Source organism: Kitasatospora sp. NPDC056181, from assembly GCF_042266225.1.
GTDB lineage: Bacteria > Actinomycetota > Actinomycetes > Streptomycetales > Streptomycetaceae > Kitasatospora.
The window spans coordinates 4329-61999 of record NZ_JBHJUK010000023.1; the positions used below are offsets into that span (position 1 = coordinate 4329).

At 73.5% G+C, this 57671-nt stretch carries 15 protein-coding genes (1 of these 15 only partly in view); all 15 read right to left on the bottom strand.

All coding sequences use genetic code 11. From position 1 onward, the window contains the following. Nucleotides 1–59: 59 nt before the first annotated feature. Nucleotides 60–1391, bottom strand: coding sequence for an acyltransferase family protein (locus ACFC1F_RS12105; protein WP_376157502.1), 1332 nt, complete (start codon nt 1389–1391; stop codon nt 60–62). A gap of 88 nt (nt 1392–1479) precedes the next feature. Next, the gene (locus ACFC1F_RS12110) at nt 1480–2388 is read right to left on the bottom strand and encodes an SDR family NAD(P)-dependent oxidoreductase (protein ID WP_376157504.1); all 909 of its coding nucleotides are present in this window, start codon (nt 2386–2388) and stop codon (nt 1480–1482) included. 49 nt (nt 2389–2437) lie between these two features. Beyond that, entirely contained in the window at nt 2438–3403 is a 966-nt protein-coding gene (locus tag ACFC1F_RS12115) for an acyltransferase domain-containing protein (protein ID WP_376157505.1), read from the bottom strand. 67 nt (nt 3404–3470) lie between these two features. Continuing rightward, entirely contained in the window at nt 3471–4727 is a 1257-nt protein-coding gene (locus ACFC1F_RS12120; RefSeq protein WP_376157507.1) for a beta-ketoacyl synthase N-terminal-like domain-containing protein, read from the bottom strand. Beyond that, complete coding sequence (locus ACFC1F_RS12125; RefSeq protein WP_148641266.1) at nt 4708–4956, bottom strand: acyl carrier protein; 249 nt, start codon at nt 4954–4956, stop codon at nt 4708–4710. The genes ACFC1F_RS12120 and ACFC1F_RS12125 overlap by 20 nt, the downstream gene beginning before the upstream one ends. Before the next feature lie 12 nt (nt 4957–4968). After that, entirely contained in the window at nt 4969–5712 is a 744-nt protein-coding gene (locus ACFC1F_RS12130) for a polyketide synthase (protein ID WP_209416539.1), read from the bottom strand. 3 nt (nt 5713–5715) lie between these two features. Then, a complete protein-coding gene (locus ACFC1F_RS12135; RefSeq protein ID WP_209416540.1) occupies nt 5716–6498 on the bottom strand; it encodes an enoyl-CoA hydratase/isomerase in 783 nt (260 codons plus the stop codon). Next, nucleotides 6486–7745, bottom strand: a complete 1260-nt coding sequence (locus tag ACFC1F_RS12140; protein WP_148641269.1) for a hydroxymethylglutaryl-CoA synthase family protein — start codon at nt 7743–7745, stop codon at nt 6486–6488. The genes ACFC1F_RS12135 and ACFC1F_RS12140 overlap by 13 nt, the downstream gene beginning before the upstream one ends. Before the next feature lie 48 nt (nt 7746–7793). Continuing rightward, nucleotides 7794–8900 carry an ACP S-malonyltransferase gene (fabD, locus tag ACFC1F_RS12145; protein WP_376157510.1) on the bottom strand — a complete coding sequence of 369 codons (1107 nt, stop codon included), beginning with the start codon at nt 8898–8900 and terminating at the stop codon, nt 7794–7796. Nucleotides 8901–9376: 476 nt separating this feature from the next. Continuing rightward, nucleotides 9377–10723, bottom strand: coding sequence for a PfaD family polyunsaturated fatty acid/polyketide biosynthesis protein (locus ACFC1F_RS12150; RefSeq protein ID WP_376157511.1), 1347 nt, complete (start codon nt 10721–10723; stop codon nt 9377–9379). A 107-nt stretch (nt 10724–10830) separates the two neighbouring features. Beyond that, nucleotides 10831–20220 (bottom strand): SDR family NAD(P)-dependent oxidoreductase, encoded by a 9390-nt coding sequence (locus tag ACFC1F_RS12155; RefSeq protein WP_376157513.1) that lies wholly within the window; start codon nt 20218–20220, stop codon nt 10831–10833. 1 nt (nt 20221) lies between these two features. After that, nucleotides 20222–29878, bottom strand: a complete 9657-nt coding sequence (locus ACFC1F_RS12160; protein WP_376157515.1) for an SDR family NAD(P)-dependent oxidoreductase — start codon at nt 29876–29878, stop codon at nt 20222–20224. Then, nucleotides 29871–38669, bottom strand: coding sequence for an SDR family NAD(P)-dependent oxidoreductase (locus tag ACFC1F_RS12165; protein ID WP_376157517.1), 8799 nt, complete (start codon nt 38667–38669; stop codon nt 29871–29873). The genes ACFC1F_RS12160 and ACFC1F_RS12165 overlap by 8 nt, the downstream gene beginning before the upstream one ends. A gap of 11 nt (nt 38670–38680) precedes the next feature. After that, nucleotides 38681–52753: an SDR family NAD(P)-dependent oxidoreductase gene (locus ACFC1F_RS12170; RefSeq protein ID WP_376157519.1), complete on the bottom strand. Its 14073-nt coding sequence runs from the start codon at nt 52751–52753 to the stop codon at nt 38681–38683. 2 nt (nt 52754–52755) lie between these two features. After that, a protein-coding gene (locus ACFC1F_RS12175; RefSeq protein WP_376157521.1) for an SDR family NAD(P)-dependent oxidoreductase crosses the window boundary here: on the bottom strand, nt 52756–57671 show its final stretch. It continues 12844 nt past the right edge of the window; 4916 of the gene's 17760 nt are visible here — the last part of the coding sequence; its start codon lies off the right edge, out of view — the gene reads right to left on this strand; its stop codon occupies nt 52756–52758.

Consider the following 57671-nt stretch of genomic DNA (forward strand, 5'->3'; position numbering starts at 1 on the left):
GCCCGTCGGCAGCGGCCCGGAGGACCGGCCGGGGTGACCGGCCGGAGGGAACGACGGGGTCAGCTCGCGCCGGCCGCCGGCCGCGCCGCCGGGTCGGCGGGCAGGGTCCGCGGGTAGCGGCGCCCGTTGAGCATCTTGCCGATCCAGGTCGAGCGGACCAGGTAGTGGTAGCTCAGGAAGAGGATCGGCAGCGCGATGGCCAGGATGAGCGGGTACTTGAGGGCCCAGTTCAGGGGCCAGTCCCGCATCAGGACCTGGAGGGCCATCACCAGGGGCATGTGGATGATGTAGATCCAGTACGACGCGTCCGCGATGTAGCGCCGGACCGGGCTGAAGCCCGAGAAGAAGTGCAGCGCGGCGCCGACGAGGCCGAGCGTCCAGAGCCAGCCCGCCAGACCGTAGCCCAGCGCGCAGAGCATCTTGGTCGAGCCGGTGAGCGCCTCCAGTTCGACGTGGCCGTCGACGGTGACCACCGAGGACTGCGGGTCGAACCCGCCGAGGGCGGCCGTCGCGGCGGTCACGGCGGCCGCGGCGGCGACGTAGCCGATCCAGCGCGTGCGCCAGCCCTGGAGGATGGCGGGGTTCTTCTGCAGGTACCAGCCGAAGGAGAAGGCGACGGCGTAGCCGACCGCGGTCGGCAGCTGGGGCACCAGGTCCGTGTTGGGGGTGGGGAGGCCCTCCCACAGGTGCCACTGGTCGAAGAAGTACAGGCAGAGCGCGACGGGCAGCGCGAGCACGGCCGGCTCGGCCCCCAGGGCGCAGACCCGGCCGAGGAACCGCTCCAGGACGTTGCCCCCGGACGCGGAGGCCGACGGGGACTCCCCGCCCTTGCGGAACAGGCCGAGCACCTTGTGCCCGACGAGGACCGCCACGTACAGCCAGTACAGCACCCAGAGGAACCAGAGGTGGGCCAGCGGGATGGGCACGATCGCCCGCGTCGGGACCAGGCTGTCCACCGGGCCCTTGATGCCGAGCACCACGGCGACCAGGACCACGTTCGCCGGCAGCACCAGCAGGATGCCGAAGAGCAGCGGCAGCAGGATGCGCTTGCTGCGCTCCTTGAAGAAGCCGCGCGCCTTCAGCCGCCGGTACTGCATGCGGCCGAAGAAGCCCGCCAGCAGGAAGAAGACCGGCATCCGGAACAGGTGGATGACGAAGTAGGCCAGGGCGAGCGGGGAGCTCGGGGAGTTGTCGACGATCGGCCAGCCGGTGTAGTGGAAACCGGGGATGAAGGAGAGCGTCCCGTGCAGCACCACGCCGAGCAGCAGCGCGAACCCGCGGAGCGCGTCCAGGCCGTGGTACCGCTCGGAGGGTGCCTTGGCGGGGGCCGCGGCCTGCGCGGGTATCTTCTGGCCAAGGTCGACTGACGGGCTACCAGTCTTTTGTTTCATGATTTCCTCGCCGGGGGAATCGGTCGCGTCGGAGGATCGGTCGCGTCGGACGGTGGACGGGTGGTGCGTGCCGGGTTCGGTCCCGGGGTCACTTCTCCTGCGCGGCCGCGGCGGCGCTCTCGTTCCGGCGCGGGCTGCCGGAGCCGGCGCTCCGCCCGAGGTCCTGGAAGTTCTTCGTCGCGATGTTCAGGCAGAACGAGGGCGAGATGCGGAAGAGCCACCAGAACAGCTTCCAGAATCCGGGGACGACGATGACGCCCTGGTTCTTGGCGACGGCGTCGAGCGCCTTCTTGGCGAACTCCTCCGGGGAGATCGGCTTCTTCTCCTCCCACATCGCCTTGGTCTGCTCGCCGCTCACGCCCTCGACCTGGCGGCCGTACGCGCCGCCCTCGATGAACGGGGTCCGGATGACGCCCGGGCAGAGCACGCTGACCCGCACGCCCAGCTGCGCGGCCTCGGCCCGCAGGTTGTGCGAGAGGCCGACGACGGCGTGCTTGGTGGTGACGTAGGAGGTGGTACCGGGGCTCGGGACCAGGCCCGCCATGGAGGCGGTGTTCACGATGTGGCCGAAGCCCTGGTCGATCATCACGTTGTAGGCGGCCTGGACGCCGTTGACGGTGCCGCCGAGGTTGACGTCGATGACCCGCCGCCAGTCCTCGATGCGGTAGTGCCGGGCGCCCGCGCCCATGCCGTGGCTGATGCCGGCGTTGTTGAACAGGTAGTCCAGGCGGCCGGTCCGCGCGACCGTGTCCTTGACCAGCTGGGCGAACTCGGCGTGGTCGGTGACGTCCAGCCGCGCGGCGACGGCCTTGCCGCCGGTGGCCCGGATCGCGGCCGCCACCTCCTCGGCCTGCTCCAGCTGGAGGTCGGCGAGGACCACCTCGCAGCCGCGGGACGCGAGGTCCTGCGCCAGTGCGCGGCCGATGCCCGACGCGCCGCCCGTGATGATCGCGGTCGCGTCCTTGTAGATTCTGATTGCGCTGCTCTGCGCTGCCATGACCGGTTTTCCCTCCAGGACTCCGATGGTCGGCCCGGGTCCGAGGCCGTCAGCCTCGTACCGAAGCCGTCTGCTCCTGAAAATCGCTCATCGATTTCAGGTTGTTTCCGAAACGGTTGATGGTGCTGGTCTGCACAGAGCCGCTGCCCGGCGGAAGGAGGTACTTCACGAAGGTCGCGAGCGTGGCGCTGGGCCCGAGGTCGATGAAGGTCGCATCGGTCTCGGCGGTCATCGTCCCGATGGTCCGCGAGAACTCCACCGGGTTCCTCATGGCCGCCCAGATCCCGTCCGCCGTCACGGAGTCGACCGGGCCCGCCGTCGTCGAGGAGACGATCGGGATCTGCGGCGGCGCGAAGCCCAGGCCGCCGAGGAGGCTGCGGACCTCGGGCTCGACGGGGTCGATGAGCTCCGTGTGCACGCCCCAGTTGACGGGCAGTCGCTCGCAGAGGACGCCCTCTCCCCTGAGGGCGGCCTGGAGGTCGTCGATCCGCGCGGCGTGCCCGCTGACGACGAAGTTGCCGTCGAAGTTGCGGCCCGTCACCCAGGTGCCGGCGAACAGGGACGCGTGGGTGTGCAGGAGTTCGGGCGGGCCGACGATCGCCAGCATGCCCGCGCGCGGCGTCCGGTCGGCGAGCAGCCGCGCGAAGTCCACCGCGAAGGAAATGCCGAGCTCCAGCGGGAAGACCTCGGCGACCACGGCCGCGGTGATCTCCCCCAGGCTGTAGCCGAGCAGGAAGTCCGGCCGGTAGCCCAGCTCCTGGACGACGCGGGTCAGGCTGTACTCGACGCAGAGCAGCGCGGCGTTGGAGTCCGCGAGCGAGTCGAAGGGATCGCTCTTCTGCCGGGCGGGGTCGAAGACCGTGTCCAGCAGCGACTTGCCGAGGATGGGCGAGGCGATGTCGTCGCAGTGGTCCAGCCAGAGCCGGTAGCGCGGGTGCTGCTCGTACAGCTCGCGCGTCATGTGGAAGTACTGGGAGCCCTGGCCCGAGTACATGAACACTATGGGTTTGGTCATCGCCGGTGCTTCCCAGGGGTGTCGGTCGTGGGCGGGCCCGCGGCGGCGTTCGGGGACGCCGCGGCGGTCAGCATTTCTGCAGGCAGATCGCCGAGCTGATCCCGCCGAACCCCATGCTGAGGCTGACGGCCGTCTCGAACGACCAGGGTTCCGCCTCCTCGCGCACCCAGGCGAACGACGGGTCCACCGGGTCGGCCAGGTTGCGGGTGGGGTGCAGCTTCTGCTCGCGCATCTGCAGCAGCGTGGCCACGACCTCGACGGCGCCGGCGGCGGTCAGCCCGTGGCCGGTGATCGACTTCGTCGCGTTGATCCGCGCACGGGTGAGGCCGACCTCGCGCAGCGCCCGCAGCTCGGTGTCGTCGCCGGTGGGCGACCCGGTGCCGTGCGGGTTGACGTAGTCGACCGCGGAGGCCGGGATGCCCGCCTCCGCCAGCGCCGCCCGGACGACACCGACCTCGCCGTCGAACGACGGGTTGGGGTTGCGGTTGCCGTCCATCGCGGTCGCGCCGCCGCCGAACCGCGCGTACGGCGCGGGGTGCCGGCGGGCTCCCTCCCGCTCGACCACGACCGCGGCGCAGGCCTCGCCGAAGACGAAGCCGTCCCGCCCCCGGTCGAACGGGCGGCAGGCGGCGGCCGGGTCGTCGGCCCAGCGGGTCGAGCCCATGGCGCCCATCGCCCGGAACGCCAGGCACTCCCAGTACGAGAGGTCCATCAGCGCGCCCATCGCGATGCAGACGTCGACCTGGCCGGACTGCACCGCCCGGACCGCCTGGAGCACGGCGAGCAGGCCGCTGGCCGAGGCGCCGCCGAGCGTCTGGGCGAAGCCCCGGATCGGGAACGCCTCGGTGCAGAACCCGCACAGGTCGGTGTCCATGAAGGCCATGCCGTACGTGGGGCGCAGGAACTCGGGGCGGTCCGCGTGCCGGGCGTGGAGCTGCGTCAGCTCCCGCTGCTGGACGTTGGAGCCGCCGATGACCAGGCCGATGCGGCGCGGGTCGGCGTCGTCCAGCCCGGCCTCGCGCCACGCCTCGTCCAGGGTGGCCAGGGCCGCCCGCGAGGACAGCGAGGCCGTCCGCAGGACCCGCGGCGGGATGGCCGCGGGCATGGTCAGCTCGGCGATCTCGGCGCCCAGGAAGGACGCCTCGGCGCCGTCCGGCGCCCCGGCCGGGGCAGGCGGCACCTGCCGGCCGGGACGCTTCAACGTGCCGAAGGCGTGGCGGCCGCCGAAGAGCGCGGCGGTGAAGTCGCCCTTGCCCTGGCCCACCGCGCTGGTGACGCCGAGGCCCGTGACGACGACGCGGGTGTCAGGAGTTCGACTTGCCATGGATGAGCTCCGCCAGTTCGCCGATGTTCTTCGCGTTCGCCAGCTCGGACAGCGGGATGCTGACCTCCAACGACTCCAGCGTCATCATGAGGATCTCGGCCCGGTCGATGGAGTTGGCGCCGAGCTCCTTCAGCGAGTCGGCGGGGTCGAAGGCGTGCTCCTCCAGCTCCGGGAGCACCTCGCGGGTGTGCTCGACGATGAGCTTGAAGACGTCCTGGTTCGACGGCATGGTGTCGCTCTCCTAGTACTGGGAGGTGATGAGGTCGCGGACCTCGGGCTGGTGGAAGGTCTTGTCGTGCATGGCCACCTCGCGCTCGATGTAGCGCGGGAGCTCCGCGCGCAGCTCGGCCACCAGGTGGTCCTTGAGCGTGATCAGCGAGAGCCGCGGCTTCTCGGCCAGCGTCTCGGCCAACTCGACGGCGTAGGGCAGTACTTCGGCGCGCGGGAGGACGGGGAAGGGGATTCCCCGCTCCTTCAGGTCGCGGCCGTAGTACGTCTTCGCGGAGAGCAGCATCTCCTCGCCGAGGCTGAAGCCGAGCTTCTTCGGCAGGATCAGCGTCGCCCCCATGCCCGGCGTGAAACCGTAGCGCATGAAGTTGGTGGTGTAGATGCTCTCCTGACTGAGGATCACGAAGTCGGAGAAGAGCCCCATCGCGAAGCCGCCGCCGATGCCGTGGCCCTGCATCGCGGAGATGACGGGGACGGGGCAGTCCAGCGCCAGGCCGTAGATGTCGGAGTCGGTGAAGCTGATCTGCCGGTCCTGGATCTGGAGCAGGCTCTCCTTCCGGCCGCCGCTGGCGAAGTAGGTGCCGTAGCCCGTGAGGATGACCGCCTTGCAGCGCTCGTCGGCCTTGACCCTCTCGAAGGCCTCGCTCAGACCGATGATGAGCTGGTCGGAGAAGGTGTTCTTGTGCTCCTTGTCCTGCATGGTGATCTGGACCACGGAGGGTCCCAGCTGGGTGTAGTCGACGGCTGCGCCCGGCATGCCCTACTCCCCTTCCCAGGGAAACTTCCCTGTGTTCACGTAGCGCGCGATCTTCTGCAGGTTCTCCCGGTCGGAGAACACCTCACGGTTGGCCTCGACGGCCTTCTCCCGGGAGGGGATCAGGATGTCGTCGAGGTTGCGCAGGTACTTCTTGTAGCGGGCGACACCGGTCTTGGGCAGGTACCGCAGCCGCAGGATGTGCTTGCGCAGCAGGTTGCCGCTGTTCTCCTCGGCGGCGTCCACCAGCTGCCAGTCCACCGCCTGCCGCGCGGTGAACGGCTGGGTGGTCAGCGTGATGTAGTTGGCCCGGGCCGGGCCGACCTTCCTGATCAGGAAGGGCAGGACGCAGGCCGGCATCAGCCCGAAGAGCAGCTCCGAGAGGCTGAACACCGACCTGTCCTCGCACACGACGATGTCGCAGGCGGCCACGAAGCCCAGGCCGCCGGCGTTGACCTTGCCGCGGACGTGCGCGATGGAGACGAACGGGCCGAGGGCCAGCGAGAGCCAGAGGTCGTACAGGGCCTCGGCGTGCGACTTCTCGTGGCCGCCGCTCTCCTGGGAGCCGAGCTCCCGGAAGTCGGCGCCCCAGCAGAACACCTCGGGCAGGCCTTCCAGGACGAGGACCTTGGCGTGCTCCTCGCAGTGGCGCACCACGGCGGTGCACTCCTCGACCAGCCGGCGGTTGATCGCGTTGTCCGCGTCGGGCCGGTGGAGCTGGAGGAAGCAGATCTCGTCCTGGAACCTGACCTTGACGGTCTCGAACTCCGCGGTGTTCAGGACAGCCACTCGTACTCCCGGTGGAACTCGTTGATCCGCTTGAGGAAGAGGAGTTCCTTGCCGAGCGTCTTGCGCGCCTCGGGCACGATGCCGGTGTCGAGGACGGCGTTGCGGGTCCCGAACTTCACCGCGTGGTTGGTGCGCAGCAGCATGTCGTACTCCGGCATGCTCAGTTCGTAGCGCTTGTCGAGGTGCTTCTCGATCTCGAAGCGGCGCACGTGGTCCTGGCTCTCCTGGCGGACGACGCCGCTGAAGAACTCCGAGCAGCAGCCGGAGCCGTAGGAGAAGACGCCGACGCGCTGCGGGCTGGAGAGGTCCGCGTTGTCGATGGTGCTGGCGAGCGAGAGCATCGTGGTCGCGCCCATGACGTTGCCGACGCGCTGGCAGTACGTCAGGCCCGGGTGCATCCGGCGCTGGAAGTCCTCCTCGATCGCCGCCGGGCGCGCCTTGACGAACTTGCGCATCAGGTTGCGGTGCGCGCCCTTGATCATCCCGCCGAAGGGCGTGTGGAAGGCCAGGTAGCCGAAGCTGTTCACGAAGTCGACGTCGCCGACGCGCCGCTGGTACTCCAGGAAGGCGTTCTCGCAGCAGTCGAGGTAGGAGAGCAGCGACAGCTCCGCGTTGCCGGCCTCGCTGTCGGCCAGCGGGCGGCAGGTGTCCATGACCTCGTGGCCGTAGTAGCCGCTGGCGCCGACGTCGATCTGGAAGACGTTCGGGGTGTCGCTGATGAGCATCGCCACGGCGCCGGCGCCGCCGCTCGGCTCGGCGAAGGACCAGTCCTCGGAGAGCGCGTCGCCGCCCTCCGCCACCATGAACCGCGTGATGTCGGTCGCGATGACCAGGGCCTTCGCGCCCGGGGAGGTCTGCGCGAGGATGAAGTTGGCCGCCATCTGCAGGGCCGCCACGCCGGAGTAGCAGGCGTTCTTGATCTCGAAGAGGCGACAGTTGCGGTTGAGCCCGAGCAGGCTGTGGAAGTACGTGCTCATGGACTTGCCGAAGTCGAACGCCGACTCGGTCGCGGTGATGACGAGCTCGATGCGGTCCCGCTCCTCGGGGGACATCGCATCGATGATGGGCTTGGCCGCGTTGACCCCGAAGGTCACCGGGTCCTCGTACGGCAGCGCGACGGTCTTCTCCTTCATGAGGAGGTTGTCGAACCTCGCGGTGTCGAGCCCGCGGTGGATCGCCAGCTTCTCCACGTTGACCTGGCAGGTGCCGGCGAAGACGTTCATCGCTTCGATTCCGACGGTCGTCATCTTTTCTCTCCCTGGGACTTACTGGTCGGCTCGGGCCGGTTCGCTGCGCTAGTTGATGGGCTCGATCTCGGTCAGGTCGAAGTAGCCCCGGTAGCCGTTCATGTAGACGGCCGGACGGTGACCGAAGAGGACGGTCGCCTCGGTGGCGGTCTGCAGGTTCCCGTAGTCGCCGGTGGTGGACTTGACGAGGGTCCCGACCGGGTACGCGTCGTTCCACCGGCGGACCAGTTCCGCCGCCGACTGGCGGGGCTTCGCGGCGACCGCCGGGCGCGGCCTGGCGGCGGCGGGCGCCGAGTGCCGGACGGGGTTCGGGATCTCGCGGCGGATCTTCTTCACCAGCTTGGTGAGGACGTCGCCGTGGCCGATCTCCTCGAACTCCATTCCCTCGTAGCCGAGGAGGTGTTCCACGGTGTCGGTCCACCGCACCGAGCTGACGATCTGCTTCGCCAGGTTCTCCTTGACGAGGTCGTTCTCGTAGGGCCTTCCGGTGACGTTCGAGACGACCGGAATCCGCAGTTCGGAGAAGGGGATCCCGGCGAGGAAATCCTCGAACTCGGCGCGGGCCGGCTCCATGTAGCGGGAGTGGAAGGCGCCGCTGGTGTTCAGTGCGACGAAGAGGTGGTTGCCCGTCTGGAAGTGCGGCTGCGCGGCCTTGATGTCCTCGACCAGGCCCGAAATCACGATCTGGGACGGCGTGTTGTAGTTCGCCAGGTCGACGGAGGTGAGGCCGTTCTGCTCCAGGACGGTTCTGATCTCCTTCTCCGAGGCGTTCAGCACGGCCGCCATGCCGCCGCCGGAGGCCTGGGCCATCAGCTCGCCGCGCTTCTTCACCAGCCGCAGGCCGGTCTCGAAGTCGAAGCACTCGGCGGCCAGCAGCGCGTTGAACTCGCCGAGGCTGTGGCCGGCGACGAAGTCCGGCACCTGGCCGCTCTCGCGGAGCTTGCGGTAGTAGGACAGGGCGTTGACCACGTACAACGCGGGCTGGGTGTACTCGGTCTGGTTGAGCAGGCCCTGGGGGTCCTCCAGGCAGAGGGTCTTGACCGAGTAGCCCAGGATCGAGTCGGCGGCCCGGGTGAGGTCCTCGAACTCGTCGAAGAGCGAGCCGCCCATTCCCTTCCGCTGCGATCCCTGACCGGGGAAGACGTACGTCCGCATGGAGAACCCTTTCTCGTCTTTCGGTGTGTTGGCGATGGCCGCCCGACCGCCCGGCTGCTCTGCCGCACGGTTGCCCGGCCCCTCGTGCCGCACGACCTCTCGGCTGCTCTGCCGCTCGTGTCGCCCGACCGTTCGCATCTCTCGGCTGCGCGTACTGCCCGTCCGGTGCGCGTACTGCCCGTCCGCGCACGCCACGACGGACCGGATGAGGCCCGGGGGGCGACCGCCCGCCCCCTTACCGGCCCGCCCCGGAAATACCCGCGGCTCTCCGCACTCCTCGCCCGCCGGCACCTCGTCGCGCCCTGCCGGGTCGTGTGGGACCGACCCGCAGTTGACGTGACATCAGCCTTTTGCGCCCCCCCTTGGTTACCGACGGTGACGGTTAATCAGATCATAGTGCCTGGCTGCACTGGGTGACCAGTGTGACAATTCCCATCGACCGTCAGGGCGGCACCGCCGCCCGCACCACGCCGGTTTCAAGCCAGGGCGTGCAGCCGCTCCGTCAGAATCCCGGCGGCCTCCCGCATGAGCCCGGCCGCGATCCGGTCCACGTGCCGGTTGCGCCAGTTCTCCTGCGGGGTCCCCTTCACCCACTGGTTGTACGAGCCGAGCGCCGGACCGGTGTGGACCTGCACGTTCGCCGGATCGCGCTCGGGATCCGTGAACGAGAGCCGGCTGGTGTACCCGTAGTACCAGCGGAAGATCAGCGCCATCCTGCGTTTCGGGCTGCGCTCGGCACGCCCGATCTCGGCCACCCGGCCCGTCCGTTCCAGGTGCTCCCTGGTCTCCCGCCAGACCTCCTCCACGCTCCGCTTGAAGTAGGTCTCCTGGATCTGCCGCCGGGTGCCCTCCGGAATCTCGTCCCAGGAGTCGTAGGACTTGTAGAGCGCGAACAGTTTGTTGGCCCGGGCGGGAAAGAGCACGCCCTTCCGCAACACCTGGACCAGCGCGCCGATCTCGAACATGTCACCGGCCGGGCAGTAGTCGGTGTCCTGGACGTCGATTTCCTGCAACCGGTCCTTCACCGCGTCGGTGATTCCGGCCTCCACCGTGCACTGGTTGACCGAACCCGTCATCACGAAGTCCGCACCCATGGTGAAGGCCGCGGCGACGGCCTGCGGGGTGCCGATCCCGCCCGCCGACCCCAGCCGGATCGCCTCGGTGTACCCGAACTCCCGGGTCAGATCGCGGCGCAGGCCCTGCATCGACGGCAGCAGCACGGTGGGCACGCCGCGGTCGGTGTGACCCCCCGAGTCCGCCTCGATGCAGAGGTCCTGGGCCACCGGGACCCCCCTCGCCAGCTCGGCCTGCTCGGGGGTGACCCGGCCCTGCGCCAACAGCTGCGCGACGAGGGCCTGCGGCGCGGGCCGCATGAACTCCCGCGCCACCTCGGGGCGGGAGACCTTCGCCACGATCCGGTGACCCCGCACGACAGCGCCGTCGGGGCCCCGGCGCAGCCCGCTCAGGTGGAACAGCACCAGGGCCGGCGTGACCTTGACGAAGGCCGAGGCCTCGACGATGCGCACGCCCTCGGCGAGCAGCCGCTCGACGGCGGCCGTCTCGCGTGCCGGGTCCTGGAGGTCGCAGAGCAGGTTCACGCCGAACGGCTGGTGCGGCGCCAGGTTCCGCCGGATGTGGGCGATGTCGCCCCGCACCCGGTCCGGGCTGAGCCCCGCCGCCCCGAGGAAGCCCAGGAAGCCGCCGCGCCCCATGGCGACCACCAGCTCCTTCGAGGCGATGCCCCGGTACATCGACCCCGACAGGTACGCGTAGTCGACGCCGAAGTCCCTGCGGAAGGACTCGCTGCCGAGCCTCCGTGCCACCCTGTCCAATGCAGCCCCCTGCTCGACGGGCCGGGGCCGGCCGCCCCCTTCCGGGAGGCGGCCGCCGGCCCACTGTTCCTGGTGTCCCTACGGGCGCGCCGCCCCGGTCACTTCTTGCTGCGCGGGCTCCGCCGGCGACGGCCCACCCAGGTCTTGGCCGCCGCGATCCGCTTCTCCTCCCGGCTGCCGGAGTAGAACAGCTCGCAGAAGGAGCGGATGGCGGAGAGCGACTTCGGGTCGCTGAGGATCACGAAGTGGTTCGAGGAGTCCACGTCGGTCCGGTGGAAGTTGGGCAGCTGCTGCTGCCACTCCTCCCAGTAGTTCACCTGGTCCAGCGCCGTGCCGTCCTCCTGGGTGGAGAAGACGGGTTCGAGCTCCCCGTAGAAGAGGCCGCTCTTGTTGCGGAAGTAGAAGCAGGTGACGGACTCCGGCCGGGCGAGCGGACGGACGTCGTACTCCAGGACCCCGTAGGCCTCCTGGACCCGGACGTTCTGCTCCACGAGGGCGCGCAGCGCCTCCGCGGAGCCGCCCAGGCCGCGCTGCTGCGCGACGGCGATCAGCCGGTCGAGCAGCTCGTCGTCGCCCTGGCTCCAGTCGACCTCGGCGGCCGCGATGAACGCGTCCGCGAAGTTCTCCGGAGCCGGCCTGACGGCCGCGAACAGCAGGGCGTTGACCTGCTGGAGCACCATGTCCTTACGTGACATGGTCATTTCCTTCACCTTATCACCGTACATCGCGTCGACCATCACGATGGTCTCCACCGTCTCGCCCTGCTCCTGCAGTTGACGGGTCACCTCGTACGCCAGCAGGCCGCCGAGCGAGTAGCCGCCGAGGTCGTACGGGCCCTCGGGCTGGACGGTGCGGATGATGTGCGCGTAGTGCGCGGCCATGGCCGCGATGCCGTTCAGCGGGTCCGCGTCGGACATCCAGCCGCGTGCCTGGATGCCGTGGAAGGGCCGCCCGAAGGCGTCGGCGACCGCGCCGTAGACCTCCAGCCCGCCGAGCCCGCCGTGGAACCAGAAGACCGGCCGGCCCTCGGTGACGGCGTTGAGGCGGATCACCTCGGGGAAGCGCGCCTGGGGCTGCGCGGCCCCGCCGGCCGCGGCGGCGGACGGGACGGCGGAGCCGAAGCGGCGCACCAGGTCCCGGGTCGACCGGCAGTCGGCCAGGGCCTGGAGGTCGGCCGCGGGGTCGACCTCCGTCTGGATGCCCTTCACCAGCTGCATCGCCAGGATCGAGCTGAACCCGAGGTCCTGGAGCGGCGCGTCGAGGTCCAATGCGTCCGTCGGCACGCCCAGCAGGTCGGCGACCAGGACGGTGAGCCGCTCCGCGGCGCCGGTCTGCGCCGGGGCGGCCTGACCGTTCCCGGCCGCGGCCGGAACCACCGGCGCGGGCGCGGGCGCGGGAACGGAAACGGGCGCGGACGGCTCGCCCTGGGGCACCCAGTACCGCTTGCGGTCGAACGGGTAGGTCGGCAGCGTCCGCAGCATCCGCGGCGCCCGGCCCTCGCGCGGGAGGGCCTCCCACGGCACGTTCCCGCCCCGGGCCCAGAACAGGGCCACGTTCTCGGGCCGGTTCTCCGCGAGCAGCTCGCGGACCACCGCGTCCCCGACCCGTCCGCTCAGCAGGGCGCCGAGCTCCGAATCCTCACGCCGCGCGTCGCCCGTGAAGAGCGGCACCGGGGCCTGGCCTGCGGTGCCGGCGAGGTAGTGGCCGAGGCCCGCGACGAGCTCGCGGGTGCTCCCCGCCACCAGCGCCAACCGCGCGTCCATGGCCTCGCGCCCGCTCTGCAGCGTGTGGGCGAGGTCGGCGAGGGAGAGCCCGTCCTGCGCGTTCACGAACTCCAGCAGCCGCTCGGCGACGGCCTTCAGCCGGCCCTCGTTGCGCGCGGAGAGGACGACGACCTGCGGCGCCCCGTCGTCCTCGTGCCCGTGCCCGTCGGCGACGGGCTGCTCGGGGACGTACTCCTCGACGACCAGGTGGGCGTTGGACCCGCCGGCCCCGAAGGCGCTGATGGTCGCGCGCCTCGGGTACTCGCGCTCCTGCCCGTCGACGTCCACCACCGGCCGGTGCCAGGGCTGCGCCTCCCGCGGGAGGTAGAACGCCGTCCCGGCCGGCTGGACGCCGGGGTTGAGCCCGCCCTGCCCGACGAACGGGACGAGCCGGCGGTGCTTGAGCTGGAGGGCGACCTTGCTCAGCTGGGCGATGCCGGAGGCCGCCTCGGCGTTGCCGAAGGTGGACTTGACCGTGCCCAGGGCGCAGAAGCCCTCGTCCTGCGTGTGCCGCCCGAACACCTTGCGCAGCGCCGCGAACTCGATGGCGTCGCCCAGCTGGGAGCCGTTCGCGGACGCCTCCACGTAGCCGACCGTGCGCGGGTGGACGCCGGCCCGCTCCAGGTTCTCCTCGATCAGCTCCGCCTGCCGGTCGGGGCTGGGCACCATCGGACCGTTGGTCCGGCCCTTGTGGTTGGTGGCGCTGGACCTGATGACGGCGAGGATCTCGTCCCCGTCGCCGACGGCCCGTGACAGCGGCTTCAGCAGGACGGCGCCCACGCCCTCGGCGGGCAGGAAGCCGTCGCCGTCCAGGAAGGCCCGGCTGCCGGGATCGCTGCCGGTGAGGCCGGTCAGGCTCAGCCCGAGGAACTTCTTCGGGTGGAGCGTCAGGTTGACGCCGCCCGCGATCATCATGTCGCAGCCGCCGCGGCGGAGTTCCTCGCAGGCCAGGTGGATGGCGACGAGCGAGGAGGAGCACGTCGTGTCGACCGCGAGGCTGGGCCCCTGGAGGTCGAAGAAGTGCGACACCCGGTTGGCGATGGCGCTGTAGGACATCACCGAGGTGATGGACTCGTGGACGATGTCGGACGACAGCAGCTGGTACTGCTGGTACATCGCGCCGACGTAGACCCCGACCCGGCTGCCGTACGCGGTGCGCAGGCGCTCGCGGGTGTAGCCGGTGCCCTCCAGGAGGTTCCAGACGCACTCCAGGAAGAGGCGCGTCTGCGGGTCGGTGATCGCCGCCTCGCGCGGCGAGACGTTGAAGAACAGCGGGTCGAAGTCGGCGACGCCGTCGATGAACCCGCCCCACCTGGTGGGGGTCCGGCCGGGCTTGTTCGGCTCCGGGTCGTAGTAGAGCTCGTGGTCCCAGCGGTCCTCGGGGACCTCGGTGACGAGGTCGCGCCCGGCGACCATGGCCTCCCAGAGCTCGTCGAGGTCGTTCGCCCCGGGGTAGCGGCCGGAGAGGCCGACCACCGCGATGGCGTCCTCCTGCGGCGCGGACCGCCGCTGCGGCGCCTCGCCGGCCGGCTCCCGCCGTACGGGTGCCGCGGTGGCGACCGTGGCGGCGGGGGCGGACGGGACCGTGGCGGCGGAGGCGGGCGGCGCGGCGGGGACGGCGGGCGGCGCGGCGGGCGCGGCCGGCTCCGGCCGCTCGTCGCGGATGCCCAGCACCGACTCCAGCGCGCCCGCGTGGGCGCCGAGGAAGTAGCCGCTCAGGTCGTCGATGGTCTGGTGCTCGAAGAAGAGCGTCTTCGACAGCGAGCCGAAGTCGGCCTCCAGCCGGTTGGTGACGGCGAGCGCCAGCACCGAGTCGATGCCGAACCGCTCGAACGGCGCCCCGGGGTCGATCCGGTGCGCGGGCACCTGGATCACCTCGGCGAGCGTGTTCCTGAGGTACGTGACCAGCTCGGCGCGGACGGCCTTCCGTCCGGCGCCCGCGGAACCCGCGGCGGGCCCGGCCGGCGCGGGCACGGCGGCCGCGGGCCGGGGCTCCGGCTGCGGGGCCCCGTGCAGCACGGTCCGCCGGATCCTCTCCGCGTCCCCGGCGATCACCAGGACCTGGGTCCGCGGCGCGCCGAGCGCGGCGTACAGCGCGGCGAGCCCGGTGGCGGTCGGCATCGGAACCATGCCCAGCCGCTCGCGCATCACCGTCTCGGTGGCGGCGTCGACGCGCATCCCGCCCTCGGCCCAGAGCGGCCAGTCGACGCAGACGGAGGCGCCGGAGCGCAGCCCGCGGGCCACCAGCTCCTGCCGGTGGTGCGTGTAGGCGTCCTGGAAGGCGTTGGCGGCGGCGTAGTCGGCCTGCCCGGTGTTGCCGAACACCCCGGCCGCGCCGGCGCAGACGACCAGGAAGTCCAGCGGGAGGTCCTTGCTGGCCTCGTCCAGGTTGACCAGGCCCGCCACCTTCGGCGCGAGCACCTCCCGGCACTCCTCGGCGGTCTTGCGCCGCAGGAGGCCGTCACGCAGGACGCCGGCGCTGTGGACGATGCCGTGCAGGGCGCCGTGCTCCTGGACGATCCCCTCGACCAGCGCCCGCACCTCGGCCGCCCGGGCGACGTCCACCCGCTCGTAGCGGACGTCCGCCCCCTGCGCGCGCCAGCCGTCCAGGACGGCCTGCTGCGCGGGGCGCAGCGCCGAGCGTCCGGCCAGCACGACGGTGATGCCGTGCACCGTGGCCATGTCCTGGGCGAACAGGGTCGCGACCCCGCCGAGGCCGCCGGTGACGAGGTAGACCCCGCCGGTCCGCCAGGGCACCCGGGTCTCGGGCCGGTTGTCGTCCTCGGCCCAGGTCAGCGCCTCGGTGCGGCCGCCGCGGAAGCGCAGGCAGGCCTCGCCGGGGTGGCGGCGTCCGGCGGCGACCCGGCCGGCGAGCTGCGCGGCGGGCTCGTCCGGGTCGACCAGGACGGCCTGGGCCAGCAGCCGCGGGTCCTCGGCCTGGGCCGACTTCAGGAGGCCGAGCAGGCCCTGAACGGTCGCCGGCTCCTCCCGGTCGGGGACGACGAGCTGCACCAGCAGCCGCTCCTGGGCCGGGTCGTCCAGCAGGCGCCGGACGTGGGCGAGGGTCTGCTCGGTGTACTCGGTGAACCGCTCGGCGATCCCCGCGGCGGCGGAGGTCAGGGGCAGCACCCGCACCGCCGGGTCCTGGCCGGCCAGCGCGTCGGCGAGGGCGGGCAGGTCGGGCAGCAGGACGGCGTGCCGGTGCGGCTCGACCGCCGCGGCGCCCGGTGCGGGCTCCCGCCAGGCGGGGACGAAGGCGACCGACTCCACCCCGGCGGCCCGGGTCACGGGCGTCTCGGCGACGGCGCCGACCTCGCCGTCCAGGACGCGGTAGGACATGCCCCTGATCCGGGCGCGCACCCCGCCCTGCTCGTCGCAGAGGTCGATGTCGAGCTTGAAGACCTTGCCGCCCCGCTCGACGCCCGCGCTGTAGCGGATCCAGGCCCACATCGCCTCGGTGCAGGAGCCGAGGACCTCCAGCTCGTCCAGGGCGAACGGCAGCGAGGGCTTCATGCCGGACACGTCGAGGGTGTCCGCGTCGCCGCCCGCCAGCCCCATGCCGAGCGAGGCCTGGAGCGTGGAGTCGAGGAGGCTGGGGTGCAGGACGTAGTCGTCCCGGGTGGCGCGCACCGAGGCGGGCAGCTTCAGCTGCACCAGGACCTGGTCGCGGCCGATGTGCAGCCGTTCGATGCCGCGGTGCCCGTCCCCGTAGCCGAAGCCGATGGCCTCGTACGCCGGGTAGAGGCGGTCGGCGCCGATCTCGGTGCGGCCGCAGGAGGCCCGCAGGCCGGGCAGGTCGAGCACGGCCGGGGCGAGGTCCTTGAGGACCACCTGCCCCTGGCTGTGCACCACCGCGGCGCCGGGGGTGTCGCCGGCCGTGCCGGCGATCTCGTAGTCGGCCTCGTCGTGGCCCCTGGGCACCAGCGAGGTGGTGAGGGTGACGGGCTCCGCGCCGGCGGTCACCGGGCGCGCCCAGACGACGTTGCGCAGGGCGAGGCCGCGGCCGTCCCGGGCCGGTCCGCCGAGGGTGAGGGCGGCGGCGGCCCGGGCCATCTCCAGGCAGGCGACGCCGGGCAGGACCTTGTGGCCCTTGACCACGTGGTCGCGGAGGAAGAACTCCTCGCCGGTGAACTCGGACCGGTAGCGCCGGGAGCGGAAGTCCGAGACGTCGGTGTGGAGCAGCGGGTGCGCGGCGGCGTGCGGGCCGGCCGCGGCCGGGAGCGCCGCGGTCTGCGGCGGCGCCTGCGGCACCCAGTACCGCTCGCGGGCGAACGGGTAGGTCGGCAGCGGGACGCGGGTGTACTGCCCGTCGGCGAACAGCGCGGCGTAGTCCAGGCCGTAGCCCTGGACGTAGAGGTCCGCGACGGTGGCGAGCAGTTCGGCGAGGGAGTCGGGGTCGGTGCCCGCCGCCGCCTGCCGGATGCACTCGTTGCCGAAGTTGCGCAGCGCGGCGCGCTCCTGGCTCCCCTGCGCGGGCACCTCGCCGGCGCAGACGCGCGGGCTCTGGCCCTTGGCCGTCCACAGCCGCAGGTTCTGGACCAGCTCGGCCTGGTCGCGCACGACCAGGGCCAGCCGGTGCGGCAGGTGCCTGCGGCCGACGAGCAGGGTGAAGCCGATGTCGCCCGGGTCGAGTCCGGGCTGCTGCTCGCAGTGCGCGAGGAGCCGTTCGGCCTGCTCCTCCAGCTGCTCGGCGGTGCCCGCGGACAGGGTGACGAGGTGCGCGGAGGGCCCGCCGGTGCGGTGGGCCCGGTACGGGGCCTCCTCGATCACCAGGTGGGCGTTGGTCCCGCTGACGCCGAAGGAGCTGACGGCGCCGCGGCGGGTGCCGTCTCCCCCGGCCTCCCAGGGGCGGTCCTCGGTGTTCACGTAGAACGGGCTGTCGGTGAAGTCGATGTGCGCGTTGCCCCGCTCGAAGTTGATCGAGGGCGGGATGCGCCGGTGGCGCAGCGAGAGCAGCACCTTGATGACGCCGGCGACGCCGGCGGCGGTGATGGTGTGGCCGAGGTTGGACTTGATCGAGCCCAGCGCGCAGTAGTCCCGCTGCTGGGTGTAGTGGCGGAAGGCCCGCTTGAGCGCCTGGTACTCGATCGGGTCGCCGAGCTTGGTGCCGGTGCCGTGGGCCTCCATCAGCTGGATGTGCTCGGGGTTGATCCCGAACGCGTCGTAGACCGAACGCTCCAGCCGCTCCTGGGACTTGGCGCTCGGTGCGGTGATCCCGTTCGACGCGCCGTCCTGGTTGATGCCGGAGCCGCTGATGACGCCGTGGATGTGGTCCCCGTCGGCGAGCGCGTCGCTGAGCCGCTTGAGGACGACGACGCCCGCGCCCTCGCCGGGGACGAAGCCGTCGGCGCGGTCGTCGAAGGTGTGGCAGCGGCCGCTCGCGGAGAGCATGCCGGCCTGTCCGGCGATCACCCAGAACTTGGGCGTGGTCTGGATGGCGACACCGCCGGCGATGGCCATCTCGGTCTCGCCGCCCCACAGGCCCTGGCAGGCGAGGTGGATGGCCACCAGCGAGCTGGAGCACGCGGTGTCGACGGAGATCGCCGGGCCCTGGAGGTCCAGGTAGTAGGAGATCCGGGCCGGCATCGCCGAGAGCGCGTTGCCCCACATGGACTGCGGCGGCGCCTCGCCGCCGAACAGCTGTGCGTAGCCGCTCTCCTGGCAGCCGACGTAGACGCCGACCTTGCGGCCCTGGGTGCCGGCGCCCGCGTAGCCGGCGTCCTCCAGCGCCTTCCAGGACTCCTCCAGGAACACCCGCTGTTGGGGGTCCATGTAGGTCGCCTCGACGCCGGAGATGTTGAAGAACGTCGGGTCGAAGCGGTCGATGTCGTCGATGAAGCTGCCGTGTTCGCAGCGCGGCGCGCCCTCGGGGCGGTAGCCCGACATGTCCCAGCGCGAGATCTTCTCGATCAGGTCGTGGCCCTGCGCCAGGTGCTCCCAGAGCTGCTCGACGCCGGGCGAGCCGCCGAACCGGCCGCTCATGCCGACGATGGCGATCGGCTCCTTGTGCAGCGTGCCCGCGGGCTCGTGCGGTGCCCGCGCGGGAACCCGGGCCTGCTGGGCCTGCGGCGCGACGGCCGGCTGCGGGGCGGCGGGGTGGGCCGCCGGGAGCGGGGCGGGCTCGGCGGCCGGGGCGCGCAGCGCGGCCGGCAGCGAGGCGGTGGCCTCCGCGCGGTGGGCGCCGGCGATGTAGCGGGCCAGCCGGTTCACCGAGCCGTGGTCGAAGAGGTCGGTGGTGGCCAGGTCGATGCCGATCTTCCGGTTGATCTCCTGGATGAGCTGCACGCCGATGATCGAGTCGATGCCGTAGTCCATGAAGGCGTCGTCCGCGGAGATCTGCGTCCGGTCGACCTTCAGGGAGAGCTTCAGCTGCTCGAAGATGACGTCCTTGACGTGCTGTTCCAGCACCTCGTCCGTGACCGCCGGTGTGCGCGGCCCGGTCCGCGCGGGGCGGTGCGCCGGGGCCACGGGGCGGGCCGGGGCGTCCTGCGCGCCGGCGGCCCGCGCGGGCTCGGCGCCCCCGTCGGCGACGGCGCCCGCGAGCTCCTGGCGGATCAGCCCGTCGCTGTCGGCCGCGATCACCTGGTGGCCCAGGTCGTGCAGCCGCTGCGCGGGGAACGACACCGCGCCGAAGCCCTCCTCGTCGAGCACCTCCTCCCAGGACTCGGGGGTCAGGCCCGGGCAGCCCGGGATGCGCAGCTCGGTGTCCTCGTACAGCCACCAGCCTTCGAGCAGGCCGAAGGTCAGGTGGGTGAAGAGCGAGTGCGAGGAGAGCTCGTTGGCGAGCAGGACGCCGTTCTCCTTCAGCGCGCCCTTGGCGTTGCGCAGCGTCCGGCGGATGTCCTTGGTGGCGTGCAGCACGTTGGTGGCGAGCACGATGTCGTAGGAGCCTGGCTCGACGTCCTGGCCGGCCAGCGGCGCCTCGACGTTGAAGATCCGGTAGTCGAGGTACGGGTACCTGGGCCCGTACTCCTTCTCCGCGTACATCAGGAAGGACTTGGAGAGGTCGGTGTAGCAGTACGTCTCGACGTGGGCGGCGAAGGGTTCGAGCCGCTCGAAGACCTTCACGCTCCCGCCGCCGGTGCCCGCGCCGATCTCCAGCAGGCGGATCCGCGCCGACGGGTCGCAGCGCACGATCTCCCGCACGATGCCGGCCACCGCGTCGGCCATGATGCCGTTGAAGGTGTCGGTGACGGGGTTGTTCTTGTAGATCCCCTCGACCAGCTCCATCGAGGAGTTGGGGAACATGACGTCGGTGGCGAGCACCTCGCCGGTCAGGACCCGCGGCAGGGCGCGCAGCATGGCGTCGAGGAGCACGACCTGCGCGCGCAGGTCGGCGTTGCGCGACCACTGCGCGCTGCGCTCCTCCCACTCCGCCCAGACGTCGCGGCTGCTGACCGCGTGCACCGGGCGGGCCTGCGCGGCGTCGCCGTGCAGGTAGCCGCGGTCGAGGAGCTGGCGGACGGACTCGTCCAGCCAGCGCCGCAGCTCCTCGCCGAGCGGCAGGCGGGGGGCGGCGTCCGAGAACAGGCCCACGCTCTGCAGTTGGCTGAGCAGCAGCCGGCTCAGCAGGTCGTCGTCGACCAGGGTGTCCGCGGTGCCGTCGGCGGCCTCGACGGCCGGGGCCGCCGTGCCGTCCGCGATCTCCCGGCAGAGGCGGGCCAGGGGAACCCGTGTACCGCTGCGGGCGGTGGTGATGGCTTCGCGCCGGATGATGTGCTGCATGTTACGAGTTACCCCCCTGAGCCTTGACCAGGCCGAGCTGGTCGAACGTGCCGGAAAGAAGGACGTCGAGGGCCGCCATGCCGTCGGCGGGCTCGATCGAGGCTGCGCCGGCCCTGCTCATCCGCTCCTGGTACTCCTGCGAGGCGACGATGCCGACGCTGCCCCAGTAACCCCAGTTCATGGTCTTCACGGGGGCGGAGAGAGCGGAGCCGAGCCGGTGGGCGTAGGCGTCCTTGAAGACGGAGCCGGCCACGTAGTTGCACTGCCCGGGTGCCTTGAGGAACGAGTTCATCGAGGAGAAGAACAGGACGAAGTCCAGCGGCTCGGTCCGGAAGACCTGCACCAGCCGCACGCTGACGTCGACCTTGGCGCTGACGGCGGCGCGGAAGCGCCCCTCGTCCATCCGCTCCAGGCTCTGGTCGAGCAGGACGATCGCCGAGTGGATCACGCCGTGGATGACGGGGTGGCTCTGCTTGATGCGCTCGTAGGCGCCCTGCAGTGACTCCCGGTCGGCGGCGTCGGCCTGCACGTAGCGGGGCTCCGGGCCCAGCCGGCCCAGCCGCTCCAGCTTCTCGCGGATCGCCGCGTCCTCGGCCCGGCGGCCGATCCAGACGACCTGCGCGCCGTAGGTGCGGATCATGTGCTCGGTCCACGCCTCGCCGATGCCGCCGGCGCCGCCGATCACCACGTACGTGCCGCCCTGCCGGTACACCGGGTTGCCACCCTGCGCGGCGTCCCCGGCGGTGTCCCTGACGGTCTCCCGGATCGGGAGGAGCGCCTGCTGGTACCAGCGCCTGCGGCGGTACGCCCGGACGCTGCCGCGGTCCTCGCAGGGCAGCGCGAACAGCTCCGCGAGCGGCCAGTCGTACCCCTTGTCGAGGTCGGCCAGGCGCACGTTCCAGCCCGGGTACTCCTTGGCCACCGAGCCGAGCAGGCCGTGCAGGCCGGCGTGGGTCGGGTCGACGGTGTCGCCGCGCCGCACCGGCAGGCTCTGCTCGGTGACGACGGTCAGGTCGAGCGTGCGGCGGCCGTAACCGAGGCTCAGCAGCGCCTTCAGCGTGCGGAAGCAGGCGTACAGCCCGCCCTCCTGTGCCTCGACCAGCGCGTCGTCCGTGACGGCCGCCGGGGTCTGCGGCTGGGGTGCCAGCCAGACCAGGTGGGCGACGGGGTCGCCGGCGGCGTCGAGCCGGGCGGCGATCGTCTCCACGGTGTCCGCGGGTGAGACGGCCAGGCGCTCGGCGCCCGGGTGGACGGTGCGGATCCGCTCCCAGTGCTCCTGCTCGCCGCCGACCACCAGGACGCGGCCGGCCGGGGTGCCGGGGGCCTGCGCGGCGGGGGTCTGCGGGGCGGGCTTCGGGACGACGTCCCAGACCGGCTTCAGCAGGATGTTCGCCGCGGCCGACGGGTCGGCGGCGGGGACGGGTGCGGCCGCGGGCGCCGGGGTGGGCGCGGGTGCGGCGGGTGCGGCCGCGGGCGCGGCGGCAGGAGCCGGGGTGCCCGCGTCGGCGGGAGTCTCGGCGGAAGCGTCGGCGGGAGCCGGGGTGAACCAGTAGCTCTCGCGGGCGAAGGGGTACGTGGGCAGCGGGACCCTGCGGGGCCGCTCGTCCGCGTACAGCTGCGCCCAGTCGACGGCCGTCCCGGTCACCCAGAGCCCGGCCAGCCGCTCGCTCTCCGCCGCGGACGGCGCACCGCCCGGGGCCGGCTGAGGGACGTGCACGGCGCCCCTCCCCCGGCCCTTGGCGGCCTGACCGGTGAGGACACCGTCCGCCCGGCCCTGCGTGGAGTACCGCGTCAGCTTCTCCGCCAGCTCCCCGAGGGTGGCGGCGACCAGCGCCAGCCGCCGCGTCATGGCCTCGCGGCCCACCTGGAGCGAGAACGCGAGGTCCCGCGGCTCCACCGACGGGTGCGCCCGGACGTGGTCGCCGAGTCGTGCGGCGGCGGTCCTGAGCTGCTCCTCGCTCCTCGCCGAGAGGACGAAGACGCGGGGGACCTGCGCCGGCTCCGGCGCGGCGGACCCGGCGCCCTCGTCGTACTCCTCCAGCACGAGGTGGGCGTTGGTGCCGCTGAAGCCGAAGGAGCTCACGGCCGCGCGCCGCGCGGTGCCGGCCTCCGTCTTCCAGGGCGTCAGGGCGGTGTTGACGTAGAACGGCGAGCGCTCGAAGTCGAAGTGCTCGTTGTGGCGCTCGAAGTTGAGCGTCGGCACCAGGTGCTTCTGCTGCATGCAGAGCACGGCCTTCTGGATGGAGGCGATGCCCGCGGCCGCGGAGGCGTGCCCGAGGTTGCTCTTCACCGAGCCGATGGCGCAGTAGCCGACCTTGTCGGTGTGCTCGCGGTAGACCGTGCCCAGCGCCTCCAGCTCGATGGGGTCGCCCAGCTTGGTACCGGTGCCGTGCATCTCGACGTAGCCGATCCCGGCCGGGTCGATGCCGTGGCGCCCGTAGACGTCGCGCTCCAGCTCCATCTGGCTCATCACGCTCGGCGCGGTGATGCCGTTGGTCTTGCCGTCCTGGTTGATGCCCGAGCCGAGGATGACGCCGTGGACGTGGTCCCCGTCGCGCACCGCGTCGTCGAGCCGCTTCAGGACGAGGGCACCCACGCCCTCCCCCGGCACGAAGCCGTCGGCGCCGTTGTCGAAGGTCTTGCAGCGTCCGTCCGGCGAGAGCATCCCGGCGCCGCACATGCTGATGTACGCCTCGGGGCTCAGGTAGAGGGTGACGCCGCCGACCAGGGCCATGTCGATCTCACCGCCCTTGAGCGCCTGGGAGGCCAGGTGGGTCGCGACGAGCGAGGAGGAGCAGGCCGTGTCCAGGGCGATGGCCGGGCCCTTGAGGTTGAGGAAGTAGGCGATCCGGCCGGCCGTGATGGCGTTGCTGTTGCTGGTGGCCGAACTGGCGTCCGCGCCCTGCTTCTGCATGAGCATGCTGTACTCGTTGCTCATGATCCCCAGGTAGACGCCGCACTTCTCACCGCTCAGCGCCCGCGGGTCGTACCCCGCGTCCTCGAAGGCGTGGTACGCCTCCTGGAGGAAGAGGCGCTGCTGCGGGTCCATCGCCTCGGCCTCGGCCGGCGGGATGTTGAAGAACAGCGGGTCGAAGACCTCGATGTCGTCGAGGTCGCCCATCGACCGGCAGTAGACCTTGCCCTTCTGGCTCGGGCGGGGGTCGTAGTACTCGTCGACGTCCCAGCGGGACTTGGGGATCTCCCGGACGCAGTCGCGCCCGTTCGCCAGGTTGTCCCAGTACTCGGCCAGGTTCTCCGAGCGGGGGTAGCGGCCGGCCATGCCGACGATCGCGATCGCGTCACCGCGGCGCGGGCCGGCGGGCGCCGGGGCGGGCGCGGGTGCGGGCGCGGTGACGGGGGCCGGTGCGACGACGGGGGCGGGCTCCGTCTTCGGCTCGGGCTTCGGCTCCGCTTCCGGCTTCGGCTCGGGCTTCGGGGCGACCGGGACGACCGGGGCGGACAGGGCGGCGTCGACGGGCTCCGCGACGGGCGCGGCCTCGGCGGCGGGGGCGTCGGCGGGGGCGGTCAGCCCGCGAAAGGGACGCCCCTGAGGGGCGCCTCCCTTCCCCAGCTCCCGGAGGATGCAGGCCGTCAGCTCCTGGATCGTCGGGTGGTCGTAGAGCCTGGTGGCGGGGAGGTCCAGCCCGTACTGCTTGTTGATCGCCTTGATCCACTCCACGCCGATGATCGAGTCGAGGCCGAAGTCGGTGAAGCTCCGGTCGAGGTCGAGCTCGTCCTCCGACACGTACAGGGCGGCGGCCAGGCTGCTCAGCAGGTCCGCCTGGACCTCGTCCTCCGAGAGCGCCGGCTGCGGCGCCTCGGCCGTCACCGGAGCGGTCACCGGCGCCGGAGCGGCGACCGGCTCGGCCACCGGCGCGACGGCGACCGGAGCGGCGGCCGGAGCCGCGGCCGGGGCGGGTGCCGCGGTGCGCAGCAGGTTGTGCAGGTAGGCCGCCAACTGGCGGACGGTGGGCGTGTCGTAGAGCCTGGTCGCGGCCAGTTCGAGGCCGTACTGCTTGTTGATCGCCTTGATCCACTCGACCCCGACGATGGAGTCCAGCCCGAGGTCGGTGAAGTTGGTGTCGGTGTCGACCTCCTCCTCCGCCATGTACAGGGCCTGGGCGAGGCTCGCCGCCAGCTCGTCGACGAGGGTCTCCTCGTCCGGGCCGGCGTAGGCCGTGACCGCCGCGGCCGGAGCCTGCGGGGCGGGGGCCTGCGGGGCCGGGGCCGCCACCGGGGCGGCGACGGGGGCCGACGGAGCAGGAGTGGACACCGGCGCGAGGGTCACCGCGGCGGCGGGACGACGCACGGGCGCCGGGGCCGCCGGTGCGGCCGGCCCGCCGCCGAGCGGGGCGAGGCCGATGCCGCGCGGCTTCGCGACGGCGCGGGCGCCGCCGGACGGCACGGGCACCGTGGCGGGCCGCACCGGCGGGATCGGCTTCAGCGGGGTGGGCTCGGGCGCGGTCACCACCGCCGCGGGCGCCGGCGCAGCAGCGGCCGGAGCAGCAGTGGCGACGGCGGCAGGCGCTGCGGCGGCCGGCACAGGGGTGGCCGCCGCTGCCGCCTGGCCCGCCGGGGCCCAGAACCGCTTGCGCGCGAACGGGTAGGTCGGCAGCGAGACCCGGGCCGGCTGCGGGGCGGGGTAGAAGCTCCGCCAGTCCAGGCCCAGGCCGCTGACCCAGAGTTCGAGCAGCTTGCCGAACTTGCGCTTGCGCACCCACGCCTCGATGGTGTGCGCCATGTCCTCGTCCTCGGCGAGGAACGACACGGCGTCCTTCGCGCGCTTCACCCGGCCCCGGTGGACCTCGCCGACGGCGTCCTTGCCGTCCAGGTGGTCGCGCAGGCGGGCGAGCAGCTCCTCGGCGGAGCCGGCCAGGAACGCCAGCCGCTCGTCCAGGTGCTCGCGGCCCGTCTGGAGCGTGAAGGCGATCCCGGGCAGGTCGGCGTCGCCGATCCGCTCCTCCTGCGCCCAGTCGAGGAGCCGCTGCGCCTGCTCGCGGACCTGCTCCGTGGTGCGCGCGGAGAGCACGACGACGGTGGCCAGCGGCTGCTGCGCCGGGTCGGTGTCCGCCGGGCGCCCGGCGGGGACGTACTCCTCGACGACGACGTGCGCGTTGGAGCCGCCCGCGCCGAAGGAGGAGATGCCGGCGATCCGCGGGTACTCGCGGGGGCCGTCGGCGGTGTCGATCACCGGCCGGTCCCAGTCCGCCAGCTCCCGCTGCACCCGGAAGGGCGTCTCCTCGAAGTCGATGTGCGGGTTGAGCACCTCGGAGTGGAGCGAGGGCGCCAGCTTGCCGTGCTTGAGCTGGAGCAGCACCTTCGTCAGGGCCGAGATGCCGGCGGCGCTCTCGGCGTGCCCGATGTTGCTCTTCACCGAGCCGATCGCGCAGAACTGCCGGTCGTCCGTGTGCCGGGAGAAGGCCTTGGTGAGGCCGGCGATCTCGATCGGGTCGCCGAGGGACGTACCGGTGCCGTGCGCCTCGATGTAGCTGACCGTGCGCGCGTCGACGCCGGCCTTGTCCAGGGCGTGCGCGATCACGCCGCTCTGGGCGTTCGGGTTCGGCACCGTGTAGCCGTTGGTCCGGCCGCCGTGGTTGACCGCGGTGGCCTTGATGACGCCGTAGATCCGGTCGCCGTCGGCGATCGCCCGGTCCAGCGGCTTCAGCAGCACCGCGCCCACGCCCTCGCCGGGCACGTAGCCGTCGCCGCCCTCCCCGAAGCTCTCGCAGCGGCCCTTACTCGACGCGAAGCCGGTCTGGCCCAGCAGCCGGTACTTGTTCGGGTGGAGCGACAGGTTGACGCCGCCGGCGACGGCGACCTCGCAGTCGCCGAGCTGCAGGCTCTGGCAGGCGAGGTGGAGCGCCGTCAGGGACGAGGAGCACATGGTCTTGAGCGTGATGCTCGGGCCCTGCCAGTTGCAGTAGTACGAGACGCGGTTGGCGATGTTCGCCGCGTTGCCGGGGATCACCCGGCCCTCGGCCTGCGCCTGCTCGGTCGCACCGTACAGCTGGTACTCGTCGTACATCGCGCCGACGAAGACGCCGACGTTGCCCTCGACGCCGTTCGAGCGGTGCCGGTTGAGGTCCTGGCGCGTGTAGCCGGCGTCCTCCAGCGTCTCGTGGACGCACTCCAGGAACAGGCGCTCCTGCGGGTCGGTGAACTCGGCCTCGCGGGGCGACATGTTGAAGAAGAGCGGGTCGAACCGGTCGACGTCGTCCAGGAACCCGCCCCACTTGCCGTGGGCGGTGCCGGGCCTGGACGGGTCCTCGACGGAGTGGGCGCGGTGGTCCCAGCGGTCCGCGGGCACCTCGGTGACGCTGTCCCGGCCCTCGGCCAGGTTGCGCCAGAACTCGCGGAGGTTGCGGGCCTGCGGGTAGCGGCCGCCGAGGCCGATGACGGCTATGTCGGCGCCGCGCGGCGCGACCGCCGCACGCGGCTCCGGCACGACGGCGGGCGCCGGGGCCGGGACCGCCGGGGCGGGCGCCTGAACCACGGGCGCCGGGGCCACGGGGGCCACGGGGACGGGGGCCACGGGGACGGGAGCCGCGGGGGCGGGGACCGCGGGCCGCACGCCCAGCAGCTCCGCCAGCTTCTCCCGGTGCGCCTCGACCAGGTAGCCGGTGAGCTGCCTGATGTCGCGGTACTCGAAGAAGAGCGTCTTCGGCAGCCGGCCGAAGACCGCCTCCAGCTTGGCGGTCAGGTTCATCGCCATCACCGAGTCGATGCCGTAGCGCTCCAGCGGGAGGTCGGCCTCGATGCGGTGCGCGGGCACCTTGAGCGCGCCCGCCAGCAGCGCGGTGACGTAGCCGACGGCCCTGTCCTCCAGGCCGTCGTCCTGCCGCTCCACTGCCGCGCCGGGAATGTCGGTGCTCACTGGTCCTGTGTCCTCACCGGCCTGCTGCATCGTCAGCGCCTGCCTGATTCGGGCCACGTCGCCTGCGGCGACGAGCACTTGGTGGTGGTTCGTCTGGAGGCTGCGGGAGAGCGCCTCGATCCCGGCCGCGCGCTCCAGCAGGGAGATCCCGAAGCGGTCGCGGAGCTCGGCCTCGGTGCCCGCGTCCGGGCGCATGCCGCCGTCCGCCCAGAGCGGCCAGTCGACGGAGAGGGTGCGGCCGCGGCGCAGTCCGGCCGCGACCAGGCCCTGCCGGTACTCGGCGAAGCCGTCCATGAACGCGTTGGCCGCCGCGTAGTCGGCCTGGCCGGCGTTGCCGGTGACGGCGGCGCCCGAGGAGAACGTGACGAAGAAGTCCAGGTCCGCGTCCTTGGTCGCCTCGTCCAGGTGCACCAGGCCGTCGACCTTCGGCGCCAGGACGGCGCGGAACTCGCCGGCCGGCTTCCTCAGGATGAAGTTGTCCTCGATCACGCCGGCGCTGTGGACGACGCCGTGCAGGTGGCCCGCCGTGCGCACGATCCGGTCGACCAGGGCCGCGACGGCGTCCCGGTCGGCGACGTCGAGGCTCGCGTAGGAGACGTCGGCCCCCGACGCCCGCAGCCGCTCCACGGTCCGCCGCGTCGCGGCCGTCTCCGGGGAGCGGCCGGCGAGGACGAGCGTGGCGTCCTTCACCTGGCCGGCGATCTCCTCCGCGAAGACCAGCCCGAGGCCGCCGAGGCCGCCGGTGACCAGGTAGACGCCGCCGGCCCGCCAGGGCGCGCCGGGGCGGTCCGCCGCGGGCTCCTCGGCCCAGGCCGGCACCTCGCGCCGGCCGTTCCGGTACCGGACGGTGCTGTGAGCGGTGCCGGCCTCGTCGGTGCCCGCCGGGTTGCGGCGCTCGGCCGCGAGGAGCGCGCGCAGCGCGTCCGCTCCCGTGGCGGCGTCCACGAGGACGACCTGGCCGGTGATCCGCGGGTTCTCCAGCCGGGCCGTCCGCAGCAGCGCGCCGAGGCCGGAGAGCGCCGGCGACTCGGGCCGGTCCGCCAGCAGGATCTGGACGAACACCTCGGACTGCGTGCCGTCCGTCAGCAGCGCCTTCGTCCGCTCGAACACCTGGAGCGCGTAGTCGCTGTAGCGGCCCGCGAGGTCGGCGGCCTCGGAGCCGAGCACCTCGACCTCGCAGCCGGCGTCCGGCGCGACCGCGACCGCGACCGCGTCCGCGAGGACGCCCGCCTCGGCGAGGACCACGGTGCGCCGCGCGGTGTCGGCCGCCGGTGCGGGCAGCGCGCGCTCGCGCCACTGCGGGAAGGCCAGGACGGTGCCGGCCGCGGGCTCCCGGGGCAGGGCCAGGGCGGTACCGGCCGCGGGCTCCCGGGCCGGTTCCTGGGGCAGCGCCCGGACCGCGAAGCCCGTCAGGCGCACCCGGACCTCCCCCGCGTCGTCGCAGAGGTCCAGGTCGAGGCGGCGGACGGAGCCGTCCTGCGGGCCGGTCCCGCTCGGGCGGATCCAGACCCAGAGGCCGGGCGTCAGCGCGCCGAACACCTCGACCCGGTCGACGGCGAACGGCAGCAGGGTCTGCGGCGCGGCGTCCGGGCCGTCCGCCGGCATCCCCAGGCAGGCCTGGAGCGCCGCGTCGGTGAGGCCCGGGTGCAGACGGGTGGCGTCGAAGCCGGGCTGGGCGGCGGCGGGGAGTACGAGGCGCGCCAGCAGCTGGCCCTCGCCGACGAGCAGGTACTCGATGCCGCGCAGCGACGCGCCGTACTCGATCCCGGCGGCCGCGAACGCCGCGTAGACCTCGTCGGCGTCCAGCCGGCGGGCGGTGCACTCCGCCCGCAGCCGCGGCAGGTCGACCGGTCCGGGTGCGGCGCCGACCGGCACGACCGTGCCGGTGCTGTGCAGAACCTGCGCCGTGCCCGGCCCGTCCGCGTCCTCGTCCGCGGCGAAGACCTCGAACCGGACGCCCTGCGCGCCCTCGGGCCCCTGCGCATCCTCGGGCCGCAGCGCGACGTGGAGGTCGCGCGGGCGGTCGCCCACCCGGAACGGGCGGGCCCAGACCACGTCGGCGAGGGCCGAGCCCGGCCGGGGCGTCCGTCCGCCGGCCGCAGCCGCGAGCGCCATCTCCAGCTGGGCGACGCCGGGCAGGATCCGCTCACCGCGGACCCGGTGGTCACGGAGGAACGCCTCCTCACCGGTGAAGGTCGAGGTGTAGCGCTGCCGCCCGAACTGGGAGGTGTCGCGGTGCACCAGCGGGTGCGGCGCCGCCGCGGCGGACGGGCCGGGACCGGCCTGCGCACCCGGCTGCTCCTCGACCCAGTACCGCTCCTTCGCGAACGGGTAGGTGGGCAGCGGGATCCGGAACGGCCGGGCCGGCGCGTACAGCAGCGGCCAGTCGACGGCGCAGCCGCCGGCCCAGGCCTTCGCGACGGCGGCGTGGTCCCCGGCCGCGATCCAGGAACGGACCAGCGCCTTGCGCTCCTCGTCCTCCTCGTCCCAGGTCAACTGCTCGGGCGCCCGGCCCCGGAAGAGGACGGTCCCGGCGCCCTGCCCCAGGTGGGTCCGCAGGCCGGCCGCGACCGCGGCGGTGGAGTCGGCCACGAAGGCCAGCCGGTGGTCCATCGCCTCCCGGCCGGCCTGGAGCGAGAAGGCCAGGTCGGTCAGGTCGAGCCGCGGCTCGTCCGCCAGGAAGGCGAGCAGGTTCTCGGCCGCGCTGTCCAGCTGCGCCTCGGTCTTGGCCGACAGGGTGACGACGACGGCCGCCGAAGCGGTCCGCACACTGCTGTCACGCATTGCGATACTCCTCCAGCACGACGTGGGCGTTCGTTCCGCTGAATCCGAACGAGCTCACGGCAGCGCGCCTCGGCGCCCGGCCGGCCTGGGGCTCCCAGGGTTCGAGGCGGGTGTTGACACGGAAAGGGGAATGGGCGAAGTCGAAGTGCTCGTTGGGCGTCTCGAAGTTCAGCGACGGCACGAGCAGACCGTGACGCATGCTCAGCAGCGCCTTGTGCACCCCGGCCACCCCGGCGGCCGCCGAGGTGTGCCCGATGTTGCTCTTCACCGAGCCGATCGCGCAGGAGTTGGCCGGCACGCCCCGCTCGCGGTAGACGGTGCCCAGCGCGTCGAGCTCGATCGGGTCGCCGAGCTTGGTTCCGGTGCCGTGCATCTCGACGTAGCCGATGGACGCCGCGTCGATGCCGTGCCGGTCGTAGACCGAACGGACCAGGTCCATCTGGCTGTTGGCGCTGGGAGCGGTGATGCCGTTGGTCTTGCCGTCCTGGTTGGTGCCCGAGGCCGCCACGACGCCGTAGACGTGGTCGTGGTCGGCCTCGGCGTCGCCCAGGCGCTTCAGCACCAGGGCGCCGACGCCCTCGCCCGGCACGAACCCGTCCGCGCCGTTGTCGAAGGACCGGCACTGCCCGTGCGGCGAGAGCATGCCCGCCTCGGACATCCCGACGTAGGTGTCCGGGAGCAGGTAGAGCGAGACGCCGCCGACCAGCGCGATGTCGATCTCGTGGCTCGCCAGCGCCTGCTGGGCAAGGTGCAGCGCCACCAGCGAGGAGGAGCACGCGGTGTCGATCGCGATCGCCGGGCCCTTGAGGTTGAGGAAGTAGGCGATGCGCGAGGCGGCGATGGCGTTGCTGCTGCTGGTCGCCGCGTTGGTCTCCGCGCCGTTGCGGAACACCAGGAAGCTGTACTCGTTGCCGCTGATCCCCAGGAAGACGCCGCACTTCTTGCGGCTCAGGGACTGCGGGTCGTACCCCGCGTCCTCGAACGCCCGGTAGGCCTCCTGGAGGAAGATGCGCTGCTGCGGGTCGAGCCCCTCCGCCTCCAGCGGCGAGATGTTGAAGAACAGCGGGTCGAAGCAGTCCGCGTCCTCCAGGTAGCCCAGCCACTTGCAGTTCGTCTTGCCCTTCTGGCCGGGGCGCGGGTCGTAGTACCGCGCCACGTCCCAGCGGGACGGGGGCACCTCGCGCACGGAGTTGCGGCCGTTGCTGAGGTTGTCCCAGTACTGGCGGAGGTTCTCCGAGCCCGGGTAGCGGCCGGACATGCCGATGACGGCGGCCCGGTCACCGGTCCGGACGGCGGACGGCGCGGCCTCCCGCGCGACGGGGGCCGGGGCGGGCGTCGTGGTGGCGGGCGCCGTCGCGGCGGGCACTGTTGCGGCGGGCGCCGTCGCGGCGGGCACCGGGGCAACCGGGGCCGGGACGACGGGGGCGGGCACCGGGGCCGGCTCGACGGGGGCGGCGGGCGCGGGAACGGGGGCCGGGGCCGGCGTGACCGGGGCCGCGACAGCCGGGGCGACCGGCTGCGCGGCGGCGACCGGCCCGGCCTCGGCCGGCATCTGCGTCTCCAGGTACCCGGCCAGCTCGCGCAGCGTCGCGTAGTCGTACAGCCGCGTCGCCGTCAGCGACGTGCCGTACAGCCGGTTGATCGTCTTCACCCACTCGACGCCGATGATGGAGTCCATGCCCAGCTCCACGAAGTTGCGGCCGGCGTCGACCTCCCCCGGCTCCAGGAACAGGGCCTCGGCCAGGCTGCTCCGCAGTTCGTCGATGAGGACGGACCTCGGTCGGACCGGCCGGGCCGCGACGGGCGCGGGCGCCGGCACGGGCTGGACGGCGGGCGCGGGCTCCGGCGTCGGCACGGACTGGACGGCGGGCTCCGGCGCGGGTACGGCGGCCGGCGCGGGTACGGCGGCCGCCATCTCGCCCTGGAGGAACTCCGCGAACTCCCGCACCGTCGGGTAGTCGTAGAGCCGAGCGGCCGTCAGCGCGGTGCCGTACTTCTTGTTGAGGGTCTTGATCCACTCCACCCCGACGATGGAGTCCAGGCCCAGCTCGATGAAGTTGCGGCCGAGGTCGATGTCGCTCTCCGGCAGGTACAGCGCCTCCGCGAGACCGGCCCGCAGCTCCTGCCGCAGCACGCTCGTGGACCGTACCGGCGCGGCCGGGGCCTGCGGCACGGGCGCCGGGCCGGCGACGACGGCGTCGGGCGCGGCCAGGGGCCGTGCGCCGGGCACCGGGGTCACGACCGGCGCGGGCCGCCCGGACGGAGCGCCCAGCTCGCCCAGCCGGACGTTGCGCGGTTTGCCGGCCGGCGAGGCCGGTGCGGCGGGCGCCGCACCCGGGCTCCGCAGCACGATCTTCGCCCGTCCGGCTGCGGGCCCGCCCGTCGCGGGGGCCGCCACGGCCGACGGAGCAGCGGCAGCCACCGCAGCCGGGGCCGGAGCGAGCGCGGACACCGGGGCAGCCGGGGTCGCCGGGGTCGCCGCGGGCCGCTGCTGCGTGGCCCAGTACCGCTTGCGCGAGAACGGGTAGCCGGGCAGCGCGGTCAGGTGCGGCTGCCCGCCCGCGAAGAGCTTCTGCCAGTCCGGCGTAGCGCCCTGGCAGTAGAGCGCGGCCAGGGCCGAGAGCACGTCCCGGTACTTGGCCGCCGGGATGCCGGGCACCGCCAGCTCGGCGAGCAGCGCCTGCGCCTGGATGTCGAGCAGCGAGCGGTCCTTGCGGTCCCGCGGCACCTCGCCGCGGCGGACCGCCGGCGCCTCCTCGCCGCGCGCCGCGGCGTCCAGTGCGGCGAGGGCGTCGGCGGCGTCGCCGACGACGAGCGCGCAGCGGTGGGCGAAGTGCTGCCTGCCCTCCAGCAGGGTGTACGCGGCGTCACCGAGGCGGGCGGCGTCGAAGTCCCCGGCCCGCAGGGCCTCCCGCAGCTCCCGGACCCGCTCGTCCAGCGCCTCGGGGGTCTTCGCGGAGAGCACCAGCAGCCGCGCCGGTGCCTCGCCGGACGGCGCCGTGCGCTCGGCCGCGCGGTGACTCTCCACGACCATGTGGACGTTGGTCCCGCTCATGCCGAACGAGCTGACCGCGCCGAGGCGCGTGCCCTGCGCACCGGCCGGCCACGCCTTGGCCGCCTTGCTGACGTAGAAGGGGCTGTCCTTCCACGCGATGTAGTCACTGTCCTGCTCGCAGTGGAGGCTGGCGGGGATGACGCCGTGCCGCAGCGACTGGACGAGGGCGATCAGGCTGACCACGCCGGAGGCCGCCAGCGTGTGGCCGACGTTGGTCTTCGTCGAGGTCAGCGCGCAGTGACCGGCCCGGCCGGTGCGCTCCTTGAAGACCTCGTTGAGCGCGTTGACCTCCACGGGGTCGCCGAGCCTGGTGCCGGTGCCGTGGGCGACGATGTGCTCGATGCGCCCGGCGTCGATCCCGAAGCGCCGGTGGACGCTGCGGTAGAGGTTCGCCTGGGCCGCGCCGTTCGGGGCGGTGATGCCGTTGGTCCGGCCGTCGTAGTTCATGCCGCTGCCGCGGATGACGGCGAGGACGGTGTCACCGTCGGCCTCCGCCTGCGACAGGCGCTTCAGAACGACGACCGCGACGGCCTCGCCGAGCACCATGCCGTCCGCGCGCGAGTCGAACGCGTGGCAGACACCGCTCTCGGAGAGCATGCCGGCCTTGCTCGTCTCGGCGAACACCTTGGAGGTGGTCGCCAGGTTGACCCCGGCCACCACCGCGGCGTCGCACTCACCGCTGCGCAGGCTCGCGCACGCCTGGTGGGCCGCGGCCAGCCCGGAGGAGCAGGCGGTGTTGATGGCGAGCACGGGCCCGGAGAAGTCGAGCAGGTAGGCCAGGCGCGAGGCCATGATCGCCTCGTGCTGCGCCGTGATGCTGCCCTCGCCCTGGGTCAGGTGCAGGTAGTCGCCCTGCTCCGCGCCGACGAACATGCCGATCTGCTCGTCCCGGAGCCGGCGCTCGCCGTAGCCGGCGTCCTCCAGCGCGTGCCAGGCCTCCTGGAGCAGCAGCCGCTGGCGCGGGTCCATGCTCTGCGCCTCGCGCGGCGAGATCTCGAAGAAGGCGGGGTCGAACTCGGCGATGCCGGGGACGAATCCGCACCGGGTGCGCTCCGGGTCCTGTGCCTCCGGGTCGCTCCAGTCGGCGCGGCGGTCCTCGGGCACGGGCGAGAGGACGTCCCGGCCCTGCTCCAGGATCTTCCAGAACTCGTCGACCGACCGGGCGGCGGGGAAGCGGCCGCTCATGCCGATGACGGCGATCGCCTCGGGTGCGCCGTCCGCGCTCCTCCCCCGGGCCGACCCGGCGGCCTCGGCGGCCTCGGTGACCGCGACGGGCTCGGAAGCCGCGGTGGCCTCCGGCGCCTCGGCGGCCGGGCGCGCGGCCTGCTTCGTGTAGCGCTCGCGCAGGGCGTCCTGCTGCTCTGCCACCAGGTGCGCCACCAGCCGCTGCGGGGTGGGGTGCGAGAAGAAGACCGAGGGCAGCACCTCGAAGCCGAAGTGCCGGCTCATGGCCCCGGCGAGCTTCGCCAGGTTGACGGAGTCGAATCCGAGGTGTGAGAGGTTCTCGTCGGCGTGGATCTGCTCACGGGGCACCCTGAGCGTCTCACCGATCATCGTTTCCAGTTCCGAAAGAACCAGGGCGTCGAGGTCCACGTGCTCCGTTCCCGGGACGAGCGCGCTGTGCGCAGCGTTGTTGACGGCAGGTGCGGCGGGTGTTTCTGGTACGGCCGGTGTGACCGGTTCGGCAGGTGCGGCGGGTGTATCTGGTACGGCAGTTGCGGTCGGTGCGGGGGTCGTCCGGTCCACGCCGAGCAGGCGCCGGACGCGGTCCGGCTCCCCGGCCAGGACGAGCTGCTGAGTCCGGCCCTGCCCCAGGAGCCGTTCGAAGAGCGCGATGCCCTCCTCCCGGTCGAGCAGCCGCAGCCCGCTGGAGGCGAGGTACAGCTCGGCGCCCTGTGCGTCGTCGAAGCCCATGCCGCCCTCGCGCCACAGGGGCCAGTTGACGGCGACGGTCGCCCCGGAGAGCGAACCCTGCCGCACCCGCTCCTCACGGTGCCGGGCGTAGGCGGTCTGGAAGCGGTTGCCGACGGCGTAGTCGCAGCTGCCGAAGTCCCCGAGGACGGCCGAGGTGGACGAGAAGTAGCAGGCGAAGCCGAGGGGTTCACCGGCGAGGACCTCGTCCAGGACGAGCGTGCCGGCCACCTTGGAGGAGAGCCGGTCCTCGAACGCCGGGGCGTCGGTGGTGAGGACGCTGCCCTGCCCGGCGACGCCGGCGGCGTGGATGACGCCGTCGATCGCCCCGAAGCGCTCGTGCGCCGCGCTCACGACCGCGCGCATGGCCTCCCGGTCCGCGGCGTCGGCCCGCCCGTACAGGACCTCGCCGCCGAGCGCCTCGATCCCGGCGATCAGCCGCTCCCGGCCGGCGTCGAGTGGCGAGCGGCCGGTCAGCACCAGGCGCGCGGAGCGGGTCCGGGCGAGGTGCTCGGCGAAGAGCAGACCCAGACCGCCGAGACCGCCGGTGATCAGGTAGGTGCCGCGCTGCTTGAGCAGGTCCGTCCCGGCGCCGGGCGTGCTCGGCCGGACCCTGCCGACGTGGCGGGTCCCGCCGCGGTACAGCGCGCTCGCCGGCTCGGCGGCGGCCAGCTCGTCGCGGAGACGTGCGAACCAGACCGCGGGAGCCGTCCGGCCCTCGGCGTCCCGGCCCTCGGCGTCCTGGTTCTGGGTGTCCCGGTTCTGGGTGTCCCGGCCCTCTGCGTCACGGGCGTCCTCCAGTACGGCGGTGAACGCCACCCCCGGGAGCACCCGGCCGAGCGAACGCTCGAAGCCGAGCCACGACTCCAGGTACGCCTGCTCCACGCCGTCGCGGAACTCCCCGGCCTGGACGATCCGGCGGACCGTCAGCTTCGCCGCCGCGACCGCCTGGAGGAGGTGGAGGGTGGTGCGGTAGGAGGCCGGGCCGGCGCCGTCCTCCAGCGTCCACAGGTTGAGCAGGCCGTCGACCGGGCCGTACCGCGCCCGGATCTCCTCGAAGGCGCGGACGCAGTCGCCGGGCTCCCGGGCGTCGACCTGGTAGGAGTGCTCCGAGGTCTTCCGGTAGCCCTCGCCGCGGGTCAGGAGGACCAGCGTGGTCGCGGGGTCGAGGGCACGCGCGGCGCGGGTGAGCTCGTCCAGGCCGGCGGGGTCGGTGCCGAGGCAGACCAGGGTCCGCGCCGCTCCGGCCGGCGCGGCGGGCAGCGCCTCGGGCTCCCAGTCCTCCGTGAAGACCAGCGCCTCGTGGGCCGGGCCGGCCGCAGCGGTTCCGACCGCGACAGCGGCGGCGACGACCGGGCCGTTGCCGGCGACGGCCGGGGCAGCGGCGGCGACGGCCGGGGCAGCGGCGGCGAAGGTGCCCGCCAGGGCCGCGGCCGTGCGCGTGGTGTCGATCCAGTAGCGGTCCCGGCGGAACGGGTAGGCGGGCAGCGCGATGCGCGCCGGCGCCACGCCGTCGTAGAGCCCGGCCCAGTCGACGGTGACGCCCTTGACCCACAGCTCCAGCAGCCTCGCGAGGTCCCGGCCGGCGAGCGCGTCGTCCGGCCGCTCCTCGGCGGCGAGCCGCGCGAGGGCCTCGGTGTCACCGCTCGCCCGCCCGCGGACCAGGCCGCCGGCCTCCTCGCCGGCCGCGAAGCCCTTCAGCCGTGCGACCAGCTCCGGCATGGTCCCCACCACGAGGCCGAGCCGCTCCCGCATGGCCTCGCGCCCCACCTGGAGCGTGCGGGCGACCGAGGGCAGATCGGCGTCGGCGAGGCCCTTCGCCTCGATCCAGTCGGCGAGTTGGCGTGCCTTCTCGGTCAGGCGGTCGGCGCTGCGGGCGGAGAGCACGACGAGGACGGGCGCCCCGGGCGCGACCGCGGGCGCGGGCTCCGCTCGGTACTCCTCGACGACCAGGTGGGCGTTGGACCCGCCGGCCCCGAAGGAGGAGATGCCCGCGATCCGGGGCAGTTCCCGCTCGGCCCCGTCGACGGTCACCACGGGCCGCCGCCAGTCCGCCAGGGTCTGCTGGACGGTGAAGGGCGTGCGGTCGAAGTCGATGTAGGGGTTGAGCTCAGCGGAGTGCAGCGACGGGGCGAGCTTGCCGTGCCGCAGCTGCAGCAGGACCTTGGTCAGGCCGGAGATGCCGGCGGCGCTCTCGCAGTGCCCGATGTTGCTCTTGACCGAGCCGATCGCGCAGAACCGCTCGTCCTGGGTGTGCCGGCGGAACGCCTTGGTGAGCCCGGAGATCTCGATCGGGTCCCCGAGCGCCGTCCCGGTGCCGTGCGCCTCGATGTAGCTGACGGCGCGGGGGTCCACCCCGGACTGCCGCCACGCGTCGGTGACCGACCGGGCCTGGGCCAGCGGGCTGGGGACGGCGTACCCGTTGGTCCGCCCGCCGTGGTTGACGGCGATGCCCCGGATGACGCCGTGTATTCGGTCGCCGTCCGCCACGGCCCTGGCCAGCGGCTTCAGCAGGACGGCGCCCACGCCCTCGCCGGGTACGTAGCCGTCGCCGCCCTTGCCGAAGCTCTCGCACCGGCCCTTGCCGGAGACGAACTTGCCCTGACCGAGCATCAGGTACTTGTTGGGGTGCACCGAGAGGTTGACGCCGCCGGCCAGCGCCACGTCGCAGACGCCCGCGCCGATGCTCTGGCAGGCGAGCTGGATGGCGCTGAGCGAGGAGGAGCACATCGTGTCCACGCTCATGCTCGGGCCGCGGAAGTCGAAGTAGTAGGAGACCCGGTTGGCGACGGCCGAGGGGTTCCCGGAGAGCGCCACCGGGCGCCCGAGGACCTGCTCCTGGGCCCCGTAGAGCTGGTACTCCTCGTACATGACGCCGACGTAGACGCCGACGCTGGGCGGCGTGCCGTCGGCCGAGGGCGCGTTCAGGCCCGCCGGGGTGTAGCCGGCGTCCTCGACGGTCTCGTAGGCGCACTGCAGGAAGAGGCGTTCCTGAGGGTCCATCAACTCGGCCTCGGAGGGCGAGATGTGGAAGAACAGCGGGTCGAACTCGGCGACGCCGTCGACGAATCCGCCCCACTTGCTGTACGTCTTCCCCGGCGCGTCCTTGTCGGGGTCGAAGTACACGCCGTGGTCCCAGCGGTCGGCCGGGATCTCGGTGACGCTGTCGCGGCCGGCGGCCAGGTTGGCCCAGAACTCGTCCAGCGTGCGGGCCTGCGGGTAGCGCCCGGACAGGCCGATGATCGCGATGTCGAGCCCCCGCGTCCCCTCCGACGTCCCCTCCAGCACCCCCTCCGGCGTCTCCGACCGCACGGGCTGGACGGACGGCACGGTCTGCGCGGTCTCCACCGGCTGCACGGGCTCGGTCGGCCGGGCCGGCCCGGCCGCGCCCGCGGGCTGCGGCGCCGCCGGCCGCGTGCCCCACCGGCTCGACGCCAGGGGCTTGCGCGGCACCGCCTTGCGCGGCACGGGCCTGCGCGGCCGGTCGGCCCCGCGCGGCGCCGCCTCGGGCGCCCGGCCGGCCGGGGCCTCCTCCTCACCGGCGGTGCCGAGGTGACGCAGCAGCGCCGGGCGGTGGTCGGCGAGGAGGTGCTGCGCCAGCCCGTGGAGGTCGCGGAACTCGAAGAAGAGGGTCTTCGGCAGCGACCCGAGGACGGTTTCGAGCTCGGCCGTCATGGTCATCGCCATGACCGAGTCGACGCCGAAGCTCTCGAACGCCCGGTGGGCGTCGACCCGGCCGACCGGCACCTTGGTGGCCTGGGAGAGCAGGCCCTTGAGGTACGCGGTCGCCTTCGCCGCGAGCTCGTCGCTGTCGTGGTGTGTCACGGGGTTGTGCGTCACGGATTCGTCCCGACGGCAGAGGTGACAGGGGAGGTCTGGTGCGGGGCAGGCGTTTCAGGTGGGCCGGACGGCGCGTCCGCGGTGACCATCACCTGGCTGTGCGGGGAGTTGAGGATCCGGTAGAACGCCTCGATCCCTTCGGCCGTCCCCAGCGGGACGACGCCGTAGCGCGAGCGCAGCAGGGCCGCCGTCTCCGGCGTGACGTGCATTCCGCCGTCGGCCCAGAGCGGCCAGTTGACGGACTGGCTGTGCCCGCTGCGCTCGCCGCGGGCGACGAGGTCCTGGCGGTGCCACGCGTAGGCGTCGAGGAAGGCGTTGGCCGCCGCGTAGTCGACCTGGCCGACGTTGCCGGAGGCCCCGGAGGTGGAGGAGAAGGTCACGAAGAAGTCGAGCGGGAGGGCGGCGGTGGCGCCGTCGAGGTTCACCACGCCCGACACCTTGGGTGCCAGGACGCCGCGGAACTCCGCCTCCTGCTTGCGCAGGATGAAGCCGTCGTGCGTGACGCCGGCGCTGTGGACGACGCCGTCGATCCGGCCGCACCGCTCCAGCGTCCGGGCGACCAGCGCGTCGACGGCGGCGCGGTCCGCCGTGTCGGCCTGCTCGTAGTGCGCGGCGCGGGCGCCGAGGGCGACCAGCTCGTCGAGGACGCGGAGCTTGTCCGGGTCGGACGGGGAGCGCCCGGTCAGGACGAGGGCGGCGTTCCCGGTGCGGGCGGCGATCTCCCGGGCGAGGACGAGGCCGAGCGCGCCCGTCCCGCCGGTGATCAGGTACACCCCGTTCTCCTTCCACGGGAGCGGGGTGGCGGTCGCCGTGGCGTCCTCGGCCCAGGCCTGCACCTCGCGCCGGCCGTCCCGGTAGCGGACGAGGGTGTCCTCCGGGTGGGCCCGGTTCTCCAGGATCCGTTCGACGGCCGTCGCCGGGGTGTCGTCCGGGTCGAGGAGAAGCAGCTGCCCGGTGACGTTCGGGTTCTCCAGCGCGGCCGTGCGGAGCATCGCGACGAGGCCGGTGAGCGGGAGCGCGTCCGGGCCGCCGGCGATCGCCAGTTGGAGGTGGGCCTTGCCGGCGGTGCCGCGCACCTCGGACTTCAGCCGTTCCAGGAGCTGCACCCCGTAGCCGGCGTACCGGCCATCGAGGGTGCCGCCCCCGTCGGCCAGGACGACGACGTCACCGTCGTCGCCGCTCCGGAGCAGCTCGGCCGCCTCGGGCAGGCCCGCGAGGAGGACGGTCCGCCGTGCGCCGTCGACGCTGGAGAGCCCGCCCTGCGCGGGCCTCCCCTGCCACTGCGGGTAGGAGAGTGCCGCTGCGCCGGGGGCCCCCGCGGGGTTGACCGGATCATGATGCACCGTCACTTGACGAGACGTTACATGATCACCAGTCGACTCCGTGGTGGAAATCGGATCATGATTCTTATTTGGATTCAGGACCCGGAACGAGAGCCCGGCGATGCGTACACGGACGCGTCCCCGCTGGTCGGCCAGGTCGACGTCGAGCTTGCGGATCGCCGCGTCGGCGCTCTCCTCCCCGCTCGGGCGCACCCACGCCCACATGGCGTCCGTGCAGGCGTCGAGGACGAGGACGTCGTCCACCGCGAACGGCACGGCGAGGCCGGAACCGCTGCGCGCCGCCCCCTCGGCGCCCGGCCGGCCGAGGACGCCGACGCAGGCCTGGAGCGCCGCGTCGAGCAGGCTCGGGTGCAGCGTGAAGTCGCCCTCGGTGCCCCGGACCGGGTCCGGCAGCACCAGTTCGGCCAGCGCCTGCCCCGGCCCGGTCCGGATGTGCCGGACACCCCGGTGCGAGGGCCCGTACGCGATGCCGGCCGCGCGGTAGAGCTCGTAGCACTCCGCGGCGGTCAGCCCGGGGAGGTCGCAGGCGGCCCGCAGGGCGTCCAGGTCGAGGACGGTGTCCTCGGCGCCCTCCACGAAGTAGAGGGCCCCCTCGCCGTGCAGGACGGACTCCTCGTCGTCCGGGGTGCTGTAGACGCGGAACCGGATGTCGCCGTCCGCCTCGGGGTGCAGGCCGACGTGCAGTTCCTGCGGCCGGTCGCCCACCCGCAACGGCTGCGCCAGCACGATGTTCCTCAGCGCCACCGGCGCGGACGGCTCGACGGCCGTGCGGCAGGTGAGGCAGGCGGCCGCGACGGCCATCTCCAGGAACGCCGTGCCCGGCATCGTCCGGGAGCCCTGCACGACGTGGTCGCGCAGGAAGAACTCCTCGCCGGTGAAGACCGAGCTGAACCGCTGCTCGGAGAAGTCCGAGGTGTTGGCCTGCACCAGCGGGTGCAGCCGGCCCGGCCCCGGCGCCGGCCGCGGTCCCTGCGGCGCCCGCGCCACCAGGGGCTCGGCGTCGAACGGGAAGCAGCGCTCGCGCGCGAACGGGTAGGTCGGCAGCGCGATCCGCCGGGGGGTGGCGGCGCCGTGCAGCAGCCGCCAGTCCAGCGGCACGCCGTTGGCCCACAGTTCGAGCAGCTTCTCGTACTTCCCCTTCCCGGCCCAGGCCCCGATCATCGCGTCGAGGTCGGTGTCGGGGGCGAACAGCGTCAGCACGGCGCTGTCCCGGGTGACCGTGCTCCGCACGACCTCGTCACCGGCGCCGCCGGAACCACTGCCCGGACCGTCGTCGAGGAAGTGCCGCAGCTTGACCAGCAGGTCCGGCACCGACCCGGCGATGACGCCGAGGCGCTCCTCCATCGCCTCGCGGCCCACCTGCAACGTGTAGGCGATGTCCGCGAGGGCGGCGCCGGCGTTCTCCGGGCGCTCCAGCCAGTCCGCCAGGTTGGCGGCCTGCGCCTTCAGCTGCTCCGCCGTCCGCGCCGAGAGCGGCACCACGGCGGGCTGCGCGTCGTCGGCGGCGGCCGGCTCGGCCGCCTCCCCGGGCAGGTACTCCGCGATGACGACGTGGGCGTTGGAGCCCCCGGCGCCGAAGGACGAGACGCCGGCGACCCGCGGGACCGCGGTGTCCGAACCGTCGGCCGGCGCCGGGCTGGGCCAGTCGGCCAGCTCCCGCTGCACGACGAACGGCGTCCCCGCGAAGTCGATGTGCGGGTTGAGCGTCCGCGCGTGCAGCGAGGGAGCGAGCTTGCCGTGCTGGAGCTGGAGCAGGACCTTGGTGATGCCGGCGATGCCCGCCGCGCTCTCGGCGTGCCCGATGTTGCTCTTCACCGAGCCGATCGCGCAGAACTGCCGGTCCTCGGTGTGCTCGCCGAACGCCTTCGCCAGCCCGGCGATCTCGATCGGGTCGCCCAGCGCCGTCCCCGTGCCGTGCGCCTCGACGTAGCCGACGGCGCGCGCGTCCACGCCCGCCGTCGCCAGCGCCCGGCCGACGACGTCGGCCTGGGCCTGCGGGTTCGGCACCGAGTAGCCGTTGGTCTTCCCGCCGTGGTTCACGGCCGTGCCCTTGATGACGCCGTAGATCCGGTCGCCGTCCGCCACGGCCTTCGCCAGCGGCTTGAGCAGCACGGCGCCCACGCCCTCGCCCGGCACGTAGCCGTCGCCGCCGGCCCCGAAGCTCTCGCAGCGGCCGTTGGTCGAGGCGAACCTGCCCTGACTGAGCAGCAGGTACTTGTTCGGGTGCAGCGAGAGGTTCACCCCGCCGGCGACCGCCACCTCGCAGTCGCCCCACTTGAGGCTCTGGCAGGCCAGGTGGACGGCCGACAGCGACGACGAGCACATCGAGTCGACGCTCATGCTCGGGCCCTGCAGGTTGAAGTAGTACGACACCCGGTTCGCGATGGACGCGGGGTTGCCGGCCACCGCCAGCGGCGTGCCCCCGAGCTGCGCCTGGGCGCCGAGGAGCTGGTACTCCTCGTACATGACGCCGACGAAGACGCCCACCCGGCCGTCGAGGACGTTGCCGCTCCGGCCCTTCGCGGTGTCCCGGGTGTAGCCGGCGTCCTCCAGGGTGTCGTGGACGCACTGGAGGAACAGCCGCTCCTGCGGGTCCATGATCTCCGCCTCGCGGGGGGAGATGTTGAAGAACATCGGGTCGAAGTCGTAGGCGCCGTCGAGGAATCCGCCCCACTTGCTGTACGTCTTCCCGGGGGCGTTCGGGTCGGGGTCGAAGAAGCCGCCGACGTCCCAGCGCGAGGCCGGCACCTCGGTCACGCAGTCCCGGCCGGCCGCGAGGTTCTGCCAGAACTCGCGGACGTCGGCGGCCTGCGGGTAGCGCCCGGCCAGGCCGATGATCGCGACGTCACCGACGCCCGCGGGGCCCTGCGTCCGCTCCTGTGCCTGTGCCGGTGCCTGCCCGGTTCCGAGGGTGCGCCAGGCGCGGGCGGGAACGGTCCGCTCCGCGGCGGCCGGCCCGGCGGACGGGGACGGGGACGGCTGCGGACGGGCGGCCGCCGTGGGCAGCAGCTCGCGCATCCGCTCCGGGTGGGTCTCCAGGAAGTGCCGCGTCAGCGCTGCGATGGTCCGGTGCTCGAAGAAGAGCGTCTTCGGCAGCGAGCCGAAGACCGTCTCCAGCGTGCGGGTCATGTCCATCGTCATGACGGAGTCGACGCCGTAGTCCTCCAGCGGCGCCTCCGGGTCGATCTTGGCGGCGGGAAGGTCGATGACCGACGCCAGGAGCTTCTTGAAGTACGCCGCGGCCTTCTGGGCGGTGGTCTCGTCCGGAACGGTCACGCCCGCGCCGGTCACCTCCGGGACGGTCGCGTCCGGAACGGTCACGCCCGCGCCGGTCACGTCCCGGCCGGCTGCCGGCTCCTCCGGGCGGTCCGCCGCCGGGGCCGGGCCGGCCGGGAGCCGGTCGGACGGCGCGTCGGCGAGGAGGCCCGCAAGGAGGGTCTCGCGCAGCCTCGGCCGGTCGCCCTCCAGCACCAGCACCTGGCCGTGCTGCGAGGCCAGCGCCCGGTGGAGGGCCCGGACGCCGGTCTCCGTGCGCAGCGGGACGAGCCCGAACCGCTCGCGCAGCGACTGCTCGGTGCCCGCGTCGACGTGCATGCCGCCGTCGGCCCACAGGGGCCAGCCGAGCGACACCGTCCGGCCGTGCCGCTCCCCCGCCGCCACCAGCGTGTTGCGGTGGTGCGCGTACGCGTCCATGAAGGAGTTGGCCGCGGCGTAGTCGGACTGGCCGACGTTGCCGAGGGCCCCGGCCACGGAGGAGAAGGCGACCAGGAAGTCCAGGTCGTCGCCCCGGGTGGCCTCGTCCAGGTGCACCAGCCCGGCGACCTTCGGTGCCAGCACGCGCGCGAAGTCGGCCTCGTCCTTGCGCAGGATGAAGGCGTCCTTGATGAACCCGGCGCTGTGCAGGATGCCGTCGATCCGGCCGTGCGCCTCGCGGAGCCGGCCGACCAGCGCCTCGACGTCGTCCCGGACGGCCACGTCGGCCTGCTCGTAGGCGGCGTGGGCGCCGAGGCCCGTCAGCTCCGCCAGGAGCGCGTCCTTGTGCCCGTCGCGCGGCGCGCGGCCGGCGAGGACGATCCGGGGCTCCCGCACCCGGGCGGCGATGTCCCGGGCGAAGACGGCGCCCAGCCCGCCGGCGCCACCGGTGATCAGGTAGACGCCGCCGTCCTTCCACGGCACCCCGGCCGGGGTGCCGTCCGCCTCCTCACGCCACCGCAGGACCTCGCGCGTCCCGCCCCGGTGGCGGACGGCGGTGTCCGACGGTGCGGCGCGGTCGGCGGCGACCTGGGCGGCCGCCTGCTCCGGGCCGTCCTGCGGGTCGACCAGGACGAGCTGGCCGAGCACCTTCGGGTTCTCCAGCCGGGCCGACCTCAGGACGGCGGCCAGCCCCGCCCACAGGGACGGCTCCTGCGCCGCCGGCGCGACCAGCTGGACGGGCACGCCCTGCTGCCCGCGCTCGCCCAGCAGTTCCTTGACGGCCGCGAGGACGGTCAGCGCGTCCTCGGTGTAGCGGGCGTCGACGCCCGGCGCGGCGGAGTCCAGGCGCACGACCCGGGCCGTGCCCTGGGCCTCCAGCGCCGCCGCGACCTCGGGCAGACCCGCGACCAGCACCAGGCCGGCCCCGGCCTCCCCGGCCTCCCCGGCACGGTCCGCGCGCTCGGCGGGGACCCAGCAGGGCGCGGCGAGCAGCTCCGCGGTGCCCGACGGCGACCCGACGGCAGCCGGCTGCGCACCGGTGGCCGGCTGCGCCGTGTAGGCGCGCAGCGAGACGCCCTTGAGGCGGACGCTCACCCGGCCCTCGTCGTCGCAGAGGTCGATGTCGAGGCGGCGGACGGCGTCGCCCGGCCGGCCGCCGCCCTCGCGCACCCAGGCCCACATCACGGGGGCACAGGGGCCGGTGATCTCCACCTCGTCCAGCGCGAAGGGCAGCAGGAGCGGCCCGCCCTCGTCCGCCAGGGGCAGCAGGCCGACACAGGCCTGGAGGGCGGAGTCCAGCAGGGCGGGGTGCAGGCCGTAGTCGTCCAGCGTCCCCCGCACGGCGTCCGGCAGGACGAGCCGGGCGAGCACCTGGCCGTCGCCGGTCAGGAGGCGGTCGAGGCCGCGGTGGCCGGGGCCGTAGGCGATGCCCCGGGCGCCGAAGGCCCGGTAGGCCTGCTCCGCGTCGAACTGCGCACCGTCGCAGGCGGCCTGCAGCCGGGCCAGGTCGAGGCCGGCGGGGTCCGCCGGACCGGTCTCCGGGGCCACCCGGACGAGGCCCTCGCTGTGGATGACCGGCTGCGCGTCCGGGCCGTCCTCGTCGGCGGTGCTGTGGATCTCGAAGCCGACCTCGTCCGGGCCCTTCGGCAACAGGCGGACCTGGACGGTCCGGGCCCTCCCGGTCACGGTCACGGGCCGCGACCAGACGACGTTGCGGATCCGCAGGCCGCCGTGCGGCCCGTCCAGCGAGGCCGCCACCGCGGCCCGGGCCAGCTCCAGGCAGGCCGCGCCGGAGAGCACGCGCTCGCCCTGGACCTGGTGGTCCTTCAGGAAGAACTCCTCGCCCGTGAAGACCGAGGTGAAGCGCTGCTCGTTCAGGCTGGAGGTGTTGGCGTGCAGCAGCGGGTGGAGCCGCCCGGCGCCGGTCGCGGGCCGCGGGTCGGCCGCGGTGCCCGGGGAGAGCCAGTAGCGCTCGCCCTGGAACGGGTAGGTCGGCAGCGGCACCCGGCGGGGCGCGGAGCCGACGTGCAGCTTCTCCCAGTCGAGCACCAGGCCGGTGACCCAGAGCTCCAGCAGCCTGCCGTACTCGTGCCCGGCGGTCCAGGCGTCGAGCGCCCGCGCCAGGTCCTCGTCGGGGGTGAGGACGGCGAGCACTCCCTGCCGCCGCTCGACGCGGCCCCGGTGGAGCCCGTCGGCGCCCGTCTCGCCGGCCAGGAACGCCCGCAGGCCGGCGGCGAGTTCGCCGGTCGTGCCCGCGACGAGGCCGAGCCGCTCCTCGTAGGCCTCCCGGCCGGTCTGGAGGGTGTAGGCGAGATCGGCGAGCGCCGTGCCGGCGCCCTCCTCCTCGGTGGTCCAGTGCAGCAGCTGCTCGGCCTGGGCCCGCAGGCCGGCCTCCGTCCGGGCGGACAGCACGACGGCGGCGGGGCGGCCCGCGGAGTCCGCGGCCGGCCGGGCGGCCGGCGCGGGGCGGTACTCCTCGACGATGACGTGCGCGTTGGAGCCGCCCGCGCCGAAGGAGGAGATGCCGGCGATGCGCGGCGCCTCGGTGCCGTCGGCGGCGACGGGGCGCTGCCACGGTGCCAGCTCGCGCTGCACGCGGAACGGGCTGTTCTCGAAGTCGATGTGCGGGTTGAGCACCTCGGCGTGGAGCGAGGGCGCCAGCTGACCGTGCTTGAGCTGGAGCAGCACCTTGGTCAGCGCCGAGATGCCGGCGGCGCTCTCGGCGTGCCCGATGTTGCTCTTCACCGAGCCGATCGCGCAGAACTGCCGGTCGTCCGAGTACTCCCGGAACGCCTTGGTCAGGCCGGCCACCTCGATCGGGTCACCGAGCGACGTGCCGGTGCCGTGCGCCTCGACGTAGGTCACCGAGCGCGCGTCGACTCCCGCCTCGCGCAGCGCGTGGCCGATGACGTTGTGCTGCGCGCGGGGGTTGGGCACGGAGTAGCCGTTGGTCCGGCCGCCGTGGTTGAGGGCCGTCCCCCGAATGACGCCGTAGACGGTGTCGCCGTCCTCGACGGCCCGGGCGAGCGGCTTCAGCAGGACGGCGCCCACGCCCTCGCCGGGCACGTAACCGTCGCCGCCCTCGCCGAAGCTCTCGCAGAGCCCCTTGCTCGACGCGTACTTGCCGTTCCCGAGCATCAGGTACTTGTTCGGGTGGAGCGAGAGGTTGACGCCGCCGGCGACGGCGAGCTCGCACCCGCCGGTCCGCAGGCTCTGGCAGGCCAGGTGCAGGGCGGTGAGCGAGGACGAGCACATCGTGTCGACGGCCAGGCTCGGGCCGTGCAGGTCGAAGACGTAGGAGATCCGGTTCGCGATCGACGACGCGCTGCCGGACAGGGTGACGTTGCGTCCCTTCGCCTGTTCCTGGGCGCCGTAGAGCTGGTACTCCTCGTACATCACGCCGACGAACACGCCGACGTTCCCGGCGAGGCCGCGCGCGCCGTAGCGGCTGAGCGCCTCGCGGGTGTAGCCGGCGTCCTCCAGCGTCTCGTGCACGGTCTCCAGGAACAGCCGCTCCTGGGGGTCCATGAACGCGGCCTCGCGCGGGGAGATGTTGAAGAACAGCGGGTCGAAGTGGTCGGCCCGGTCCAGGAAGCCGCCCCACTTGGTGTACGTGCGGCCCGGCGCGTTCTTGTCCGGGTCGAAGTACGCGCTGTGGTCCCAGCGGTCGGCCGGGACCTCGGTGATGCAGTCCCGGCCCTCGGCGAGGTTGCGCCAGAACTCGCGGACGTTGCGGGCCTGCGGGTAGCGCCCGGCCAGTCCGATGACGGCGATCTCCGGGCCCTCGGGCTCCGTCTCGGGGCGGCGGGCCGGGGCGCGGCGTGCGGCCCGCCCGCGGCGCGGCGCCTCGGGCACCGCCCGGACCGCGGGAGCCGCTTCGACGACGGGGGCGCCGGCGGCGGGCTCCTGGTCGTCCGCGCCGAGGAGCTCGGCCAGCCGCTCCCCGTGGGCCTCGACGAAGTACTCGGTGAGCGCGCTGATGCTCTGGTACTCGAAGAAGAGGGTCTTGGGCAGCGAGCCGAAGACCTGCTCCAGCTGGTTGGTCAGGTTCATCGTCATGATGGAGTCGATGCCGTAGTGCTCCAGGGCGTCGCTCGCATCGATCCGGTCGGCCGGCAGGCGCAGCTGGGAGGCCAGCAGGGTGACCAGGTACCGGCCGGCCCGCTCCGCCGGCGTGGTGGCGCCGGCCTGCGGGGGCGCGGCGTGGCGCTCGGGCCCGCCGTGGCCGAGCGGGGTGTCCACGGCCGGGGTCGGGTTCGGGGCCGGGGTCGGGTTCGGGGCCGGGGTCGCGGCCGCGTCGTAGGCCCGGGAGGTGAAGCCCCGGAGCCGGCAGCGGACGGCGCCGGCGTCGTCCAGGAGGTCGATGTCGACCTTGCGGACCCCGAGGCCGGGCCGGTCGTCGGCGCTGTACCGCACCCACGCCCACAGCCCGGACGTGACCGGTCCGAAGACCTCCAACTCGTCCAGGGCGAAGGGGAGGTGGAGCACGGTGCCGGCGGCGTCCGGGGCGTCGCCAGCGGCGCCGAAGAGGCCGACGGAGGCCTGGAACGCGGAGTCCAGCAGGCCCGGGTGGAGCACGAAGGCGTCCTGGGTCGCCGCTGCCCCGGCGGGGAGCACCAGGCGCGCCAGGGCCTGGCCGTCGCCGACCGCGATGCTCTCGATGCCGCGGTGCGCCGGGCCGTAGTCGATGCCCAGCTCCCGGTACGTCCGGTAGCACTGCGCGGCGTCGAGGCGGTCGCTGTCGCAGGCGGCCAGCAGCGCGGCCACGTCCACCGGCCCGGCCGGGGCGTCGGCGGCGGGAACGGCCACGCCCTGGCTGTGCACGACGGACGCGGCGTCGGCGTCGCCGTCCGGCAGGCTGGAGATCTCGAACGCGACCTCGCCGTCCGCCTCGGCGAACAGCGTGGTCCGCACGTGCACGGGCGGCCCGTCCGCGGTGACGGGGCGGGCCCAGACCACGTTGCGCAGCGTCACCCCCTGCGGGCGGGTGTCGAGCGAGGCCTCCAGGGCCGCCCGCGCCATCTCCAGGTAGGCGGCGCCCGGCAGCACCTTGCGGCCCTTGACGACGTGGTCCGTCAGGAAGAACTCCTCGCCCGAGAACACCGAGCCGAACCGCTGGGCGTCCAGGGAGGAGGTGTTGGTGTGGACGAGCGGGTGGAGCCGGGCGGCGCCGGGGGCGGCGGCCGGACGGCCGGCGGTGAGGTCGCCCACCCAGTAGCGCTCACGGGCGAACGGGTAGCCCGGCAGCGGGAGCATCCGCGGGCCGTTCCCGCGGTGGAGCCGGCTCCAGTCGACGGCCAGGCCCTTGACCCAGAGGTCGAGCAGCCGGTCGAACTTGCCCTTCCCGATCCACGCGTCGACGGTCGCCGCCATGTCGGTGTCGGTGGCGAAGCCGGCCAGGCTGTCCCGGTGGTCCCTGACGTTGCCCAGGTGGAGGCCCTCGACGTCCTCCTCGCCGGCGACGAACGCGGCGAGCCCGGCGGTGAGTTCGGCGGCGGAGGTGACGGGCAGCGCGAGCCGCGCCTCCATCGCCTCGCGGCCGGACTGCAGCGTGTGGGCGACGGCGTCGAGGTCCAGCGCCGTGGCGTCCTGGCGGGCGATCCACTCCAGCAGGGCCCGGGCCCGCTCGCGCAGCCGCTCGCCGTCCTTGGCCGAGAGCACGATCAGGCGCGGGGCGCCCTCCTCCGCGCCGGTGCGGCCCGCGGCCTCGCCGTTGCGGCCGGCGGCCTCGCGGCGGTACTCCTCCACCACGACGTGCGCGTTGGAGCCGCCCGCGCCGAAGGAGGAGACGCCCGCGATCCGGGGCCGCTCCGTCGTGCCGTCGGCGCCGACGGGCCGCTGCCAGTCGGCCGCCTCCTGCTGGAGGCGGAACGGCGTCCGGGCGAAGTCGATGTTGGGGTTCGGCTCCTGCGCGTGCAGGCTGGGGGCGAGCCGCCCGTGCTGCATCTGGAGGACGATCTTCAGCAGCCCGGCGATGCCGGCCGCCGCCTCCAGGTGGCCGATGTTGCTCTTCGCCGAGCCGACGGCGCAGTACTGCCGGGCGTCGGTGTCCTGCGCGAACGCCCGGGTGAGGCCGTCGAGTTCGATCGGGTCGCCGAGCTCCGTCCCGGTGCCGTGCGCCTCCAGGTAGCTCACCTCGTGGGCCTTGACGCCCGCGCGGTCCAGCGCCTCGCGCACCACCTCGGCCTGTGCGCCCGGGTTGGGCACGGTGTAGCCGTTGGTCCGGCCGCCGTGGTTGATGCTGCTGCCGCGCAGCACGGCGTGGATGACGTCGCCGTCCCGCTCGGCGTCCGACAGCCGCTTGAGCAGCACCACGGCCGCGCCCTCGCCGGGCACGAAGCCGTTGCCGCCGGCGCCGAAGCTGCGGCACTTCCCGTCGTGCGACAGCATCCGCTTGCCGGACATCAGGGTGTAGTTCGACGGGTGCAGGTAGAGGTTGACCCCGCCCGCGAGCGCGAGGTCGCACTCGCCGCGCCGCAGGTGCTCCATCGCCTCGTGGACGGCGCTCAGCGAGGACGAGCACATGGTGTCGACCGGCAGGCTCGGGCCCCGCAGGTCGAGCAGGTACGAGACGCGGTTGGCGACCGAGGCGAAGGACGTCAGCGGGTGGAGGTTCTCGTTCTGCTCCCGCAGCGCGGGCCCGTAGAGGTCGAAGCCGGTCTTGGAGACGCCGGCGAAGACGCCGACCCGCCCGCGGTGCGCGTCGGCCAGGCGCCGGCGGGTGTAACCGGCGTCCTCCAGCGCGTTCCAGGACTCCTGGAGGAACAGGCGTTCCTGCGGGTCCATGTTCATGGTCTCCTGCGGCGAGATGCCGAAGAAGAGCGGGTCGAAGTCGGCGAAGCCGTCGAGGAAGCCGCCCCACTTGCTGTAGCTGCGGCCCAGCGCGACCGCCTCGTCGCGGTCCGCGTGGTAGAAGCCCTCCAGCTCCCAGCGGTCGGCGGGGATCTCGGTGACGCAGTCCCGCCCGGCGGCGAGGTTCTGCCAGTACTCGTCCAGGTTCGCCGCCTGCGGGAACCGGCCGCTCATGCCGACGACGGCGATGGCGTCCGCGGCGGACGGCGCGGACGGCGCGGCAGGTGCCGCGGCGGGGGCGGGCGCGTCGGCGGCGGGCTCCGCGACGACGGGGCGCTCCGCGGCGGCGGGCCTTACGGCGGCGGCCGGGGCCGGGGGGACGGCGACCGGCGCCGGAGCGGTGGCGACCGGCGCCGCAGCGGCGAGCCCGGTCCAGGTGAGGCACGTCCCCCGGTGCTCCCGGAGGAAGTAACCCGCGAGGGTCTCCAGCGAGTTGAACTCGTAGAGGACCGTCTTCGGGACGGCCTCGAAGGTCTCGGCGAACTTCCGGTTGAGCCGGGTGACGACGATGGAGTCGATCCCGTAGCTCTCCAGCGGGGCCTCGGCGTCGATCTTCGCCGCCGGGAGGCCGATGACGCCGCCGAGCACCTGCCGGAGCCGGTGGACGACCTTGTCGCGCAGCATCCCCTCGTCGACGGCCACGGCCGCCGGCGCGGAGGCCGGCACCGCGGCGGCAGCGGCGGGATCGGCGGCAACGGCGGCAGCCGCGGGGGCGGCCGTGGGCTGCTCCAGGAGCGCCCGGCGGATGCGTGCGCCGTCGCCCTCGACCGCCATCACCTGCGGGAGCTCCAGGGAGAGGCTCTCGTGCAGGACACGGACCCCCGACCCGGTGCGCAGCGGGTGCATGCCGACCTGTTCCAGCAGCGCGCGCTCGGTCTCGGCGTCGGGTGCCATGCCGCCCTCGGCCCAGAGCGGCCAGTTGAGCGAGAGGCTGCGGCCGGAGCGGCTCCCCTCGGCGACCAGCCCGGCGCGGTGGTGGGCGAAGGCGTCCATGAACGCGTTGGCGGCCGCGTAGTCGGACTGGCCGACGTTGCCGGTGACCGCCGCCGCGGAGGAGAACAGGGCGAAGAAGTCCAGCGGGTCGCCCTGGGTGGCGGCGTCGAGGTTGACCGTCCCGGCCACCTTGGGGGCCAGGACGGCGCGCAGGTCGTCGGTGCTCTTGCGCAGGACGAAGCCGTCCCGCAGGACGCCCGCGCTGTGGATGACGCCGTTGACGGCGCCGTGCTCCTGCCGCACCCCGGCCAGGAACGCCTCCACGCCGGCGGCGTCGGCGACGTCGAGCGGGGTGTAGTGCACCTGTGCCTGCGGGCTCCGCAACGACTCCAGCAGCCGCCGCCGGTCCGCGTCGAGCGGGGAGCGGCCGGTGAGGTGGACGGTGGCGCTGCGCACGGAGCTCAACACGTCCCGCGCGAAGATCAGCCCGAGGCCGCCGAGGCCGCCGGTGATGACGTAGGTGCCGCCCTCCTTCCAGGGCAGCGCGGGCCGCTCCGGGGCGGGCAGTTCCCGCCAGCCCAGGACGGACCGGCCGCCGTCGTGCAGCCGGACGGCGCGCTCGGCCGGGCGGTCCCGGCTCGCCAGGACCTGCCCTGCGGTCGTCGCCACCGGGGCGTCCGTGTCGACCAGGATGAGCTGGGGCACCAGCCGCGGGTTCTCCAGGGCCGCGCTCTTCAGCAGGCCGAGCAGGCCGGCGCCGAGGGCGTCCTCGCCGTTCCACGGGCAGACGACCTGCACCAGCGTGCGGGGCGGCGACGGCAGGGCGAGGAGCCGGCGGACGGCGTCCAGCACCTGGCCCGCGAGGTCGGTGTAGCGCTCCGCGAGGCCGGTGGCCGGGCTCTCCAGCAGACGCACCACGGCCGTGCCGTCGGACTCCTGCAGGGCCCGGGCCAGTTCGCCGGGGCCGGCCAGCAGCACCAGGTGGCCGGGCTCGCGGCCGGTCGCCGGCGAGGCGTCGGCCGCCTCCCAGACCGGGTGGAACCGGACCAGCTCCGGGCCGGCCTGCTCCTGCCCTGCCTGCTCGGGGCCGTCCTGCTCCGGGCCGTCCTGCTCCGGGCCGGCTTCCGCGCGGCCGGACTCCTGCTGGCCGGACTCCTCCTGGCGGCGCCTCAGGAACTCCTTGACGTGCTCCCGGGAGACGCGCTGGGCCTTGAGGTCCAGCAGCAGCTGTTCGAGTTGCCTGTCCATGGTCAGCGACCCCCGTTGTCCGTGGTACGGCCGGCGTCGTCGAACGACCGGCGGATGTGCTCTGCGGCGGCTTCCATGCCGAGGGAGTCGCTCAGGTAGCTGTCGAGGACGTCGTCCAGCAGTGCGTCGGGCTGTGCGTCGGGCCGTGCGTCCGTCCGTGCGTCGGGCCGTCCGTCCGGAAGGCCCGCCGCCACCGCGCCGGCCCCGTCCTCGGGACCGTCGATCCGCTTCTCGGCGATCCAGTACCGCTCCCGGGCGAAGGGGTAGGTGGGCAGCGGGACGACCCGGGCCGTGCGCCCCGGGTGGAGGCTGCGCCAGTCGAGCTCGAAGCCGTTCACCCAGAGGTCGAGCACCTTCGCGTACTTCCCCTTCGCGATCCAGGCTTCGAGGATCGCGCCCATGTCCTCGTCCGCGGTGAGCGCGGAGAGTGCGCGGTCCTGGCGCTTCACCCGGCCGCGGTGCAGCCCCTCGGCCCGCTCGGGGCGCTCCAGGAAGCCCTGGAGACGCTCCCTCAGCTCGCCGAGGGAGCCGACGACCGTCCCCAGCCGCTCGGGCATGGCCTCGCGCCCGGTCTGCAGCGTGTGGGCGACGTCGGTGACGGACACCCCGCGCAGCTCCGCGGCGGGCAGCCAGCGCAGCAGCGCCGCGGCCTGCTCCCGCAGCCGCTCCTCGTCCTTGGCGGAGAGGACGACGACGGCGGGGCCGTCGGCCGGACCGCCCGCGGCGGCCGGCGCCGCCGGGACGTACTCCTCGATCACCACGTGCGCGTTGGCGCCGCCCGCCCCGAAGGACGAGACGCCCGCCCGGCGCGGGACCTCCGTCGTGACGCCGTCCACGGTGACCACCGGGCGCTTCCACTCCGCCTGCTCGCGCTGGACCACGAACGGGGTCGACGCGAAGTCGATGTGCGGGTTCAGCTCCTCGGCGTGCAGGCTGGGCGCCAGCTCGCCGTGCTGGAGCTGGAGCACGACCTTCAGCACGCCGGCGATGCCCGCGGCGGCCTCGGCGTGGCCGATGTTGCTCTTGGCCGAGCCGATCGCGCAGTACTGGACGTCCCGGGTGTCACCGGAGAACGCCCTGGTGAGGCCGTTGATCTCGATCGGGTCGCCGAGCGCCGTCCCGGTGCCGTGGGCCTCGATGTAGCTGACCGTGCGGGCGTCGACGCCGGCCCGGTCGAGCGCCTGGCGCACGACCCTGCCCTGCGCCACCGGGTTCGGCACGGTGTAGCCGTTGGTCGTCCCGCCGTGGTTGATGCTCGTGCCGCGGATGACGGCGTGGATGTGGTCGCCGTCCCGCTCGGCGTCCTCCAGTCGCTTGAGGACGATCGCGCCGACGCCCTCGCCGGGGACGAAGCCGTTTCCGCCGAGCCCGAAGCTGCGGCACTTCTCCTCGTCCGCGAGCATCTGGAGGTTGCACAGGTTGAGGTAGCTCGACGGGTGCAGGTAGAGGTTCACCCCGCCCGTCACGGCCAGCTCGCAGTCACCGCGGAGCAGGTGCTCGCAGGCCTCGTGAAGAGCTGTCAGCGAGGAGGAGCAGAGCGTGTCGACCGGCATGCTCGGGCCGTTCAGGTTCAGCTTGAACGAGACCCGGTTGGCCGCCGAACCGAACGAGGTGTACGGGTAGGTCGTGTCGCCGCGGCGCCACCGCTCGGGCCCGTAGAGGTTGTGTCCGGCGCGCGTGATGCCCACGAAGACACCGACCCGGCCGTCGAAGTCCCGCTCGATGCGCGCCCGCGTGTAGCCCGCGTCCTCGAACGCCTTCCAGGTCTCCTGGAGGAACAGGCGCTCCTGCGGGTCGATCTCCATCGCCTCGTTGGGCGTCATCTCGAAGAACAGCGGGTCGAAGTCGGCGAAGCCGTCGAGGAAGCCGCCCCACTTGCTGTAGCTCTTGCCCTCCGCGGCGGCCTTCTCCTTGTCGGGTTCGTAGAAGCCGTCGAGGGGCCACCGGTCGGCGGGGATCTCGGTGACGGAGTTGCGGCCGGACCGCAGGTTCTCCCAGTACGCGTCCAGCGTCTCGGCCTGCGGGAACCGGGCGCTCATGCCGACGATCGCGATGTCGCCACCGCGCTTCGGCGCGGGCTCGGGTGCGCCCGCCGGCGCGACGGCGGGCGCGGGCGCGACCGGCGTGGTCCGCACGGGCACGGCGGGCGCGGCGGACGCCGCGGCCACCGGGGTCACCGGGGTCACCGGGGCCGAAACCGGCGTAGCGGCCGGAGCAGCCACGGCAGCCGGCGCCAGGCCGATCGCTCGCTCCAGGGCCTCGTCCTGCCGCCCGGCGAAGTGCCCGGTGAGCTCCTCGATCGTGCGGTACTCGAAGAAGAGCGTGCTGCTGACCTCTCCCAGGTCCTTCTTGAGGTTGTTCAGGAGCTGGAGGATGAGGATCGAGTCGATGCCGTAGGCCGACAGCGGCTCGCGGGCGTCGATGGACCCGGCCGGGATCAGCAGGGTCCGGGCGACCAGCTCCCGCAGGTACGTCCGCATCGCGTCCTTGAACGCCGCCTCGTCCACCCGCACGGGCTGCGGGGCGGCCTCCGGCTCCGGCTGCGCGGCGGCCGGCGCCGCGGGGCGGGCCCCGGCGGGCGCCACGGGCAGCGGCCCGGCCTCGGCGGGCGGCTCGACGCCGTCCGCCTGGCGGATCACGCCGTCGCTGAAGGCGACGACGACCTGCTGGCCGAGCGGGTGCGCGTCCCGGGCGGGGAACTCGACGGCCGCGAAGCCCTCCCACTCCAGCACGGAGCGCCACATCGCGGGTTCGAGGCCCGGGCCGCCGGCGTCCCGCAGCTCCGGGTCGTCGTACAGCCACCAGCCGTCCAGGAGGGCGAAGGTCAGCATGCCGAACACGGTGTAGCCGTCGATCTCGTTGACCACGACGGCGCCGCCGGGCCGCAGCAGGGCCTTGCTGTTGCGCAACGACACGCGGATGTCCTTGGTCGCGTGCAGCACGTTGGTCGCGATGACGAGGTCGTAGCCGCCCTCCTCGAAACCCTGCTCCGCCACCGGCCGGCCGGCGTCGTAGAGCTCGGTGCGCAGGAACGGGTTCTCCGCCCCCCACTGCTGCCTGCCGTGGATGAGGAAGGCCCGCGAGAGGTCGGTGTAGCAGTACTCGCCGATGTGCTCCGTGTACGGGCGCAGCCGGCGCATGACCGTGGCGGTGGTGCCGCCAGTGCCGGCGCCCACCTCCAGGATGCGGAACCGCGCGCCGGGGTCCTGCGCCAGCCGGCGCTCGACCAGGGCGACGGTGCAGTCGCCGACGACGTCGTTGAAGTAGTCGGCGATCATGTTCCGCTTGTAGATGCCCTCCACCAGGTCCAGGGAGGAGCCGGGGAAGATGACGTCGACCGCGGAGGTGGCGCCGGTGAGGATGCCGGTCAGCGCCCGGAGGGTCTTGTCGACCAGGTCCACGGACGCCCGCAGCTCCGGATCGGCCAGCCACGCCTGCTTGTTGCGCTCCCACTCGGCCGCGGTCGCGGCCGCGTCGACGGGGGCGGCGGCGCCGGCGCGGTAGCCGGTGCCGGTCTCGACGAGGTGGCCCTGCTGGACGAAGAGCTTGAGGGTCTCCTGGAGCCAGCGGTCGTACTTGCCGATGATCCCGTTGGCCTGCTGGAAGGAGGCCGCGTCGAAGACGCCGCCGGGGAACCAGCCGCGGCCGTGCAGCTCGCACCAGAGCAGCTTGGCGAGCAGCGCGTCCAGCTCCCGGAGCTTGTCCTTGGCCTGCGTCTCCACCGTGCGCAACGCGCCCTGACGGGAGGGGAGTTCGGGGGTGAGCGGGCCGGCCTGCGCGGCCGCCGGGCTCAGCACCCGGACGGACTCGTGCGCCGAGTAGGCCTCGAACCGTTCCGGCTTGCGGGTGTTGACGTAGACCAGCTGCCCGAGCGGCGCGGCCAGCAGCCGCTCGACCGCGTCCATCGCGAGCGCCGGGTCGATGTCGCCGAGGCCCTCCTGCTGGTAGATCCGCTCCCGGACGTGCTGCGGGACGTCGAGCCCGCTGCCGACGGCGCCCCAGTAGCCCCAGTTGACCACCTTGACCGCGTAGCCGCGCTCCGCGGACAGCCGGTCGGCGAGGGCGTCCTCGAAGGCGTTGCCGGCCACGTAACTGCAGTAGCCCATGGTCTGGTTGATCGACGCGATCGAGGAGAAGAACAGCAGGAAGTCGAGCCCCTCGGCGTCGAAGACCTCGGCCATCCGCACGCTGGCGTCGACCTTGGCGCTCAGGCCCTGGCGGAACTGCTCCTCGCTCGTGTTCGGCAGGCTCTGGTCGACCAGGCCGAACACCGACTGGACGACTCCGTGGACGGTGCCGAACCGCTCCTTGACCTTCTCGTACGCGGCCCGCAGCGACACCGGGTCGGCGGCGTCCGCCGGGACGTACCAGGGCGCGCGGCCCAGGGCACCGAGCCGGTCGATCTTCCGCTGGATGGCGTCGTCCTTCTCGCGTCGGCCGATCCAGACCACCTGGGCGCCGAAGCGGCGGATGACGTCCTCGCTCCACAGCTCGCCGATGCCGCCGGCCCCGCCGAGGACGACGTAGACGCCGCCCTCCTTGTACGGGGTGCGGGCCGGCGCGGGGAGCGCCACCTCGGCCAGGCTGCGGCGGAACCACTGCCCGCCCCGCAGCGCCCGCACCGAACGGGCCGGGGCGCCCAGCAGGACGGCGACGGGGGCGGGTTCGGCCACGCCGAGGTCGAAGGACTTCACGCCCCAGTTCGGCAGTTCCCTGGCCATCACGCCGGCCAGGCCGAGCACCGCCGCGTCGGCGGGGTGCACCGTCTCGCCCTGGAGCACGGACTGGGTCTGCCGGGTCACGACCGTCCAGCTGAGCTCCTCACCGCCGTAGCCGAGCGCGAACAGGGCCTTGGTCAGCCTGAAGAAGGCGACCACGCCGGTGTCGGTGCGCTGCAGCAGTGCGGTGGCCCCGGCCG

Bases quoted from the DNA above. Each gene is read 5' to 3' on its own strand.
- ACFC1F_RS12105 (WP_376157502.1), bottom strand. From the start codon at position 1,391: ATGAAACAAAAGACTGGTAGCCCGTCAGTCGACCTTGGCCAGAAGATA.
- ACFC1F_RS12110 (WP_376157504.1), bottom strand. From the start codon at position 2,388: ATGGCAGCGCAGAGCAGCGCAATCAGAATCTACAAGGACGCGACCGCG.
- ACFC1F_RS12115 (WP_376157505.1), bottom strand. From the start codon at position 3,403: ATGACCAAACCCATAGTGTTCATGTACTCGGGCCAGGGCTCCCAGTAC.
- ACFC1F_RS12120 (WP_376157507.1), bottom strand. From the start codon at position 4,727: ATGGCAAGTCGAACTCCTGACACCCGCGTCGTCGTCACGGGCCTCGGC.
- ACFC1F_RS12125 (WP_148641266.1), bottom strand. From the start codon at position 4,956: ATGCCGTCGAACCAGGACGTCTTCAAGCTCATCGTCGAGCACACCCGC.
- ACFC1F_RS12130 (WP_209416539.1), bottom strand. From the start codon at position 5,712: ATGCCGGGCGCAGCCGTCGACTACACCCAGCTGGGACCCTCCGTGGTC.
- ACFC1F_RS12140 (WP_148641269.1), bottom strand. From the start codon at position 7,745: ATGACGACCGTCGGAATCGAAGCGATGAACGTCTTCGCCGGCACCTGC.
- fabD (WP_376157510.1), bottom strand. From the start codon at position 8,900: ATGCGGACGTACGTCTTCCCCGGTCAGGGATCGCAGCGGAAGGGAATG.
- ACFC1F_RS12155 (WP_376157513.1), bottom strand. From the start codon at position 20,220: ATGCAGCACATCATCCGGCGCGAAGCCATCACCACCGCCCGCAGCGGT.
- ACFC1F_RS12160 (WP_376157515.1), bottom strand. From the start codon at position 29,878: ATGCGTGACAGCAGTGTGCGGACCGCTTCGGCGGCCGTCGTCGTCACC.
- ACFC1F_RS12170 (WP_376157519.1), bottom strand. From the start codon at position 52,753: ATGGACAGGCAACTCGAACAGCTGCTGCTGGACCTCAAGGCCCAGCGC.